Consider the following 57671-nt stretch of genomic DNA (forward strand, 5'->3'; position numbering starts at 1 on the left):
CCGACGTCCCCACCGTGATTGCGACGCTCGAGGATATCTCCGGCAAGGTCGATACCGCTTCCGGAGCACCTGTCGCCGACAGCGCTGCGTCCCGCGCAGCACATGAGCTGGAGAAGGATCCGAGCAAGCAGAAGGAAGCGGCGGATATGCTTTCGATCGGCATATCGGCTGCGGAATGATGAGCGTCATCGCACAGGCCCGCGCGGGGCTTGGCGTGCTGGCATTTCTGGGCGGGATGGTCGGAGCCATTCCCGCCTTTGCCGCATGCGAAGGCGTGGCCCCAGAACAGAAATTGCAGAATACCTCGCCACAGGATATCGGGCGCGATCTCGATAGGATTGCCACGGACGGCTATATCGAATTCGCTGTCTATGACGACTATGCGCCCTGGTCCTTCGAGAACGCCGGAAAAGCCGAAGGGATCGATATCGAGATCGGCAAGATTATCGCGGGAGCTCTGGGCGTCGAGCCGCGCTTCCGGCTCGTCTCCGCAGGTGAAACGCTTGACGCCGATTTGCGCAATTATGTCTACAAGGGCGCCGTCGTAAATGGCCGCGTCTCCGACGTGATGCTGCATGTTCCTTATGATGTGGATTACGCCTGTCGCTTCGATCAGGTCGTTTTCACCGGCATTTACGGCGAGGAACATATCGCCATCGCCTATGACGCCGCGAGCTATCCCGATAAGGGGCCGACCCCGGCGGTCTTCCGTTATGATCCTATCGGTGTCGAGAATGACTCGATTTCCGACTTCTACATGACCGACGTAACCCGTGGACCTTCGGCGGACAAGGTGCATCGCTACCGCAATACCGCGCTCGCGATGAAGGCACTGGCCGATCACGAGGTGATGGCGGTGATGGGCCCGCGTGCCGAGCTGGAAGCCGCGCTTGCGCCCGGCATCGACATCCACGAACCGCCGCTCGGATTGCCGCGCTCGAAATGGGCGATCGGCGTGGCGCTCTCGATGCAGCATCGTCGTCTTGGCTATGCGGTCGATGACGCGATCGCAGCTGCGCTGGAAGACGGGCGGATCGCCAAGGCCTTTGCCGATTACGGCGTGGGATTCACCCCACCGACGCGGTGATCTGCGCGTTCGGGCCGCTTTCGATCTCGCGATCAGAGCGGCCCGTAATTCCCATCGAAATCCACCAGATGGACGGCATCGAGGCCAAGACGGGCCGCGCTACGTGCGATCTCGTCGCGCTCCATGAGCACGAATGCAGTCGAGGCCGCATCTGCGAGCGCCGCGCTCTTTGCCTCGACCGTAACCGTTGACCAGCGCGGGAGCTGCCCTTGGGGCCCCAGGATATGCGAGCCACCCGGCAAAGCGAGCGCTCCCGGCGACGAGGTCGCCATCGCCCGCCCGTCGCGCAGCTGCAGGCGCGCAAGCAATCCAGCGCTTGGATCCAACACCCCAAGATCGAACGGACCGCCGATCGCCGCGAACTCGCCCATGTCGACCAGCACGTCGGAATAGCCCCGCGCAACCAAGAGGTCCCGGACACGGTCAGCCGCATATCCCTGCACGATCCCGTTCAGCGTCAGGGCTTGCCCCGGTCCGAGTCGAATATCAGCCGCAACTCTTACGGTCTCAAAGCCGATTTTCGCACGCAGCGAAGCGCCGCTATTGCCATTTGCCAAGGCATCCCAAAGCGGCTGCACCGTAGGATCGAACGCGCCCAACGTCGCCAGATTCACCCGTCGCGAGAGCGCGAGAACCTCCGACATCGCAGCAGACGGTCGGCAGCGGCCTGTCGCGTTGAGGCGCGTCAATTCGCTTTCGCGATACAAGGAGAACGTGTTCTCGATCTCTTGAATTTCGTCCCGGATCGCGCGCATGTCCTGCCGGTTCCTGACCCCGCCCCTGAGATCGAGCGCGATCTCGGCACCAAATGCCTGTCCAGTCCAGGTCGCTGCCTGCGCGCGGGCTCCGGCACATAGCGCCGCCGCCGAAATTTGCAGGAAACGGCGCCGTTTCATTCTGCTGCCTCCCTCAGGCCGGGGCCGCGTTTTCCCTTTTTCGCGGCTAGCACGAGAGGCACGCAAAGCTTTGGATCGTCATGAATTTTCACGCAATCGAGGCATTGGAAACACTCTGAATACCGTATCTGGCCGGTCTTCGCGATTGCCCCGTAATTGCATCGCACCTTGCACAGCTGACACGGCGAGCCGCAGTCGGCCCGACGCGGGATCCAGCTTCGCAGTCGTAAGAGGCCGCCGAGCCGCATCGCGGCCCCCAAGGGGCAGACGGAGCGGCAAAACCCCTTGAACCAGACCATCGAGACCGCGATCCACCCCGCCGCCCAGAGCACATAGGGCCAGGGTCTGGCGAAATGGGTGGTGATAGCAGTCTTGAAAGGTTCGACCTCGACGGCTTTCTCGATGTGATCGGGCGTGACAAGTGCAATGCCGGTCAGCACAGCCAACGCCACCGGCCCGGTCCAAAGGAGCGCTTGGGCAAGTGACCGTGGCGGCTCCCATTTCGGCAAGTTCAGGAAGCGTCCGATGTGATGCGCGAATTCCTGAATTGCCCCGTAAGGGCAAAGCCAGCCGCAGAAAAATCCGCGCCCCCACAGGAGGAAACCGAGGATCGCCGCCGCCCAGATCAGAAGCGAGAACGGGTCATAGAGGAGCACCTCGAGCGAGCCGTTCCCGGTGAGCGCCCGGATCACCGCGATGGGCGTCACGATAGAGAGTTGCCCCTGCCCCCAATAACCGACGAAGCCGATCGTGATCGCGAGAATCGCAAGCCGCACCGGGGTAAAAAGCCTGAGCGCCGCAAGCCGCGATTGCAGCAGCAGCGCCCCAAACAGCAGCACGAGGAACCCGCTGAGAACCCACAAATCCGTTGCCCGATTGCGAAGCGCCTCACGCCATGGCGGCAAGGCCTCCGGCACTTGCGGGAAAACGAAGAACCGCTCGGGTGTCTTCATCGTGAGACTGAATTTCGCCTCTCCCGCTTCGGGCTGAAACATCCCATGCAGACGAACCGCCTGCGCGGTCAGCTCCCAATCGCGGGAGGGATCGAAACCGAGACGGCGATCCAGCCGGACCACCATCTTCGTCGCGTCCTCAAGCGTCGCCGGGGCATCTTTGGCCAGTTGCGCCAGAATGTCCGCATCGCGCAGCGCCAGCGGCAATCCATCTTGCTGCGCAGAGATCCGATCCGGTGCCGTGTTCCGGACGAAGTCTTCGCTCACCAGCCCCTGTCGGCCGGCCTCGATGAGCAGATAGAGCTCGTCATCCGGCGCACGAGACAGGAAGCGTCGCGTTTCGGCATAGGTCTCGGGAGAAAGCGCAGCTTTTGCAATCGAGTCCGGGCCGAGGTCGATAGCATAGAGATCGAGATAAAGCCCGTTCGGGTCGCTATCGACCGTCGCATCATCGGCGGCCCATTTCGTATTGTCGAACGCCGCGTCTTCCTCTGCGTTCGTGACGCGGAGCCGCCCCACCAGTCCCGCCTCGATAAGGCCTTGCCAGTCAAGCTGCTCGCGATGGTCTGGATCAGGCTTCGGCGGCGGACCGGATTGGATTCCCTTCATCTTCTCACGCGCCACCGCGAGCGTCGCCGCCAAGATTGATTCATGCGCGATCCGCACGCTCGCGGTCGCCTTGGTCACACCATCGAGATAAACGAGATCCGAGCCCGCCCCGGCACCGCCATAAGGCGTGCCGACGACGATCGGCTCGTTGATGGAGTGGCCGCGATACTGTTCGAGAAATTCCCGAAACGGCGCTTCTCCCAGCCCAGACACGAAAACTGGTTCGTGTTGACTGATCAGTTTCACGTCTATGAAGCGCCCTTCCAGATCGAGCATGACCAGCATGTTGATCGGTTTGCCGGAAAAACCCGGCAACGGTGCCAATTCGCCGGTCTCAAAGACATAACCCGCCTCGCCGCCCCCGGAATTGCGGAGCTGCCAGACGCCCTTTTCATTGATTTCATCGCCCACCGCATAAGGTGCAACGACGATATCGGCCACCTGCTCGCGCGAAAGGCTCGCCGCGAAAGCGGGCAATGCCAGAAAGAACCATAGGATGAGCGCGCGCAACATGCGGCGAGTCTAACGATCAGATGGCGCGGCGATATTCGACCTTCGTAGCGAGACGATGAGGTTCCGGTTGCGCTCGGCGCGGCAAGCTTTGCACGCTTGGCATGGAATGCTGTCGCCCGTCGGCTTCGAGCGACAGCGGGAACTGAGACACGAAGGCGTCTAAGAAAGGCGGTGCTATTCACGTTCGAGAGAGTGCAGGTTTGTGGACGGGTCGACGCGGCCCGAGGATTGGATCGGGCGAGATTGGCCGGAGGGTTTGCAAAATCTTTCATGGGACCCAGTGTCCCTCGCCGACCTGAAAATTCCGGTCTGAAAATTTCAGGAAAATTCCATGCTTCGTATCGGAGAGAGTTTGGAGTGGCAGACCTACTAGGGATAACTTTCCCAGAGAGGCGAATTTCGCACTGCTCCCTTTGGGAAACGAACCGCCACGATCAGTCCGAGCGCTGGCCGCTCTCCGGTCTCACGCAATCGTTCTGGATGCGCCTGCGCGCCGAGTGCGCGCAGGGCTTTGGAGGGGGCGGCTTTGATCGGTCAGCCGCCGAAGCGCGGCTCCGGCACGCCTTTCACGCCGAGACCGCGGATCGCGAAAAGGCTGCCGCGTTGAACACCGTCGTCGGGGAAACGCGGCAGCGGCGGTTTTGCCATCGACGTGACGTAGAGCACGTCGAGATCGGGGCCGCCGAACTGGACGCTCGTGACCTTCTTCACTGGCATCGGGATTTCCATGTCGAGTGTGCCGTCCGGCGCGAAGCGACAGATCCGCCCGTCATAGACCAGCGCCATCCAGTAATAGCCCTCCGCATCGACCGTCGCCCCATCCGCGGCGCCCCCGTTCGAGGTATCCGCCTTCGCGAAGGTGCGACGGTTCGAAATGCCGCCCGTCTCGATATCATAGTCGTAAGCCCACATCTCACCGGTCCAGGTATCGGTGAAGTAGAAGGTCTTGTCGTCCGGCGAGAAGCAAGGCCCGTTCGAGCAGATGATCCCCTCCTCGAGCTTGGTAACGCTCAGGTCGGGATCGACGCGGTAGAGTGCGCCCAGCGGCCCCTCCTCCTGCATATCCATCGAACCGGCGAAAAACCGACCGCGCCGGTCGCATTTGCCGTCGTTGATACGGGTCGTTGCGAGGTTGGCTTCCGGGTCGTGCAGCAATTCGCAATCGCCGCTGTCGAAATCCAGCAACCAGAACCCCTTGTCGAGCGAGACGATGGCTCCTTTGCCGTCCTTGCGCACCGCCATCGAACCGATCTTGCCCGGCACATCCCAGGCGCGCAGTTCCGTGCCGTCCGCGGTGCAGCGAAACACCCGTCCATCCATCGAGTCGATGAAATAGAGCCGCTGGCTTTCGACGTCCCAGACCGGGCCCTCACCCAGTGTCGTCTTCACGTCGAGCAGAATATCGATCTGCATGTTGGTCTCCTCCCTTGGTATCCGGTTCAGAAGTTCACGGCGTCGCCGCCCTTGAGCGCGAGCATCTCGCGCGCCTCGTCCGGCGTCGCGAGCTCGAGGCCCAGCCCCTCGACGAGGGCGCGCGCCTTGGCGACCTGTTGGGCGTTGCTCTCTGCAAGCTTGCCGCGCGAGATCCAGATGCTGTCCTCGAGACCGACGCGGATATTGCCCCCCATGCTCAGTGCCTGTGTGGCGATGCGGAACTGGTCCTTGCCGGCCCCCAGAACCGACCAGCGGAAATCCTTTCCGAAGAGACGGTCTGCCGTGCGCTTCATGTGCATGACATCCTCGGGATGGGTGCCGATGCCACCCAGCAAGCCAAAGACGGACTGAACGAAGAACGGCGGCTTCACGAGGCCACGATCTGCGAAATGCGCGAGGTTGTAGAGATGCGAGATATCGTAGCATTCGAACTCGAACCGGGTGCCGTTGTCGTAACAGGTCTCCAGCACGTATTCGATGTCCTTGAACGAATTGCGAAAGACGAGGTCACGCGACCCCTCGAGATGCTCGCGCTCCCATGCGTGCTTGAACTCCTTGTATTTCGCGAGAAGCGGGAAGAAGCCGAAATTCATCGAGCCCATGTTGAGCGAGGCGACCTCGGGCGCCCATTGCGCTGCGGGCTTCGTGCGTTCGTCCACCGTCATGTAGGGCGAACCGCCGGTAGTGATATTCACCACCGCATTCGTCGCCTGCTTGATCCGGCCCAGGAACGGCGCGAAGGCCTCGGCGGACTGGTCTGGCTTGCCGGTTTCCGGGTCGCGGGCATGCAGGTGCAGGATCGCGGCCCCCGCCTCGGCCGCCCCGATCGCGGCTTCGGCGATCTCGTCGGGCGTGATGGGCAGGTAGTCCGACATCGTCGGCGTGTGGATGGCGCCGGTCACGGCGCAGGTGAGGATGACCTTGTCTGGCATTCTATCAATCTCCGATTTCGTCTGTTGCGCGGCGCTTATGCGCGGCGAGCGCCATGAGGCGCCGGTCTCGCCACGCCTGCCGCTGAGCAAGCTCGTCTGCGGGAAGCGCCGCACGGCGCTCCGCCTCGATCCGGTCCAGCACGGGGCCGCGCCAATCCGCTGCGGGTTGCCCCGCCATGCCGTCGTAAATGCCGCCGTAGCGCGTCACATATTGCCGCACGCCCTCGGGCGCGTTGAGGTCGATGGTCTCGAACGGGCCGATGAAGGACCAGCGAAGCGCGAGCCCTTCGCGCAACCCGATATCGACGTCTTCGGTGCTGGCATATCCGTCGGCCACAAGCCGGAACGCTTCATGCAGAAGCGCGCCCTGAAGGCGGTTCATCACGAACCCGTCGATTTCCTTCTGCATGACGATCGGGCGCATGCCGGCATCGCGCAGAAGATCCGCCGTGCGCTCAAGAAGCGCGGGATCGGTCCAGGGCGCGGGCACCAACTCTGCGGCGGGCACGAGATAGGCAGGATTGATCGGATGATTGACCATGACCCTGTGACGCCCCGCGAGCCCCTCGGAAATGGCCGAAGGCAGCAGAGCCGACGACGAGGAGGCGAGCACGGTATCGGGCCCGGCAATCGCGTCGAGACGTGCGAAAATTTCGCGCTTCACTCCGATTTCCTCGAAAGTGCTCTCCTGCACGTGCCGCGCGCCCTCGAGCGCCTCTTCGAGCGTGCCGACCGGCTCGATGCGCGCGAGGGCTTCCTCGGCGGTGCCAGGGATGAGGCCCAGGCGCTCCAGTTCCGGCAGCATCTCGGCAGCGAAGTCGCGCGCGGCTTTTGGCGCCGCGGGCACCTCGTCCCACAACCGCACCGGATGACCGGCACGGGCGAACACGATGGCCCAGGCACGCCCGATAAGCCCCGAACCGACGCAGGCGACAGGCTCTTTCATCACAAGGTCTCCACGTTGCCATCGACGGGGAAGCTCTGCCCCGACAGGTTGCGCCCGGTCTCGGCGATCAGGAAGGCGGCCATGTCCGCCACGTCCTCGGGCGGGGTCATCCGGCGCAGCGAGACGTTCGACAGATACCGCTCGGTCATCTCTTCATGGCTGATCCCGGTCTGCTTCGCGCGAGCTGCGATCACGCCTTCGATCCGCGGCCCTTCGATAATGCCGGGCAGGATCGCATTGGCACGGATATTCTCCGGGCCCAGCTCTTTCGCGAGGCTCTGGGTGAACCCGATCACCCCCCATTTCGCCGAGGCGTAGGGCGTGCGGAACGCATAGCCGAACTTGCCCGCCGAGGAGGAGATATTGACGATCGCTCCGCCCCCTGCCGCGCGCAGCATCGGCACCGCTTTCCGCGTGCAGAGAAACTGACCTGTCAGGCCGATATCGAGGCAGCGCCGCCAATCCTCGGGCGAGATTTCGTCGACCGAGCCGGTGGGCCCCGCAATGCCGGCATTGTTGACCAGCGCATCGAGCCCGCCGAGGGTGTTGCCGATCGCTTCGAAGAAAGATGCCACCGCAGCTTCATCCGAGACATCGGCGCGCAGGGCCACTTCGGCGCCCAGCTCCTGCGCGGCCCGTTCAAGCGCGGCCTCATCGATGTCGCAGATAGCCAGCCGCGCGCCTTGCCGAGCCAGTTCCCGCGCGATGCACAGACCGATGCCGGAAGCGCCCGCCGTGACCGCAACGCGTTTGCCCTCGAGGCCGGGCAATTTCATCCTGGATGTATCACTCATCGAAATCTCCTTGGTTATTTGCGCAATGCGATCACGGCCATCAGGATGACGAGCCCGAAGAACACTGAGCGGAATGCGAAGGGCAGCGCGGTGCCGGCAAGCAGGGTCTGCATCGCGGTCAGCAGCAGTGCGCCGCCCAGCATGCCCGCGTAATGCCCGCGGCCACCGGTGATCAGCGCCCCACCCACGACGACGACCGCGATCGAGGGCAGAAGGTAGTCATCCCCCATCCCGAGGCTCGCCTGTCCGGAAAAGCCCGCCAGCAGAACGCCGACCAGCGCCGCGCAGAGCGCCGAGAGGATGTAGACAGAGATGATGACCCGCCCCGTGCGCACCCCCGAGAGGCGCGCAGCCAGTTCGCTGTTGCCGACCGCGTAGACCCGGCGCCCGAACCCGGTGCGTCCCAAGAGGACGATCGCGAGAGCGACGAAGGCGGCCATGAAGATGATCACCGGGGTCACGCCCATCAGCTTGCCGGTCATCAGCCAACGCAGCGAGGGCGGTGCGAAACCCGCCGGCGTGCCGCCGGACCAGATCAGCGCCGCGCCCTGAAGAATGCCGTTCATCGCGAGCGTCACGACGATCGGCGACAGGCCCAGCGCCACGACGCCCAGCCCGTTCGCGAGCCCGATCAGCGCAGCCACCGCGAAGACGACCGGCAGCGCCGTGAGCAACCCCATGTCTTGGCCGCCAACGAGCCCGGTCAGCATCACGCCCGACAGCGCGATGCTCCAGGGCAACGACAGGTCCAGCCCCCCGGTCAGGATCACCGCGCCCTGCCCCAGAGCGAGGATCGCGAGGAAGCTCGAGAGCACAAGGAGCGAGTCCCAGTAGCGCCAGCCGCTGAAGACATTGCCCAGCACCAGCTGCGTCGCGATCAGGACCACCACGAGGCAGATCCAGGCGGGCAGAACGTGGCGCAGCGTATGACCGTGACGTTGCAGGAAAGTTTGCGCGGGGGCGGTCTCTGCCGGTCGCGTGAAAGCCAACCTGTGATCCTCACCCGAGCGCTGGCCAACAAGCCATCCGCGCCGTCGGGCGCCGATCGCATCGGTGACTTCGCGCAGGCGTTGCGAGAGCGTGCTGTCACGGCGCAGCGAGCCCGCGAGCACCGCGATCAGGAGCACTGCGCTTTCCGCGATGGTCGAATAGTAAGCCGAGACGTTGAGCGACAGCAGAAGGTTCACGACGATCATCAGGATATAGGCCCCGAGGATCGTGCCCAGCACACCGCCTTTGCCACCGCCAAGACGGGTGCCGCCGATCACCACAGCCGCGAAGGTCGGCAGCAGAAGCGAGTTCCCCACCAGCGGGTCGCCGCTGCCGGTCTGGGCGCTCACGAAAACACCGGCGAGCCCGTAAAGCCCACCTGCGAGAACGTAGGTCGCGAAGGTAACGGTGCGCGCGTGAAGTCCCGTCGCGCGAGCAGCCTCGGCATCGCTGCCCACTGCGTAGAGCGTGATCCCGTAGCCCGTGCGCTTGAGCCAGAGCCACAGCGCCACCAGCACGAGCATCAGCGTGATCGGTGCGGGGAGAAGACCAGGGATCGTGTCGCCAAGATAGACAGATGCGAGCGAAGGCGCGACGAATCCGCCCGGCATCGCCATCACAAGGAGCGTCAGCCCTTGGACGATGAACATCACGGCCAATGTGACCACGATGGGCTGCAGGCGCACCACGGCCACGAAAAAGCCGTTCACCGCGCCCACGGCCATGCCGATACCGATCCCGATCGCGGTCCAGAGCGGCACGGAGGCCTGCATGTTCGCCGGGTCCATCGAGGTCGCAAGCACCGCGTTGACCAGCGAGACCACCGCGCCTGCTGACAGGTCGAACCCGCCCGACAGGATAACCAGTGTTTGTCCTGCAGCCGCGATCGCGGAGGTCGCCCCGCCACTCGCGAGGAAAGAAATATCGAAATAGCTCAGCGGATAGGGACTCAGTCCCGCGTTCAACGCCATGAGGCCCGCCAGCACCAGCGCCGCGACGATCACGGCCTGTCCGTGACGCAGGCTGCGTAGCCAGTTGGAGGACTTGCGCCGCGGCGCGGCCCCGGATGATAGGCTTTGGTCACTCATGCCCGGACCTCCTGTTTCGGATGCGTCGTGTCTCCCTTCAGCGGTGCGTCCCCGCCGAGCGTGGCCTGCATGATCGCGTTCTCGCTCAATTCTTCACCCTCGAGCCAACACGACAACCGACCCTCGTAGAGGACGCCGACCCGATCGCACAGATGCACGAGTTCAGGGATTTCGGTGGAATGGAGCAGGACCGATCCGCCTGCATCCGTATAGGCGCGCAGCAGCGCATAGATCTGCTCTTTCGTCCCGACATCGATGCCGCGCGTCGGATCGAAAAGGAGCAGAATCCGGCTCTGCGCCACGAGCCACTTGGCCAGCACGATCTTCTGCTGATTGCCGCCCGAGAACGCGCCCGCGGGCAGGTAATGCGCGCGTTCGTCCACCTCGACGGCGGCGAAAGCCCCCGCAGCGGCACGCGCCTCCGCCCCGTCATCGAGAACCGGCCCCCGGTGAAACCGCGAGAGCACGGGCAGGCTGGCATTCTGCCGCCCGCTAAGTTCCAGGAACAAACCTTGCGTCTTGCGTTCCTCGGGCACGAGCCCGATCGCGACCGACGGATGCAGCGCATCGGCCGGGGCGCGCAGATGGAGGGGCGTCCCGTCCAGCTCGATATGGCCCGCGCGCAACCGCTCCTGTCCGAAAAGGGCGGAGAACAGCGCCTCCTGCCCCATGCCTTGCAGCCCGGCAATCCCGAGGATTTCTCCCTTATGTAACGCGATCTCGGCCTTGCGCAGCTTCGGCCCCGCCGACAGCGCGCAAGTGGCGAGAACCGGGACCCGCCCCGCGACCGCCTTCGGGGCGCGGCGCGGCGGGAAGGCATTCTCGACCGAGCGGCCCACGATCATCTCGACCACTTCGGCATCGCTGACATCCGCGACCTTCGCCGAGGTCACCGACCGTCCGTTGCGCAAGATGGTGAGCGTGTCGCAGAAGGCGCGCACTTCGGGCAAGCGGTGCGAGATGAACAGCACGGTAATCCCCTGCGCGGCCGCGTCCGCGATGATCCGGCCGAGCCAATCGACATCGCTGCCAGAGAGCGCCGATGTCGGCTCGTCGAGCAAAAGGATTTCGGGCTGGCGGTATAGGGCGCGGGCGATCTCGATCTTCTGGCGCACAGCCAGCGTCAGCTCCTCGGCCAACGCATCGAGATCGACGTCGAGGCCCAGCGCTTCGAAATGTGCGGTCACCTCGCGCCGCGCACGGCTGCGGTCCAGCGTGCCGATGATCGTCCGGCGCGACCGGCCCAGCAGCATGTTGTCGAGCACGCTCAGGTCCGGCACCAGCGTCAGCTCCTGAAAGGCGGTCTGGATCCCCGCGGCATGGGCATCGCGCGCATTGCGCAAGCTAACGTCGCGGCCGCCTATTCGGATCGTGCCAGAATCTGGTCGCACGAGCCCCGAGAGCAGTTTCATGGTGGTCGACTTGCCGGCGCCGTTTTCGCCGAGCAGGGCGTGGACGCGACCGCGAGCCACGGAGAAGCTGACCTTGTCATTGGCGACGGTGGGACCGTAGGCCTTTGATAAGTCGTGAACTTCCACCGCAGGCGCTGAATCAGCGATGCGTGACATGCAATTCTCCGGAATGCGTATGTAGGGTGCGGTCTGCGCCCGGCGGCGGAAGTCCCCGCCGCCGGGCGTGTGACCTCAGTTCTCGGGCTGGCCGACGAGCGCGGCGTTCAGACCAAGCTGCGGCAGATCTTCCGAGAAGATCGAGGCGAACCAGCCGGGGTTCGACACCATCGAGGGCTGGAACACGTTGCACCCCGCCTTCTGTTCATCCCAGCTGCCCGTCTCGCAAAGCTGCACGGTTTCGTTGGTGACGAGGGGCAGCGGCAAGGTGGTATGCTTCGGGATGTCCTTCCCTTCGAGCTTGTCGACCGCGAGCTTCAGGGCCAGCGCGCCGGAATAGGGCGGCGAGGCGTAGGAGATCCGGGGTGCGCCCATCGGCGCATAGGGCTTGCTCGCCCCTTCGACCGCTGTATCTGCCGGAAGCATTTGGATGCGCCCGCCATTCGATCCCTCACCTGCACAGGGCAGCAGCTCGGAAGGATCGCGTCCCGCTTCGAGTTGCATGGAATCCGCCGTGTAGCAGCCAACCTGCATCCAGAGCCCGTTGATATCGGACCAGTCGCGGGTGGCCATCAGCTTGTTGAGTTCGGTCCGGGCAACTGCCTGGCTCCACATGCCCACGGCCTCACCGACGATATTGATGCCGTCATGCTGGGCGAAGACTTCTTTGGCCGCCTTGGTCCGGGCGGTATCCACGGACGTGCCGGGCACACCTGTCACCATCACGACATCGCCCTTGCCGCCCATCTTGTCGACCAGCCATTCCGCCGTCTTTCGACCGGCCTCCTCTTGGTCGATCGTCACGTTATAGGCACAGGGCTCCGTGATCTCTGCATCATAGGCGATAACCGTCACACCACGCGAGCAGGCGCTCTTGACGACGCTGTTCAGCGCAGTGGGCGAGATCGGGTAGACGACGATCGCATCCGCACCGGCCTGCACCATCGCGTTGATCTGCTGAATCTGGCGCTGGGCGTTCGGCCCGGCGACCTGGACCTCGAGATCCACCTTGTCGGCATAGTCCTTTGACGCGGCGAGCGCCTTGACCATGTTCGAAGCCTCGGCCTGCCAATCGTTCCCGATATAGCTCATCGAAAGATAGACTTTGTAAGGCCCGTCGCTCTGCGCCTGGGCGGCTCCAGCCACGAGACCAAGGGCGCAGGCGGCGCCCGCGATATAGCGTTTGATCATTTCTTCCTCCCATGTCCGGCGACTCTCCCCGGTCGCCTCACGGGATTCACGATCCGATATCTTTGATCAAAAGTCAAAACGTGTTTTATTCTTTTTCGAGCCGGCGTAGTTTAGGCCGTGAAATGAAAGGTCTGACCATGTTCGAAAGCGTCACGCCGCTGAAGCGCGAAACCCTGCAGACGCTGGTGCATCAGCGGCTTTGTGATCTGATTCTGCAGGGCGAGATCGCACCCGGCGAGTCGATCACTGTTGCCAGCATCGCCAAGGCGCTCGACGTCAGTCCGATGCCGGTGCGCGAAGCAATTTCCCGGCTCATGGCCCTCGGAGCCCTGACCATCGTGTCGGGACGATCCATCGGGGTGCCGCGTCTCGGGGCAGAGGAACTCGCCGACCTGCGCAAAGTCCGCTCAGAGGTCGAGACCACCGCGGTGGCCTGGGCGGTTGAGCGCCGCGATCCCGAGTTCATCGCACGGCTGGAGAAAGTCCTCTACGCGATGGAAGCTGCGGAAGCCGCAGGTCAGGTGCGCGAATTCATCCACGCGAATTACGACTTCCACTTCACCATCTACCGGCAGGCAGGTTCCCCCCTGCTCCTCGAGATCATCGGCAATATCTGGCTGCGGATAAATCCGCAGTTCCACCTGCTGCAACGCCATGGCCACTACCGTGTTTCCAACAAGCAGCACCGCAGGCTGTTCGAAGCGATCCGGGACGGCGACAGTGCGGCGGCAATCGCAGCCCTGCGCGAGGATATCGACAGCGCCTACGAAGTGATCCTCGCCAGCCTCAAGGAGAGCGAAGCCGAGCGCGGGTGAACGGACTGACCGGCGATGCCGGGCAGAGCGGGCAACGCCGGCCCGGAAAAGCTACCTATATGACAGACTATGGGTAGCTTTCTCGAACGACTGGATTGCGAGCTGGTGCTTCAGCGCGCACAAGACCTCCTTGCTCTTAGGTTCGTCCCCATCGGCGATCTCCTGATAGCCCTCTTGGAGCAAACCTGTCCGGCCAATATGCAGCTGCCTCATGTCAACGGGATCATCATCCTGGGCGGCGCCGAAGACGGGGGCGGCACGGCCCGCCACCACCAGGTTCAGCTCAACGCCGCCGCTGAGCGCGTCACCGCTGGCCTCGCCCTGGCCCATCGCTTTCCAGACGCCAGGATCCTTCTCTCTGGCGGCAGCGGCGCCCTGCGCGATCTGGCACGGGAAGGCATGCCCGGCGCCGAAGTGATGGCAGCCGCCTTTCGTGAAACAGGCATCGCGCCAACCCAGACCCTCCGGGTGAGTATCGAACAGCTTGCCTCTCGTGGCGCGGCGCGTGTGTTTTCAGGTATACCCAAGGACCCATGTCGTGATCGAAACGAAGATCCGAAAGGTCGGCAACTCTGCCGTTTGCCGCCGTCTTTGTCATCCATGATCGACAGATTTCCCGCCACGGCGGCGCGTCCGAGCTGCGTGACCAAAAGACCTCGCCACAAGCCCCTTCCAACCGATCGGATTGGTGGGGGACGTTCATCCTTTTGAGGGGTCACCACCCCCCCGGGTCAGGTTCGTCCGTCTCGGCCTCGATCCACCTCAGGGCCTTCGCGGCGTCCGGCGCCTCCCTCAGGGACGCCGAGAGATGTTTTCGCCAAGTCGGGCCCCGGCTGCGGATGTCGCGCAAGGCGTTCATCGTCTCATTTGGCCGGGCCTCCGCCAGGACCCTCAGAAGCCAAGAGGCCTGTCGGAGGTCCTTGGTCCGCTTGCTCTTGAAGCTCCCCGTCCTGAGCTGGGCCACGATCAGCTTGTGCAGGGCGAACCGTTCCGGGGCAGGGACCGTAACCTCCACCCCTTCCCGGTAGAGGGCCACGACCCTCACCGGGTCCCGCAGGGGGAACTCCAGCAATCTCAGCGCTGCGACCGGCTCCTGACTGCCCTCATGGACGTAGCTCGTCTCACCGCCGCGAGCGACCGGCCCGATGATCTCGATCTCGATGTTGTCCTGAACGACGTGCTTTGAGGTGTCGGCCGGGCCCATCGGAAACCGCGTCTCGAACTCGAGTCCGGCGCTCCGAAGGCGGCTCGTAAGCGGCTCTCTCGGACCGGCGAGGCGGATATGCGAGGGCGCGAGCATGTCTATGTCACCGGTGAAGACCATCTCCGACGCGGGGGCGGCGACCCCAAGAAGGGCAGGATAGAGGCGGAACGCGTTCGTCCCTCCGAGGATCCCGCCGATCTCGAAGAAGCCGACCCGAGACAAGGAAGAGAGGACCTTCCCGGTGTTAACGTCGAGCGAGAGGATCCCGGCGGCCTTCAGCATCGACACCAGGGTCGCGTTCTTCTTTCGCCAACCGTCGTAGACCTCCCGCTCGGCGCGCGCGGCCGCGACGGTCGCCAGGACCTCCGACGTCTCAGGGCCGATCGTTTTCTCCACGACTCGGTCCCCGATGCGGCGCCTCGACACCCAATAGCCCCGACCGGACTTCTCGATCCGCATGATGGACCCAGGGACGGAGAGGGGTGGCCGGACCCGGAACCTCTGCATCAACTCATGATAGGCAGTCTGGATCGGGACCGGGAGGTGTTCCATCAGGTATTCCTACACATTATTTTACTTTGTGTAGGAAACTATGGATCCCCTGGCCCCGCGGCAAGCTGTCATCGACTGCAGGCAGCGGCGCCCTGCGCGATCTGGCACGAGAAAGCATGCCCGGCGCCGAAGTCATGGCCGCGGCGTTTCGTGAAACAGGTTTCCCTCAAGCCCGCCTTCTTCTCGAGACCCGATCGCGAAATACCAGTGAGAACGCGCGCCTCAGCCACAATCTCGCGCGGCCCAAGCCGAGCGAGACCTGGGTCCTCGTCACCAGCGCCTTCCAGATGAGACGCGCGATGGCGAGCTTTAAGCGCGCCGGCTGGGAGGAGGTAGTCCCCTACCCTGTCGATTATCGCGCAGAGGGATTTCTCGATGACATCGGCTGGGATCTCGCGAGCCATCTCGACACGCTCGACCTTGCACTCAAGGAATGGGTCGGGATCTGGGCTTATGCGGCGAGCGGGAGATAGATTGTCTGCGAGGCGAAGAAAGCAAGGCTGGTTTCATCTGACCTGCCACGGGTCTTTCATCCAGCAGCGACCGGAGCCCGGTTGGTATTTACGCCGATCGGGACAAGTTGAGCAATCGCACGACGCGCTGAGTTATCATCTCGCGTGAACCGAGGCGGGCGATTGCGGTGCTCAGGGCCCGTGCGTAGTCAGGCGGGGTCTGGTAGTCCAAGGCCGAATGCGGTCGCTCGGTGTTGTAGTCGTCAGCCCAAGCGGCGATCACGACGCGCGCATGAGCCAGATTACGGAACATGGTCTCGTTGAGCAGGTCGTCGCGCATTCCGGCGATGAAACTCTCCACGAAGCCGTGTCTCGAATTGGCTTGCCCGGTGCGATAAAGTGCCAATCGATCTGGTGCTCGGAACACCATCGCAGGATGGCGTTGGAGGTCATTTCGGTGCCGTTGTCGGTGACAATCATTCCGGGTTTGCCGCGGCGTTCGATCAGAGCCGTCAGTTCGCGCACCACCCGGCGCCCCGAAATCGAAGTGTTCGGGATGGCGGCGAGGCACTCCCGGGTAACATCGTCGACTACGTTGAGCACCTGGAAGCGCTGGCCCCTGGCGAATGGGTCGTGGACGAACCGAAGGTCCGCGTAGCGAAATCCAGCGATCTGCGAGCATTGGGACGCGCCGCGACCAAGATCGGGGCCCGTGTTCCGACCGCCTTACGCCGGACCTTCCTTTTGCGCACAGTCATGCCTTCTTCGCGGTAGAGCCGATAGATCCGATTGATCCCGGCCGGCTCGCCCTCCCGGCGCGAGCCGGCACGAAGAGCCGCGGATAGCCGAACCGTCTGCGTTCGTTGGCCGGCTCTCGCAACCGCCCGCGAAGCTCCGTATCCGGAGCTCGCAGCGCCTGAAAGCGGACCATCTTGCGATCCGCCCCGGCAGTCCGGCACGCCCGCCGCTCCGAGAGCCCGAGCTCATCATCACCACTATTTTGAGACCAATTCTTTCATCGCCGCCATGTCCAGCATCTGCTCGGCCAGCAGCTTCTTCAGCTTGGCGTTCTCGTCTTCGAGCGTCTTCAGCCGCTTTGCCTCCGGCACCGTCATGCCGCCGAACTTCGCCTTCCAGTTATAGAAGGTCCTTTCCGACATGCCGTGCTTGCGGCACAGGTCCGCGCACTTCGCGCCTGACTCGCGTTCTACCAGGATGCCGATGATCTGCTCGTCCGTGAACCTCGTTCGCTTCATTGTCCGTCCTCAAGTTGGGTCGGACTCTAATCGATGGTGGCGGAAAATCCCGTAGCAGGTCAAACGCGCTTCAATTCAAAACATCGTTCGAAAGAGATCCCATCAACTTTGGGATGAGCCAGCGAGCTCCAAATGCACTCAAATGGTCATCGTCACGATATAAAGCCTCTCCCCCGACTTGAAGAATGCAATCTTCCTTGCACAGGATTTTTTCTGGCTCAATCAAGCTTGCATCATATTTATTTCTTATCTCTTTAAGAATAGCATCAGCCCGCTTATTGCGAGCCATGTACGCCTTGTAGTCGGGACCAAATCCGTGCAGCGACTTTTTCAGATCGTGAGTTAGCAGCATCTCGGGCACGTTTCGACCGATTTCTGGTATACCTGCAATAATCACAACGGATATTCCATGAGCGCGCAAACGGGACACGAGTTGTTCAAGCCCACTTGATACCAGACGAAAATTGTCAGAAATCCCTCGCGTCGGCTTGCCAGTTTCTGCTAATATTGCTGACTGCCCAACCTCGTGAAGAGCACGCTCACCCTCAACATTGAGCGCCCACCGTGCAGCGAGGATGACTTCGGTAATATTCGGATCCGCCAATATTTTCTTCATTACTGAAGCATTGTGTGAATCGCACGCGTGTTTATTAGGCAAATCAGCGCGACGCACGCCCATCATTGGCGCGCAGGCGGATTTGACAAACGCCAGTGCTGCTTCATCCTTAGATGCGAACCACTGTTGAAAACCCGACAACATTGCTCCGGCGTGGGAGTCGCCCCAGATCGCAACGCGGGCAGGCCCAGTAGAAGCTTCGGGCGCTCCTATATGGCAGGGCAACTCAGCATCTGACAGCCCCATGCAGACTTTGTCTTCCTCACCCCTTTTGATAGCCTGTTCATAGGCAGCGACCTTGTCCGCTGGGAGCCGATCGATCATCCCGTTTTGTTTGATCACGACCCCTGCGTACACTGCAAGGGCGGTCGCGCCAGCCACCGAAAACGTCAGAATGCCTAAACCCGATACGACCCGCTGTGCGCGATTTTTTCGAAAAGGGCGTTCTATTACCCATAGACTGATTATCGAAAGCGCAAGAGCAATCAGTATGCAAGACACTGCGATCGGAAGCTGGAGTATACTCGTCTGCGTGATAACTCGCGCGGCAACAATGATCGGCCAGTGCCAAAGATAGAAGGAATACGAGATGAGCCCGACGCCTACAAAAGGGCGAAGGGAGAGCATCGAAGTGGCGATGGAACCTGAGCCTGTGCCCGCAAAAATAAGGAGGGATGCACCCGCCACAGGCGCAATCGCGGCCAATCCGGGAAAAGGCGTTTGATCATTTATAAAAAAAATTGCGCCAGCAATTAATGTGAGGCCGAGGACACCCGCGAGTTCTCGCGTGCAATTCCGCCTGAAAGTGCGATTTGCTCCGAGCGCAAGAAGCGCACCTGCGCCAAGCTCCCAGATTCGTGTCGGCAGTAGATAAAAGCTGAAGGTCGGATGACTGAGGGTGATAAATGCTGAGAGCGCCAACGAGAGGGCTGAGATACTTGCAACAACGACAATCCAAAGTCGTCGCGAATAGCCAGACAACAACCATAGGAGAAGCGGATAGAAGACGTAGAACTGCTCTTCAACAGCGAGTGACCATGTGTGAAGCAACGGCTCGAGATCGGCAGCTGGACCGAAGTAATCGCCCGCACTGTGCCAGAACCAAAAATTTGAGATGAAAAGCAGTGAAGCAAATACCGATTTTGCCAATTGATCATACAACGTAGGCGAAAACACAAACCAGCCCAAGACAAGGCAACTAATAAGCACAGTAAAAAGCGCGGGCAGTATCCGTCGCGCACGGCGTTCGTAAAATTTAACAATTGAATAGCGCTTCTCGTCTATTTCACGCGCTAGAATTCCGGTAATAAGATACCCGGAGATTACGAAGAAGACATCAACGCCAACAAATCCGCCGGAAAAACCAGGGATTCCAGCGTGATTAAGCACTACAGGAATGATCGCAAGACTGCGCAAGCCATCGATATCTCTACGATACTTAAGAGAGCTCATATCAACCACCTGGCGCCAACACCACTATATTAAGGTTACTCAAGTCTACCTTACACATCTTTCATCATCATACTTGCACGCTTCTTCCTACCTACAATCGCATCCCTTAGAAAATCGCGACGGCAACCCAGCTTCGTTACGAAAGCGACAGTAACTTTCTCAATTAACGGCACACCCGTGTTCAGTTGGATGTTTTGTTAAAATCGAACACGACTAGGTGTCAGCATTAATTGATAGTCCTCACCAAACGGCGCTGGGTGATCTACCCTCGTCGATCTCTCGCATTCGCCGCTCCGTGCCAGGATCAACTCCATCTGGCAACTCATCCAACCCAAAGTAGCGAAGCTCCGCGATCTCGAGACTGCCGGGACGATCAGGCAATTCGCCGACCACATCGCAAATGAACGTGAAAACGTGGTCACGCTTGCTGACAGCCTCATTGAAAAAAACACCATGAAGAAGAGGCTTTCCGACGAGTTCCAGCTGTGTCTCTTGAAGCAGCTCCTTTCTGAGAGCCCCTTCCACCGCCTCTCCCCTCTCAACGCCGCCTCCTGGAAAGTGCCATCCTGACGTATAGGTGTGACGCACCAAAAGGAACTTACCCTCGTTCGACCTCACAACCGCGCGGACTCCGAGGGTCAGCCCCCGCGAGACCCGAAAATAGAGATGAAGCAGCCGACTCCAAAGTAACTGACTTATGCTCCAATTTTCTTTCAGCCGCGATGTCATCCTGAAAGAGCCCTAGCCTTCCCAGCGGTCGGGTTTTCTCTTCGTATCGTCATAGAATTCCAGAGGAGATCAGAGATCTCCTCATTCTGTGGAGCATAGGAAAGGGGTAGTTCGTGAAGTATTCCCAAAATCGTAGGCAGATCGAATTTTTCACACGCCTCCATGAGGCGCTTTAAAATGGGTTCAAGCTCGGGCATCGGTAGCCACGCTTCTGTGGCGGTCATGATCCTCGGATGCAATGTTGGCGCCGGATCATTGCCAATCAACAGCTCTTCATAGAGCTTCTCCCCCTTCCGCAAACCAGTAATACAAATTGGGATGTCGCCTCTTTCAGGTGCTGTGTCATCGGGATCGTCGGCGATATATGGCGTAAGGCCATGAAGCTTTACCATGCTTTCGGCCAAGTCAAGAATTCTAACAGGCTCCCCCATATCGAGCACAAACACGTCACCTCCCTTGGCCATTGCTCCGGCTTGGATCACAAGTTGCGACGCCTCGGGGATGGTCATAAAGAAACGGTTTATATCTTTATGAGTTACAGTAACCGGTCCACCGCTCTCAATCTGTTTTCGAAACTTTGGTATGACGGAGCCAGAGGATCCGAGGACATTTCCAAACCGAACCATCGAAAAAACCGTGCCTGAAGCCTCCTGCGCAAGCGATTGACAAATTAGCTCCGCAATACGTTTGGTTGCTCCCATGACATTGGTCGGGCGCACAGCCTTGTCGGTTGAAATAAGGATAAAATTCTCGACTCCCAGCATTTTAGCGGCACGGGCAATTGTCAAAGTTCCGAACACATTATTTCGGATACCTTCTACGACGTTCTCTTCAACAAGAGGAACGTGTTTATATGCCGCAGCATGATAGATTGTCTCGACGTTGAACACTTCAATTGCAGCTTCAAGGCGACGTTCTTGTTGGACCGAACCGAGCACCGGAAAAATCTTAGTTCTTGCGCCAAGACGCCTCAGCGTCTGAACGAGCTCTGCCTCAATGGAGTATAGAGCAAACTCGGACACCTCATAGAGCACAAGTGCAGAGGGCGCCTGTTTCAAGATTTGCCGACATAGCTCACTTCCGATTGAACCACCAGCACCGGACACCATCACGACACGCCCCTCGATATTCATCTTGAGAAGTTCGTAGTCTGGCGCAACCGGATCGCGGCCAAGGAGGTCTTCTGCTGATACCGTGCGCAGTTCCGAAATTTTGGCCTTACCACTGATTATTTCGGAGATGCCGGGTATCGTCTTGATCTCCACCGAAAGGTCCTCAAGGTCACCAACGATTTCACGCCTGCGCGAGCGGCTTAGGCTCGGTATAGCGAGCAAAACGACCTGTGCCCCTGTTTCCTCCAACAACCGCGGGATGTGCCGCGGAGCATGCACCCGAAATCCTCCGACGGTCAGGCTTTGCAGCTTAGGGTCATCATCGACGAGAGCGACTGGGGCATACTCACGGCCGTGAAATAGAGAGTTGAGCAGTTGCAATCCCGCGTCACCGGCGCCGTATATGATCACCGGGCGCTTGTTTATGTGCGTCGGGCTACGGAACAACGTCCGCGCAAGAAATCGCACCCCTCCAACAGAGAGAAACACAAACATCACGAAAATGACCGGCGCGGCCCGCGGCAGCGCCACGCCGACGAACGCTGCAGTTGCATCAAGGGTCAGACCCGAAGCCACAGCGCCAATTGCGACCGGAAATAGAATTCTTCCAGTAACATAGCGCACGAGAGCCCTATAGAGTCCTTGCAGCCAGAAAATGGCAATCGCGACGATGAGCGCGGCCCCAAGAACGCCCCAAGCGCGCAGGTTCGCGAGGGCGGTAATGCCATGAGGCGACAAGAACAAAGTGGCGGCAAACGCGAGAAAGATAAGAACAGAATCAAGAAAGACTTGCATCCCAACTTTCATATGCCGGCTAAGGCTCGAAAGGAAATCAGTGTGAATTGGCATCAAGCGCCATCCTGAAATTATCTACTGTAACTAGACGGGAATTTAACGGAGTCGCCATAGAACAACAACGAACTTCGGTTTCTCCATGGACCATGTCGGCGGCAAGGAGCTGCCCAAAGCATCGCCGTTGCGACCGAGATGATCAAAAAAACTCTCCCGGACCCCGCTCCGGTCCGAAACTAAATACATGAAGCTGCACCGAGAATTGTGCTACCGCTTCACCTGGAGCAACTTCTTGACATGCTCAATTACCTCGTCTTGCTGGCCCTCGGTCATATCGCTTCCTGAAGGCAGGCATAGCCCATTCGCGAAAAGCCTCTCGTCAACCCCTGCCCCATGATAGGGCATGCCAGCGTAGAGCGGTTGTAAGTGCATCGGCTTCCAAAGAGGCCGGGATTCGATTTGATGTTCAAGGAGTGATAGGCGGATGTCCTCTCGGCTGACACCTGTCTCAACCGGATCAACAGTCAGCGCGGTCAACCAATTCGTCGAGACCTGTCCGTCAGGTTCAGGCATGAAGCTAATCCCGGGCCCGGCCAGCGCCGCTTCATATTTCGCAAAAATTTCACGGCGGCGGGTGACGCGAGCGTCAAGCACCTCCATCTGACCCAAGCCGATTGCCGCACAGATATTCGAGAGACGATAGTTGTAGCCGTATGTAGAATGTTCGTAATGCGGGGCCGGATCACGAGCTTGGGTGGCGAGGAAACGAGCTTGATCCGCCCACTCCTTGTGCCGGGTTACAAGCACGCCGCCTCCGGAGGTCGTAATAATTTTGTTGCCATTGAACGACAAGATAGCGGCGTCGCCACCGGCCCCAGCTTTGCGCCCGTCCTTGTAACGCGCTCCGAGGCTCTCTGCGCTATCGACGATCAAACGCACATCATATCGCTTGGCGAGTGCCTCAAGCGCGTCAAGATCAACCGACTGCCCATAAAGATCAGTCGGCACGATTGCTTTGGGGAGTCGATTTTCCTTATCTGCCTTCGCCAGTTCCTCCGACAACCGTGCGACATCTAACGTCCAACTTTCAGGGTCGAGATCGAAGAAGCGAGGCTTCGCCCCGAGGTATTTGACCGGGAATATGCCGCCGGCAAAAGTCATTGAAGAAATCCAGACCTCGTCGTCGGGCCCGACACCTGCAATGCGCAGGGCGAGATGAAGAGAAGCCGAGCCTGAAGAGAGCGCAACGCAATAAACATCCGCTCCAAGGTAGTCCCGCACAGACGCCTCAAAAGCATCGAGTTGCGGTCCGATTGGCGCCACGAAGTTCGACGCGAATGCCTCAGCCACGCGCGCCTCTTCATGGCCAGACATATGAGGGCGGGATAGGTAGAGGCGCATAGATCAGTCCTTAATTAATGGTTTAGCGGGGTTGCCCACAACGGTAACGCCAGGTGGGACGTCGCGGGTGACCACGGCGCCCATACCGATGATCGCCTTGGAGCCGATAACCAATGGCCTTTCGGGCGCTCCTTGGCGAATGATTGCGCCTGTGCCAATATATACGTGGTCTTCTACGCGCACGTTACCGTTGCACATGACGCCGGGTGCAAAAGTTACAAAATCCCCAATCACACAATCATGAGCGACGTAGGAGTAAATATTGGCATGAAAATGCCTGCCTATAACTACATTCGAAGTAATTGAAGCAAAACCGCATAGCACAAGCCCTTCTCCGATGGACGAACAATCTAGAACTCGGCTATCTGGCGACCGGACATCAAAAATCCTAATACCAGCAACTTCGCATCTTTTCGCGAGCTTCTGCCTGATATTACCATCGGCAATCGCCAAGCTAACTGCACGACTATCGGCTTTCTCACTTACGAACGCAGAGAAGTTCATGCACCTATGACCGTTTATGACGTTACTCGTCTCGCCATCGTCGATAAACACACATTCCACAGAAGGATGACCGGAGAAATGCTGACGCACAATCGGCATCACCTCGCGCCCGAACCCGCTTGCTCCATAAACTCCAATTAGTCGCGTCATAAATCATTCCCAGTAAATTTTGACATCGTCGCTTCTCCGGCAGCAGAGATTCCATCACGCCTCACGACCTTTCGAACCGTCAACCAGATAATCTTCATATCCAACCAGAAGCTACGGTTGTCGACATACCAGACATCGAGCGTGAACTTTTCGTTCCAGGATATCGCGTTGCGCCCGTTAACTTGCGCCCAACCGGTAACACCTGGACGCACCTCGTGGCGACGCGCCTGGAAGGGAGAATAAAGAGACAGGTATTCCATCAGAAGCGGGCGCGGGCCGACTAGGCTCATCTCGCCTTTCAGGACGTTCCAAAGCTCAGGCAGCTCGTCTAGAGAAGTCGAGCGCAGAAACTGCCCCAGCGAGGTGAGGCGCTCCGAATCGGACAAGGGAGCGCCGTCTGGACCGGTCGCGTCGCGCATTGTACGAAACTTGATCATTTCGAAGGGAGCTCCGTGGAGGCCTGGGCGAGTCTGGCGGAATAGAACGGGTGAACCCATTTGACAGCGGATCAAAAAACCAATTATCAGAAAAACTGGAAGAAAAAAAATCAACCCGATCACTGACGCAAGAATATCCAGAAATCTCTTCCAAATTTTCTGCCAAAAAAGTAGGATATTTAATCTCATAGCAAATCCAAATCCGAAAGAAGCTTTGCGTTCACCTTGTGAACGTCAAATTTATTTTTTGCTATTGCATAGCTTGCAGCCCCCATCTCCTGTGTGAGGCTTGGGCTTTCAATCAATTCGCACATTCGCTCAGCAAGTTTATCTGCGTCTCGCACTGGAATGAGATAGCCGTTAACTCCGTTAACAACGGTTTCGCGACACCCCGGTGCGTCCGAAGTTAGAATGGGGCGGCCACTAGCCATTGCTTCAAGCACCGATCTAGGCGTCCCCTCACGATATGAAGGCAGCACATAAACCTGAGTGGCAGCGAGATGCGGCCGGACGTCTTCTGCAGGCCCTACAAACTCGAGGCCTTCAGCGACCCATTGCGCGACCTCATCTTCCGAGATTGCGTCCGGCCCTTTGTCAAAGAAACCGACGAGACGAAATTGCGCCCCAGGATGTATCTTTTTTACCGCTATCGCCGCTCGGGCGTATTCACGCACTCCCTTAGCGCCCAAAATACGAGAAACCATTAGAAAGCTGGGAGTGTCTGGCAATGGAACCTGCGGAAATTGTTCCAAGTCAATGCCAGAGCCGTTCATCATTCGGACTTTTGATGGGTCGGTCAAGCAACCGGCTGCTTCGAAATCCGAAAGGTCATCAGAATTTTGAAAAACGACTCTCCAATTAAATCTGGACGCGTTGCGATAGAGCCAACGCACCATGCCCTTTATTATTTTCACCTTAACACCATCGGCGCTTCCCGTATCGGTGAAGGTGATACCGAGGCCGGTAATAAGAGCGACAGTGCGAGTTGACGTCCGTGCGCCAGCAAAAGCCCCCCAGATATTCGGCTTAATCGTGTAGGTGACAGCCAAATCGGGCTTTAAAAAACTATATAGCGCGGTCAGACGATTTAAATAACCCACATCAGCGAAGAGACCCGTACCTTGTCGATCAAGCGGAGTTTCATGCACTGTTGCTCCCAACGCTTGAAGTCTTTGGCGCAGAACTTCATCAAGCTCTGGAGCAGCCACGTGCACGTCGTGCCCCACTGCGACCAAAGTGGAAATTAGCGCCCCTCTAAAATTGAGGAGCGACGGCCCGTAGGAGCCAACCAGAAGGACGCGCATAGCCTTTACCACCGCTCAGAGACGCAAGTCGCTTGCATTTGGTCCAAAGACAGCTTTCATGTCGTAGAATACGTGGCCATTTTTGCCATAAGACCGCAACACATCCACACCTTTTTCCACCAATTCCTTATGAGGCACCGCGAGAATTATCGCCTCGTAGGCGTTCGTATCAGGCTCAACAAGAGGAATTTTGTATTCCTGTAAAGCCTCCCCCGGGTCGGCTTGGGGATCGACCACGTCGACTTCGAATCCAAACTCACGAAGTTCCCAAACAACATCGATGACGCGGGTGTTACGCAAATCTGGGCAGTTCTCCTTGAACGTCATGCCCAGCACTAACACGCGCCCGCCACGTATAGTCAGCCCGCGCCGCACTATCTCTTTGACCAAAGTGTTGGCTACATGTTTACCCATTCCGTCGTTAATTCGCCGCCCGGCCAATATTAACTGCGGGTGATACCCCACAGCTTCAGCCTTGTGCGTAAGATAGTAAGGATCAACCCCGATGCAGTGCCCCCCGACCAACCCAGGACGAAACGGCAAAAAGTTCCACTTTGTCGAAGCCGCGCGAATAACAGACTCAGTATCAATATTCATTCGATCAAATAGAATCGCAAGTTCATTCATCAACGCAATGTTAAGGTCGCGTTGCGTATTCTCGATCACCTTCGCAGCCTCAGCCACACGGATACTCTCTGCTTTGTAAGTACCCGCCGAAATGATACTCGCATAAAGTGCATCTACGAATTCCGCCGCCTCTGGGGTCGAGCCCGAAGTGACCTTCCGAATATTCGGCAAGCGGTGATGCTTGTCGCCAGGGTTGATGCGTTCGGGGCTGTAGCCCACGTAGAAATCAACGTTCACCTTGAGGCCCGAAACCTGTTCGAGAATGGGCACACAATCTTCCTCGGTGGCGCCAGGGTAAACCGTGCTCTCATAGACGACAACGTCGCCGCGTTTCAGTACTTTCCCGACTGTTTCAGAGGCACGGATTAACGGTCTCAGGTCGGGCCGCTTATGCGCGTCGATTGGCGTGGGGACGGTGATAATAAAGACGGAGCAGTCACGCAATGCCTCCAAATCACAGGTCATTTTCAACCCTTTGGCCTCTTTCAGCTCTTCCGGGCTAACTTCCCTTGTCGCGTCGTGCCCCTTGGAAAGTTCAGCGATACGCTCAGCGTTGACGTCAAAACCGGTGACTTTGTGGGCTTTACCGAATTCCACCGCGAGTGGCAGACCGACATAGCCCAGCCCCAATACAGCGAGGTGCTTCGTACTCATCGAAGGGGAATTGGACATCGGGAAGTCTCCATCAGACAGCTATGAAAATTTAGGAGGATGCACATTCACCTGCGCCCGAGAAATTGCGGAAGTGGTGCGTGGCGAATGTTCGGAAGATAACTGATCATTAGCATCAGTAGCATTGGAGTGAACATGGTCTTCTGCCGGATCGCAATGCCGAGGTTGGCGGTAGTATTGGCCAATGCCAACCAGCTAATCAGCACATAAACAGTAAACAAAATCCGCTGAAAGCGCGTCAAATTTGAGCCGCGCTTCATTATCCCGACCACTCCCCCGATGAATATAACCAGTAGTATTAAGTTTTCTAGGCTCACAACTAGACCGAGGCCGCTTCGAGCTTCGAATAAAAGCGGCCGGAAGACGTACATGAACATTCTCGATGGCACTGACGCGTTGGCTATGTCAACTGAACTCCCACCTTCGTCGTTGTAATTCTGGCGCTGGTCCACGTAAGAAATGACACTTTCGCTCGAAATGTTGTCCTCAAGACCGACGTAGTTTAGCGCGACTACAACTACGCCGGCTGCCATTGGTATAATGATCGAGCTGATCAGCACCTTCATTGTTAAAGAAACTTTGCTAGCCAACGAAAATGCGAGAGCTAAACCGATCATCAGGAAGCCAGCCATGTGTGGGCGTATCGCGAGCATGGCAACAAAGGCGATCAGGAGCGACGGAAAACGCCGATACGGCGCTGAGGACGCCCAACATATCAAACCAACCGCGAAGAAAGCGATGCTATCTTTGCCGATTGCGGTGCTCCAGAAGCTAAACCCGGGCATGAACGGTAGAATATTGACGACTTTGCGTGCTCGACGCGACTTGGTTGCAAACATTTCGCGCATCGCAGCGAAAAAAGCAATCAAACCGATGCTTCCCAAGATGTTAAAGACGAAAAACGAGCCGCCATATGAAAGTTGCAAGCCTTGGGCGAAGATAGAATTAAAGAAAATCACAAAGCGAGTGCCAAGCGCAGGGCCCTGATCCCAAGTTAGCGAACGGAGATAATAAAGCATCGTGTCCGCTGGGTTATTCATCGAATAAAAAATGTACACAACGCAGAATAGAGAGTGCCAAGTGTAGAGCCCTATTCCGTATCGCGTCGGAACTAGAAAAAAACGACACAGCCCGATAATGAGCATCAGCCCGAAGATCCAGATGGCCGAAAGGGAGAACACCTCCCAGCCCGTATCCGCGAAGCCGATCAACGACCGCGAGCCTCTGCTTCGATTATACTGTTACGCCACACATGGGTGTAGCCCTCTACCATATGATCCAGTGTGAAGTTGTTTAGAATACGATTACGGCAGGCAGCCTTCACTGCGGGGTCGGACAGGCCTGGCGCCAAGCTGAGAATTGCTTCCGCCAAACTTTGCGGATCGCGCGGTGGAACAATGCTTCCAGTTTCACCCACAATCGTAGCGCTGTCCCCCACATCGGTGACCACGCAGGGAGTGCCGCAAGACATCGCCTCTGAAATGACATTAGGAAAGGCTTCACCGAAAGCGCTGCTCAACACATGCAGATCGAGGCCATTCATCACAGCTGGGATGTCGGACCGCGGCCCCACGAGCGTAACACGGTCGCCGAGCTGTTTTTCCGCGAGCAGCGCGGTGATCTCATCATTGTCTCTTGTCAAACCAGGACCAATCAGAAGTAGATGTGCGTCTGGCCGCACCTTTGCCACCTCAGCAAAGCCCAATATCAGATTCTTGTGATCTTTCTGCGGATTATAGCGAGCCACGCACCCCAAAAGAAACTGGTCATCATCGATGCCGAATTCGATGCGGATTGCGGTTCGCGCAGCATCATTAGGCTGAAAGGCGTCCGTGTTGTAGCCATTGTGCACGACGATCAATTTGTTTTCCGGGTAGCCTATCTCACGGTGAACGACTTTACCTTTTTTCGAACAGGTAATGATGCGGCTTGGTAACCAAGAACTTACAAGGGAGTTTAACCGCACCAGCTGTCGAGTGGTCCATTTGGTGCCCCGGCCATCCAAAGTGGTGTGGTGCAATCCCCACACAATAGCCCGGCCCCCTGAGCGCCAGGCGGCGTATCCGCCCAAGAGGTCCGCGTGATACATCCAGCATTGCACCACGTCGGGCGCGGCGCGGCGCACCATTCCGGTCAGCTTCATCAGCTTGAGCGGCGAAGGCAGCGAGGGGCGCAGCCCGAGATACGACACGTCAAAGCCCTCGGCCTCCATCTTGGGCCCGTATTTCCCCGGCCCCATGAGCGAGATCACCTTGTGCTCGAAGTCATGTGCCGTGCGGATGAGGTTGTACAGCACCGCCTCGGCGCCGCCGTCGTTCAGGCCGGTGATGATATGCAGCGCGACGGGTTTCTCAGAAGTCATAGGAGAACCTTTCGAGGTCGTCGGCATAGCAGCGGGCCAGCGTGTCGCGCATCCCGGGGGTATAGGCCTCGCGGTAGCGGAAGGGATCGGCGGTGCGGTTGAGATGCCCGATCTCGACTCGGCGGCCAAGGGTTTCCTCGAGGAACGGCAGGTATGTGCCGGTGTCCTCGATGCGCCCCAGATGCGCGACACCCACCTGCCCCGCCCGGGTCAGCAGGAACTGGGTCTGCGGGCGGAACACGTAATCCTCGCGCCCCAGCTCGCGGCCCGGCAGCCACTCCATGACGAACCGTTCGAAACTGGCGAACTCGGCGCCGCGGTAGCGTTCGGCATGGCGGATCTGCGCACCGTCGGTCATTTCGGCCCCCTTGCGGGCGAAATTCCAGGCGGAATAGGCCCGCGCCCAGGGGTTGCGGGTGACCGCCAGCGAGGGCAGCGCGCGCAGCAGGTCGGGGCGGACCCGTTCGATGTCACGCACCCGGAAATGCCCCATGAAGCGGCCGTAGAGCGCATTGTTGATCGAGGTGCCGCCGTTCTTGGGCACGTGGACAAAGATCAGCCCGGTCTGCTGCCAGGCATAGGCACGGCGCAGAACCAACTGGCCCAGCAGCAGGCTGTCGGGCACCAAGCTCTTGATGCGGTTCCTAAGCTCATGTGCCATCTCGGTTCCCCCTTCCCTGCCGCCTCAGCGTCCGCTGGCGTCGGCGCGGCGGGCCATGGCCTGCGCGATGGCGGCCCGGTAGCCCGTCCAGGCGTGGACCGGAAGGAAGGCTTCGGCGATCTCGGATGCATGCGACGGCTTGCCGGTCGCCAGCGTTTCCTCGATCGCATCGGCCATGGCGGTGGCGTCGCCGATCGGGACGCAGCGCACCGCCTGCCCATCCTCGATCCGGTCCGCGATGCCGCCGGTGTTGCGGGTGGCGACCACCGGCGTGCCGCAGGCGAGCGCCTCGATCACCACATTGCCGAAGCCCTCGAACCGCGAGGACAGCACGAAGGCATCGGAGCGCGCGATCTCGGCAAAGGGATTGTCCGAGAACCCGGGCAGGTCGACCCGGTCCGCGACACCCAGCGCGCGCGCCTGCTCCAACAGGGAATCGCGCAACGGCCCTTCGCCGAGGATCACCAGCCGGGTGTCGGGAAAGCGGGTCATGGCCGCCAGCGCCCGGATCAGCGTGCCCAGGTCCTTGTCCGCCACCAGCCGGGCCGCGCAGGCCAGCACGGGCGTGGTCTTGTCGGCCAGCCAGGGATGGGCCGGAGCCTCGGTCATGCGGCGGTGGATCATGGGCGTGTCCACGGGGTTGGGCACAACGGCCACCTGGCCGGCAGGGCGGCCGAAATCCGTCATGAGCACCCGCGCCACCGGATCCGAGACCGCGACGAACGTGTCCGCTAGGGGATAGACCCGATGCATCAGCTTCAGCAGCAGGCGCCCCTTGCGGCTGGTGATGCGACTCGGGGTCTGGATGTTGTGCTCGCTGACCACGCGCGCCGTGGACAGCCCGGCCAGGGCCGCCGCCAGCAGCGCCGCGGCATTGGCTTGGGGCACGGCAGAGACCAGCGCATCGGGGCGCGCGGTCCGCAGGTAGCGCCGGAACCTGCCGATGCTGGTGAGGGCACGGCCCGCGCCCAGCGTCACCACCTGCACGCCGTCGGGGACAAGGGCGGCGTAGCGGCCCTCGCTCTCCAGCAGCACGAGATCCACCCACGCCACCTCGCGGACGGCCTCGCGGGCGACGTCGAGGATCACCCGTTCGGCCCCGCCGCCCCGCAGGGACGGCAGCAGGAAGGTCAGGTGGGACAGCGGCCGAACCGTCATGGGGTTCTCCAGTGCGACAGGTCGCGGTCGAGCAGTTGCTCCAGTTTCCGGACCTCCGGTTCGAACTGGCGGCGCAACTCCGCCACGAAGGCGGGGTCCAGCGGCTGGCGGGGGGCGACCTGCTTGTTGGCATGGCGCAGCTGGGTCAGCAGGCCCAGTCCGCGCTTCAGGCCCAGCCTGTTGCGGACGACACGCCCCAGGGAGATCAGCCGCGTCAGCAGCACCGAGCGGGGCCGGTGGGCCTGGTTCGTCGCCGCGAGGTCCAGCGGCGCATCGGGCTGCGGCAGCCCGAGGAAATCGAGCACCCGTGCCAGCGTTCCCGCGGGATCGCGAGACATGTCCTCGAGGAAGACGAAGCAGACCCTGTCGCGCGGGACCACCTCCAGAAGCCGCGCGACCTGGCTGCCAAGGGCGCAGGCGCGGGCGTATTGCAGGTGGCTTTTCTGGTTGGACAGGCGCGGCAGGTTGCGCCCGTCGGCCCGCGCCGCCTGCAGGCCCCAGGCCTTGCGGAAATCCGGCTCGTCCTCGTCGCCGCTGAAGAAGACCTGCCCGTGCAGCGAAGGCACCATCTCGGCGGGGTTGCGCAGGCAGACGATGTAGCGCGCGGTTGCGTCGGTGAACCGTTCGATTCCCGGCACGGCGGTCTCCGAGAACAGATACCAGGTCGACCCCTCGCCCACGGCCAGGTGTTCGGAGCCTGCGTCGCGGAACAGTTCAAGGTAGCCTGCCTCGTCATGGATGAAACGAAAGCTGTCGTCGGTGTTGAAGTAATGCGGCTCCTTGAAGGTGCTCATGAACACCCCGGGATGCTGACCCAGCCAGTCCGCCAGCGAGGTGGTGCCGCATTTCGGGGCGCCCAAGATGAAGAAATCGGGTCGTTTCATGCGAAAGGCTCCTAGCGGTGCAGGCCGAGCGCGGAGCTGTCGATGCCCAGTCGGCGCAGGGCGGCGATTTCCAGCAGGACGTTCCAGGCCAGCAGCGTGAAGGCGGTGGCCGTGGCGGCTCCGATCATGCCGAAGCGCGGGATCAGCAGCGCGTTCAGCACCAGGTTGCCTGCCGCCGCGAGCAGGACACCGTACATCACCAGACGCTCGTGCCCGGACATGTTGAGCAGCATCACCACCGGCCCGAAGAAGGTATTGGCCATCTGCCCGGCGATGAGCACCATCATGGCCCCGTAGGCCGCGCTGTATTCGCTGCCGAAACCCGTGCCGATCAGCCATTTCCCGAAGACGACGCAGACCAGCGCCACCAGGCAGCCGGCACCGAAGCCGATCCGCGCCACGAAGGTGATCATGCGCCGCAGCCCGTCCATGTCCCCCCTGGCATGCATCTGCGCAATGCGCGGCTGCACGGCGAGGTTGAGCGTGTTCAGGGCCGTGGCGCTGAGTGCGGCCAGGCTGACCGCCACCTTGTAGATGCCAGCCTCGGCAGCGGGGCGCATGCTGCCCAGCATCACCATGTCGAGGTTGCGGTTCACCACCAGGGCGCTGCTGGCCACGCCCAGCACCATGCCGGCGCGGATCCAGTCGCGGTGCAGGGTCCGGGCCTCGGCATCGTTGTCGGGGTCGGGTGCGACGCGGCGCAGCAGTAGCAGCCCCGCAACGAAGGCCAGCCCCGTGGCCACGAGATTCACCAGCAGCGCGCCCTGTGCCTGCATCCCGCCCGCGCCGCTGTCCGCCCCCGTTCCCGGGCTCAGCACCAGCACTGCCGAGACCAGCGCCAGGATCAGGGCGGGGCGGAACAGCATCTCGGGCAGTTGTCCCTGGATGACATGGCCCAGGCCGCGCAGCGCTGCCGCGCGCAGGGCGCCCACGGACATCAGCGGCAGCAGGGCAAGGACCATCAGCAGAAGCGGCAGGGTCAGGGTCTGGCTGAAGACCAGCGGCGCCAGCAACCAGACCGGTATGACCATGGCGGCGGACACCGCCAGCACCGCCAGCGTGGTCCAGGACCACAGGCGGTACATCTGAAGGATCTCGCCGGACTGCTTCAGGCGGGCGGTGTCACGCACCACCAGCGTCGGCAGGCCCAGTTGCACCGGCACCGCCAGCAGCGTGGCGATGGACAGCGCGTAGCTGTAGATCCCGAACTCGGTCGTGCCCATCCCGCGCGCCAGCACCACCGACAGCACAAAGGCCACCACCATGCTGCCCGCTTGCAGAACAAGCATGCTGGCACCGGTGCCAAGTAGCCTGCGGGTCGTGGTGGAGGTCATCGAAATGGGCCTTGTCAAAAAAAGAAGGGGGGCGGGTGAACACCCGTTACTTCCCATAATATTCTCGGAACCACTCAACAAATTGCGCGATCCCATCTTTGAAATCAGTTTCTGGACGGTAGCCCGTCAATTCTTGCAGCAGCGTCGCATCAGCCCAAGTCGCTGGCACATCCCCCATCTGCATTGGCATGTAGTTGCGTTCGGCTTTCTGCCCGAGGCTGTCCTCGATCGCATCGATGAAGTCCAAAAGGCGCACTTTGTCGGAATTGCCGATATTCACCACCCGGTATGGCGCGACCGGAGACAGACTATCCCATTCCGGGATCTCGTCGCGTGACGCTGGACGCACTGGAACCGCATCAATCAGCAAACGGATACCGCGCACAAGATCATCGACATAGGTAAAGTCGCGATACATGTCGCCATGGTTGTAGATATCGATCGGGCGACCATCGAGAATGGCATCAACGAATTTATAGAGTGCTAGATCGGGGCGCCCCCAGGTGCCATAGACCGTGAAGAAGCGGAACATCGTCACCGGCAGGTTCCACAGATGGGCATAAGAATGCCCCATCGACTCGGTCGCCTTCTTCGTCGCCGCGTAGATCGTCAGCTGCGTGTCCGCTTTCTCGGTCTCGGTGAAGGGCATCTCTTCATTCGCGCCGTAGACCGACGAGGTAGAGGCCATCAGCAGGTGCTGCACTTCCAACCGGCGCGCCACCTCCATCACATTGAACGTGCCAATCACATTCGCATCGATATAGGCCCGCGGGTTCTCCAAGCTGTAACGCACGCCCGCTTGGGCCGCGAGGTGGACGATCACATCGGGTTTGAACTCATCCGCGACTTGATCAAGCAGGACCTGATCTTCGAGCATCCCTTCTGTCGCCGAGAAGCTCTGGCTCTGCAGCAGCATTGCGTGGCGACGTTGCTTGAGACTGACATCGTAGTAATCCGTCATTCCGTCATAGCCGTGAACGCGGAAACCTTCTGCAAGGAGTAACTTCGCGAGATGGAAGCCGATAAATCCAGCTGTCCCGGTGATCAGAACGCGCCTTTGGCCCTGTGCCTCAGTCATTTTTTGAATTTCCGTCCGTATCTTTATTTGCGCCGTAACTAACTTCGGCCTCGAGCGCTTCGATCTCGGCCTTCAGCGCCTCATATTCCGCGACCTTTCGTTCAAGAAACCGGCGCGTCAGAGAGCTTTTTTCGGCAACCCCTTTCGGCGTCAAAATATATGCGTAACGATGCTTATGTTTTGACGCCGAGAAATTGCCGAGCTTAACCAACCCCTTGTCGACAAAGGCCTTCAGAACGTAGTTGATTGCCCCGACACTGATGCCGACGTGTTGAGAAAGCTCGCGCTGACTTATTGAAGGCTTCTCTTCGATAAGACGTAGGATGCGATATCGAGCATCCTCGCGAGCTCGATCCTGAACCTCACTCACCGCGCTGCACCCCCATCAATTGCTACCGCACGAGAGCTGACCGCGGTCCGCCTCGTGACAATGGCTTGATTTGATGAATACATGGCGAGCATGGCGTTCAATTTTGAACGTAGCTCATCGCCCGAGGATGCACAACCGAGGAGAAGGAAGCAGCGTGGACCTTTTGTCCATGTCAGCAGAGGACCGCCCAGCGCTGTCCACCTGATGGCGCGCCACGTCCCGATAGGCAAGCGAAATACATATCTCTAGCAGCTAAGTGCGAAGTTCCGCCCATCGGCGACTAGCCTTGCGCGTTAAGCCCCTGAGACCTTCATTGACGAAGAACGGGCGCAACGGGCAAGAGGCGACCCACCCGGAAGACCGCGTGGCGACTGAGGTAGCTCTGCAAACGTTGAATGAAACCCTCTAGGGTCATGATGATCATTACCGAAGCATGGCTCTGAGTTGAGAGAGGCGCTCTATGTCAGCTTTTCTTTTCATAAATTTGAAAGGCGTTGGAAGAAAATTTGACAGCCAATTTGACAGCCCGAGACAAACCATCTCAGCCATGCATTGGCGCCGCCAGGATTACTACTCAAAACGCGATCGGCTCGAGGAGCCCTGAGATCACCGCAAGTCGCCCCCCTTCCCCGTAGCGCTCACGCCCCAGCGCATGCCCCATCACATCACGCCGGATCCGCTCATCGATCCCAGCGGCAAGCATCCGATCCTCAAACGCATGTCGCAGGCTGTAGAGAGAATGCCTATCGCTCTCGAGGAGACCAGCATCCCGCAGATAGGTGTTCACCGTGGCGCTAAGCGTGGCAGAGCTCTCGCGATAACGCGAAAACCCATTCGGGAACGCTCGCATCGCCTCGAGCGACACCCCGTGAAGCGGCATCACCCGCTCTGCATTCTGCGTCTTCAGGACACGCCCGATCGGCTGCAGCAGCAAATGCGGGATCGGATCGTCGAGCCGAATCTCCTCGGGCCGCAGCGCTGCGATCTCGCTCGGTCGGAGCCCAGTATTCACCATCACCAGCAGGATTGCCCGCGCCTGCGGCTCCAGCCCATCGAGCGCACCGGGGGCCAGCAAGCGGTCCCGGGTCCAGTCGTCCGAGAAGGACGGTCGCCGCGCCGCTTTCCCCTGCCGGAAGCCGAGATCCTCAAGCGGCAGTTCGAGCCCGAGCCGCTTGTCGCGGTTCACGCGCCTCAAGACCGCGCTGAGATGCGTCAGATCCTTGTTCGCGGAATTCGCGGTGAGCCCCTCGCACGCCATCCGCTCTGCCCACCAGTCGCGAAAATCGAGGAAATCATCGCGCGTCAGATCATCGAGCGGCTTGTCCCCGACAACCGCGATGAAATTCTGCACCGCCTTGATATGCGGATAGCGCCAGCGCCGGACCTGATCCGCGCTCTTGCCCAAGGTCTTGTCACGTGCGAGCCCCCAGAATAGCTCGAGCCCCCGCGATACGGTGATCAACGGCAGCTCCGCCCCACCCAAAAGGGAGTCCGCTCCGAGCGGGTCGCGCATCTCGTCGCTGGCTACCAGATCGATACGCGCGAGTAGCTCTTGCACAGGCAGACGCGCCACCTTGCGCGCATCGAGAAACCGGTAGCCTCGCGCCTTCGCAAACCGCTTGGCCGCAGCAAACCGCGCCTCCGCGTCTTCCGTGTCGCCATCGAGCATCGCCTCCCAGACCTCGACCTGCTCGGCCCAGAGCACCGGGGCCTTCTCTCGCGCCACCCGCTCTGACCCCGTCCGGAGACTGATCACCACTTCGCGGCGCGGATCGACAGAGGCATACCCCTTGGGAACCCGCCGACGCAGATGCCAGACCTCGCCACGCTTGGTGATATTCATCGCACCCCTCCAGGAAAGAGCTTTGTGTATCACCATGTGTAGCACGAAAGCCTTCCCTAGGGAATCAAATTCAACGTAAATAACTGATTTATTTGTATTTTTTGCGATCCTTACTTGAAAATCGAGATGTATATGTCGGAGAGGAATTCCGCCAAAAAGCCCCGAGAAGGGAACATGAGATCACGCCGCGCCTACGTCAGACGCGCCGGGCGTGATCGATCACCTGAGCAAGCACACCAGCGGCCATTTCCCTCGCGGACCGGGCATGTGCGACATATCCGAAGGGTTCGACAAGCCGCGCAATTCCCGCGTCCTCCACCCCGGCGGCACTCAAGGCCGCTTCGCGCAATTGACGCGCCCGAAGGCTTCCCTGCGCCCCGATATAGAAAGCGCGAGTCTCCAAGGCATGCGTCAAAAGTGCGGTTTCGCGCTCATGGTCGTGGAAGAAAAGCGTGACGGCCGTGCGATAATCGACATGGGCCGTATCGGGCCAGGTCTTGCCGGAAAACGCGCATGCGCCTGCAATGCCATCGCGCGTCTCCTCGGCTCCGGCATATAGCGTGACCGGCAATCCCGCAGCCTGCGCAAGCGCGGAAAAGCCCCGAGGCTCGGGACCGTCGCCAAAGACCAGAACCCGCACTTTGGGGCGCAAGGTCATCGTCAGACCGCCGCGCGTCGCGCCGTTTTCGATCTGGCCATCCGGCAGCACCGTCAGCGTCGCATTTTCACGCGCGACCAGACGGCGATGCACCACGTCCAGAACCTCACGATCCGGGGCTGGCAGCAAGGTTACTTCCAGCCCTCCCCCACAAGGCAGTTGAATATCCATGAAAGGCGACCCGCGCCCGTAACGCAGCACCGTCGGAGCGCCGGTTTTCAACGCCTCCACCGCGTGAAGCGCGACATCCTCGTCGATACATCCCGACGACAAATTGCCGAACCGCCGCCCGGCACCATCGACTGCCATGCCAGAGCCGAGCGGGCGATATGACGGCCCCTCGACATGGCTGATGAAACACAGACACATTGGCCCCGGCCCCAAGAACCGAGCCAAGGGCCATTCGGTCTCGCATAGAACTGTCGTTGACTGATCCATGCCATTTACCCTCTTAGAAAGGTGTCCGTTTCTCTGCATATCTCGAACTCGGATCGGCGTCCCAAAGTCGCCCCGCCTCCTTGCGACGAAGCTCATCCAATCCCGTTGCGTGCGGCCAACGCGACTCGCCGCGACGTCTTCGGACGGTTTCGCTTCGCAGGTTCAAATCTCGCGCTCTCTCCCGGACCTACGCGCCGCGCTTTGACCCGAGAGAGAGGAGTAGATCGATCACAGCGCCTGGGATCTCTTAACCGATAATCAGCACTGGAAAGGAGGCCACGAGGATCAGCACACCCAGCATCACGCCGACATAGGGCAGCGCACCGGCAAAGATGGATTCCAGGGAGACGCTCCGGTCTCCAAGCGTCGAATGCACCGTGAAGATCGAAATCCCGAAGGGCGGTGTGAGCAACCCGACCTCGACCGCAATCACCGTGATGATGCCGAACTGGATCAAGTCGTAACCAAGGTGCTGCGCGATCGGAGCTGCGATAGGAACCACGATCAGCAGGATCGAACTGCTATCCAGGATCATACCGAGAAGCAGCACCAGCAGCACATAGACGATCAGGAACCCGACCGGGCCAAAGCCGCTGCCGCTCACAAAGGCGCCGATAGCGGCCGGGATACCTGCGACGGCAAGCATCTGGCTGTAGAAGCCAGCGGCCACCAGCAGCGCGAGGATGCCGACCGAGATGGTGCCGGTCTGGCTCAGCACCGCCCAGCAACCGCGCAGGTTCAGGCTACGCCGGAAGATCGCAATGATCAGCGCCGCGAAGGCTCCGACGCCCCCGGCTTCCGTCGGGGTGAAGAACCCGGAATAGAGCCCGCCAAGAACGAAGGTCACCAGCACGATGATCGGGACGATCTTGCGCAGGAGCTCGCCCGTCGACAGGTCATCATAGGCCTGCGCCTCGGGGTCGGTCTCTTGGGCCTTGGGAGAGGCAAAGACGATGCCGGGCGCGAATTTCGCGGCCAACAGGATCCACAGCACGAAGCCCGTCGCCAGCAGCGCGCCAGGCACCAGCCCTGCAATGAACATCCGGCCGATGGATTGCTCGGCCAACACACCGTAGATGATCAGAAGCAGGCTCGGTGGGATGAGCATGCCGAGAACCGAACTGCCCGCGACGGTGCCCGCGGAAAACGAGGGCGAATAGCCGTGGCGCGTCATCTCAGGCACGGCGACCTTGGTGAAAACCGCTGCCGAGGCGATGGAAACGCCGGTCACGGCGGCAAAGACAGTGTTGGCGGCCACGGTGGCGATGCCGAGGCCGCCAAGCAGGCGGCGCAGCAGCGCCTCGGCGACGTCGAACGTATCCTTGCCCACATTCGAGATGCTGACGAGGTGCCCCATCAGAACAAAGAGCGGGATCGTCGCGAAGAGATAGTTGGCAACCCCATTGTAGGCGGCGATGGACATGAGCCGCATGGAAAGGTCGAAATTGCCGCGAATGATCCAGACCCCGGCAAAGGCCACGACCAGAAGCGCCACGGCGATGCGCATCCCCAAGAGCACGAGCGCGAAGAGCACGCCAATGAGGATCAGTCCTATGGTGATGCTGCTCATGTCAGAAGTGCTCCTCAGTCGGGCGGTTCAGCAGGGTCTCGACGGCCGAAAAGATGCAGGCGAGACTGGTGACAGAGGCCCCCAGCACCACCAACAGGTGGAAAGGGAAGGTCGGCAGCGTCCAGACGCCGCGCACCCCGAAAAACTCCGAGCTGACCCAGGCGTCATGCGTATCGGGCCAGGCGGCCAGCGCCACCAGTCCGAAGATGCCCCCCCCGGCAAGCGCAAACAGGCTGTCCAGTAGCCGCACCGACCGGGGCGAAAAACGCTGGAGCCCACGCATCAGGAAATCCGACCGGATCAGGGTGCCGTTCAGCGCGGCAGCCGGCAGCAGCAGGAAGACGATGGCCACGACCGAGCGGGCCGCGATCTCGGCGACGCCGATGATCGGCGCGGCCAGAAAATTGCGACCGACCACGTCGGCGACGATCAGCAACATGATGGCAAAAATCCACAGCACGCCCACCGCCGCCATCGCGTTCAGGGCAAGCTGTAGCCCGCGCCGAAGCGCGGGCAGGCTTGTAGCCAGGAGACTGGCGCGTTGCATAGAGGCTCCCTCAGTTGCGCGCGGGATCGAAGCCATGGCTTCAGATCCCGGCGGTCCAGTCACGGGCAGGTTTGATGCCACGAGCTTCCAGTTCGCCAAAATACGCTTTGGCCACCGTTGCCGCCGCCGCGCCATTGGCCTCAAGCCAAGGCTTCGCGACGTCGGGGAGCGTCTCGGCCCAGCGTTCGCGCTCTGCAGGGGCCATTTCGGTGATCTGCAGCCCGGCGCCCTTCATCTCGGTGATCGCCTCGGTCGTGCGTTTCGTGATGTAGTCGCCATGCGCGCGCGAGGTGATACGTCCCGCTTCTTTCAGCGCGGCCTGCACGGGCTCGGGCAGCCGGTCGTAGAAGCCCTTGTTCACCGCGATCCCGCCGAAATACATCGAGCCGAAGCCGACCCGCGTCAGATGCGGCGCAACCTCGTAGACTCGAGTGGGCTGGATGCCGCTGGCGAAGGAGAGCGTGCCCTCGGAAACGCCGGTCTGGATGTCGGTGTAATAGGTGGTCAGCGCGCCATCCACCGGCGTGCAGCCGGTCTCCGCCAGCCAGTTGGCCGAGGTGCCCGGCGCGTTGAGGCGGCGGTTCCGGATGTCATCGACCGAGGTGATGGGGAATTTGGCGTAGACGTCGTAGCTGTCGGTCACCAGCGAGGACAGATGCACCATGTTCTGGTCGGTCCACCCTGCGCGCAGCTCCGGCAGTTCGTCGGTCAGCTTGTCGAAGATGTCGATGGTGACGTTATGATCGACATTCGCGAAGGGGGTGAAATAGGTCACGTTCTGCAGCGGCATCGCCGAGCCTTCCCAGACCGTCCCCACCATGCCGACATCGACGATGCCGTCGCGCACCGCCGTGCGGGTGTCCTTGAACTTGTAGAGCGTGCCGCCGTAGTTCTCGTTCCAGCTCACGGAATACTCGCCGCCCGCATCCGCCAGCAGCTTTTCGAGCGCCGGTTGCAGTGCGTTCTGCATGGCGTAGACCCAGATATTGTTGGTCGGGTGGCTCGACCCGATCTGAATCGAGATGTTCTGAGCCGCGATGCTGCGGGTGTTCAGAAAGGGCAGCGCCAAGGCTGCCGAGGACATGGCCACAAAGGCCCTGCGTGTGGTTGTCATTAGTATCCTCCTCCCAAGGATGGTTCTTGTTGTACGCGCTTTTTTTCGTGTCTGGCCTGACCTCGCTGCGCGCCAGCGGATCAGGTCGGCCCAGCCTCCTCCGGTTGGGCCAACGCATCGGAAAAATTGGTGAAAAAGGCGTCGGTCAGCTTCTGCGCCGTGGCGCCGATCAGCCGGTTGCCGAGAGAGGCGAGCTTCCCGCCCACCGCGATATCGGCGTCATAGCAAAGCCGCGTGCCGTCCGCCTCGGGCGCCAGCGTCACCTGCGCCGCCCCCTTGGCGAACCCCGCGACCCCACCCGAGCCTTTGCCGGACAACGTGCAGGATTGGCCGGGCACGATATCGCTCAGCGTGACCGCGCCCTTGAAGCGGGCCGAAACCGGGCCGATCTTGAGCTTCACCACAGCAGTGAATTCGGTTTCGCTTAGCTGTTCGAGGCTTTCGCAGCCGGGAATGGCTTCGGCCAGCACGTCACGGTCGAAGAGTGCCGCCCAGACGGTCTGGGGGTCGGCGCTCAGGAGCTGCTCTCCTTCAAGCTTCATGGATCGGTCCTTTGCTTTCGGGCCGCGTCGAGCGCATCAAGGATGCGCAGCGGCGTCATGGGTGTCTGGGTGAGCCGTGCGCCAAAGGGGCGCAGCGCGTCATTCACCGCGTTCATCGCGGCGGCGCCGGCAGCGGCGGTTCCCGCTTCGCCCACGCCCTTGGCGCCAAGGATCGTGTCCTCGGTGGGCGTCTCGATATGGGCGATTTCGATATCGGGCATCTCGCAGGCCATGGGCACGAGATAATCGGCGAGCGACCCGTTGGTGAGCTGGCCGTCGGCGTCGTACTGGCATTCCTCGAAGAAGGCGGGGCCAAGCCCCTGCACGACGCCGCCGCGGATCTGTTCGTCGACCAGAAGCGGGTTGATGATGCGACCGCAATCCTCGACGACCCAATGTTTCAGGATCCGCACGATGCCGGTCTCCACATCGACCTCGACCAGACTGCCCTGAATGCCGTTGGTGAAATCGAACGGGTAGCCGGAGGGCGCGAAATGATGCGCGACGGTCAGCGAATGATCGACCCCGTCGGGCAGCGTGTCGGGCCGGTAGGTGGCGACGCGGCCAATCTCTTCGAGCGTGATGCGCGCCTCGCCCGTGGCGACATCGACAACCGCGCCATCTTCGAGCCGCAGTGTCGCCGGATCGGCCTGCAGTAGCGCGCCCGCCAAAGTCAAAATCCGCTCGCGCAACTTGCGTCCGGCGCGCAGCGCCGTCTCGCCGCCGATGCCGGCGCCCCGGCAAGCCCAGGTGGCGCCGCCGCTTGGCGTGGTCGCGGTGTCGCCCGTGGTGACGCTCACCCGTTCGGGTGAAACACCCAGCTGATCGGCGACCACCTGCGCGATGATCGTCTCGGTGCCCTGCCCTTGCTCGGTGACCGAGATGGCACAATGGATGTCGCCAGAGGGCGTCATCCGCACCACTGCACCGTCCTGCGCGGAGATCCGCGCCCCGCCGACGCCGTAGAAGGCCGCGCCGGGATTGGTGATCTCGACAAAGGAGGCGATGCCGAACCCGCGATAGATGCCCTGTTCGCGCAGCCGAGCCTGATCGGCACGTAGCGCGTCGGGGTCCATCATCTCGCGCAGCTTGGCCAGACTGGCCTGATGCGAGAGCTTCTCGAACTGATAGCCGGTGGCCGACACATGCGGATAGGCATCGTCGGCAATCAGGTTGCGGGCACGGATCTCGAACGGATCGAGGCCCGTGACCTCCGCCGCCCGTTCAACCAGCGCCTCGGTCACCGCACAGGCGATGGGATGCCCCACCGCGCGATACTGGCTTGTCTGCACCTTGTTCTGAAAGGCGACCTGCAGCCGGCCGCGATAATCAGGCATGTTGTAGGGAGCGCCCATGAGGCGGATCACCTGATTGCCCTCGGCAGCGCTGGTGCGCGGATAGGCCGAAACCGCGCCGACCGGCGCCAGATCATCGACGTCCATCGCGAGGATCTTGCCCTCCGCGTCCAGCGCCATGCGGCCTTTCACGATATGATCGCGAGCGTGGATGTCGGAAAGAAAGCTCTCCAGCCGGTCGGCCACGTAGCGCACCGGGCGCTCGAGGATCATGCTCGCCGCGACGGCGCCCATCTCTTCGTTATAGACATGCAGCTTCATGCCGAACGAGCCGCCCACATCAGGCGCGATGACGCGGACCTTGCCCTCGGGCAGACCGAAGTGGCGCGCATAGACGTCCTGGAACTGATAGGGTGTCTGCGTCCCGTGATGCACGGTGAGCGCGCCACTCGACGGGTCGAAATCGGCGATCACCGCGCGCGGCTCGAGCGTGACGGCGGTGTGGCGGCCGAAGGTGAAACTGGCCTCGACCACGTGCGCGGCATCGGCAAAGGCCTCGTTCACCGCTGGCGTCTCCAACAGCGCCTCGTAACAAAGATTGTCCCGCGCGCCACTGTTCGCCAAGGGCGCGCCGTCCTGCAGAGCCGCAGCGCCATCGGTCACCGGCTCGGAATCCTCGATATCCACCATCACCAAGTCGGCGGCATCCTCGGCCTCGGACCGGCTCTTGGCGATGATCATCGCCACCGGCTGGCCGGTCCACAGCACTTCCTCCTCGGCGAGGATGTTCATTGGCGGGCTCTGCATGCCTGCGAAATGATCGAGCGTGCCGACCCACGGCTTGCAACGCGCGTTCAGCTCGGCGGCTGTCAGGATCCGCACAACGCCGGGGGATTGTTCGGCTTCGCTCGTGTCGATCTCGACCAGCCGACCCTTTGCCATCGGGCTACGGACGAAGACCGCGTGCAGCATGCGCGGCAGAGCGAGATCGCTGACAAAGCGACCCCGACCTGCGAGGTGGCGACGCGCATTCTCGCGGCGCTGCGACTGGCCGATATGCAGGGTCATTTCGCCGCCTCCGTCCGGGCTGCGCGGTCGCGGGCTGTGGTGTCGATAGCGTCCACGATGGCCTCGTAGCCTGTGCAGCGGCAGTAATTACCCGACAGCGCGTCGCGAATTTCGTATCGCGTCGGCACCGGGTTCGCCTCCAGCAACGCCTGCGCGCTCATCAGCATTCCATTCGTGCAGAAACCGCATTGCAGCGCGTTGCGGTCGTGGAAATGCGCCTGAAGATCGGCCGCAGCACCGGTCTCATTCAGCCCCTCGATCGTCTCGACCGTGCTACCTTCCGCCTGCACCGCCAGCACGAGGCAGGCATGCACCGGAACGCCGTCCATAAGCACGAGACAGGCCCCGCAGGCGCCCATTTCGCAGCCCAGATGCGTGCCCGTCAGGCCCAGATCCTCGCGCAAGAAATCAGCGAGACTGGTGCGGGGGAGAACGGCTTCCTGAACCTGTTCGCCATTCACGGTCGTGCTCAACAAAACCTTCATTGAACAGCCTCCATCCGGGTCAACACCCGCCCGAGAAGGACGCGCGCGAGTTGCAGGCGACGCTCTGCCGGAAAACCGGGATCGTCGGGTGGGTCGAGATCGGTGGCCAAGGCGGCCTGAGCGCGGGCAATGGAGTCCGAAGAAAGCGGGGCGCCTTCCAGCGCGTCTTGCGCCGCGGTGGCGCGCGTCGGGGCGACACCCACTGAAAACAGCGTCACCGACGCATCGGAAACCACGCCATCGGACATATCGGCCTGTGCGGCAACGCCCACCATGGCGTAATCGCCCCGGCGACGCGCGATCTCGTCGAAGCCGAACAGCCGTCCTTCGGGAGGGAGCGGCACGTGAATGGCGGTCAGCACTTCGCCGGGGATGAGGGCTGTTTCGTAAAGGTCGAGAAAGAAATCGTCGGCGGCGATCATGCGCTGACCTTCGGGCCCCATGACCTCAAGCTCCGCCCGCATGGCCAGCACAGCAGCCGGGAATTCAGATGCCGGATCGGCAAGCGCCAGATTGCCGCCTATCGTGCCACGATTGCGAATTGCAGGGTGCGCGACATGGGGGGCAGCGCGGGAAAGCAGCGGCGCATGGCGCGCGATCAACGGATTGGCCAGCACCTCCGCATGACGGGTCATCGCACCAATGCGCAGCGTTTGGTCCTGCAGCTCGACACCATGCAGTTCGGCAATTTGCGAGATGTCGATCAGCCGCGACGGCGCCTGCAGACGCAGCGCCATCGAGGGCACGACACTGTGCCCGCCCGACAGGTAGACGGCGTCGCCTCCCGCGTCGGAATGCAGCGCCCATGCCTCAGCAAGACTGCGCGCACGCAGGTATTCGAACGATGGTAATTTCACTTATCCTCCTCCGGCCCGCAGCTCTCCCCAGCTACAAAGTGACCATTTGGTAACTTCTATAATGCAGGACAATTGGGACCGGTCAAGAAAAAATGACCAGTTGGTTACAACAATGGTTTGCATTAGGCTCGGGATAAGAGAAGAGAGACAGGCATGACCTCGGAGAAAAAGACCGAAAATCAACGGCCGCGCCGCAAGAACATGCGCGGGGAAGAACGCGAAAAACTGATCGTCAGCGAGGCGGTCCGGTTCTTCGCCGAATCGGGATTTGAGGGCCAGACACGCGAATTGGCCAAGCGTATGGGCGTGTCCCACGCGGTCATCTACCGGCACTTCGAAAGCAAAGACGCACTGATCGAACGCGTCTACGAGCATGTTTTTCTAGAGCGCTGGAACCCGGACTGGGACACGCTCGTGCTCGAAGGCGACCGTTCTCTTCAAGATCGCCTTACGCAGTTCTACATCGAATACTCTGAACGGGTGTTTGACTATGACTGGGTTCGAATCTTCGTGTCATCCGGTCTGAAGTCCTACGGCCTGACCGAACGCTACCTCGATATCATTCGAACGAAGATCATCGAGCCGGCTGCGATAGAATTGCGTGCTTCCCGGCACAACCCGCAAGACCGCGACGCGCCAGACACTGATGAGGTCGAGCTCCTCTGGGGGTTACACGGGGCGGTGTTCTATATCGCTATTCGGAAATACGTCTACAACATGCCCGTGGAAATCGATGTCGAGGCAACTGTGCGCGCTACTGTAAAAAACTTCTTCGAGGGCGCTCTTAACGACGGCTCATCGCACTGAAACGCCCCGGCGCTGCGCCTCACTAATTTGAGGCCTAACACTCCTACGAATTTCGTAGTTCATGCATGGCTATCACTACATCGTATCAGACCCCGCAATGCCGGCGGCATTCCTTGTCGTATAGCCCCTGCGAATTGCGAGCGCGGAGTAAACACGCCAATGCACCAACAATCCGCCCGCTACTACACTATCAATCAAGTCACCGAAATCTGCCGCGTTATCCACGCCACAATCGATCGCAGACACCGAGATCGAGCCGACTTTCCGCGAAGACTTCTACTGGGCAACAATTGCGCGCCGTTCAGCGTGACAGACATCGCGGCTTGGCTCGAACGCTTCGAGGCTCAGGCCTGAGTGGGGTGACAAGTCGAAGGCCATACGAGCCTCAGGCGTTGGAACAAAAACCAGATAGGAAAGCAGCCAGTGCGTCGACCGCCGCCTCCATATCCCCGGCACTCGCATATTCGGCCGGGTTGTGGCTGATCCCGCCTTTGCAGCGCACAAACAGCATTGCGATCGGGCAGAGATCGGCCATCGCGGAGGCGTCATGAGTCGCCCCCGACGGCAGCTCGGGCGCGGGCGCTCCGGTCGCGGTGCGAACGGCTGCGGCGAGCCCCTCTCGCAGCCCTGCATCGCAGGCTTGGGCGGGTTGGGCATAGGTCTTCTCAATCTCGATCTGCGTCGCGGTGGCCTCGGCGATCTGCGCACAAAGCGGGCTAAGCGCCGCGCCCATCGCAGCGCGCGCGGGATCTTCGGCGGCGCGGATCTCGATGGTCAGATCGACCCGCGCGGGGATCGCGTTAACCACGTTAGGCGAAACATCGAGCTGCCCGACCGTCGCCCGGATACCGTGATCGCGCGCCATGTCATGCACCCCGCGCACAAGGTCCGAGGCTGCCAGCAGCGCGTCATGGCGCATCTCCATCGGCACGGTGCCTGCATGCCCCGCCTCGCCGGTGATCGTGACACGGTGCCGCTCGATCCCGGAAATCGCGGTGACGACGCCGAGCGGCTTTTCCGCGGCCTCAAGCACCGGGCCTTGCTCGATATGCAGCTCCAGATAGCCTGCGATCGTGGCCGGCTCGCGCGCCAACGCCGCCGTGCCCTCCGGGTCGCCACCAAAGGCCTTGAGCGCCGCGCCGAGCGTTTCGCCCACCTTGTCCACCATCGCGAAAACGGCCGGATCGAGCGTGCCCGCCAGCGCCCGCGGCCCGATCAGCGCGGTCGGGAAACGCACGCCCTCCTCATCGGCGAAGGCCAGCACCTCCACGGCAAACGGCAGCGCGCGATCGCCAAGCGCTTCGAGCGCAAGGCATCCCAGCGCCACCCCCATGATTCCGTCGAACGCACCTCCGTGACGCACGCTGTCCTGATGCGAGCCGATCAGCAGCGTGGGCGCGCCCGCAGGCCCCGCGCGCCGCCCGATCAGCGTGCCCGCCGCATCGCGCGTGACCGTGCAGCCCGCCTGATCCATCCAACCCGTGATGATCTCCAGCGCCGCCTCGTGCTCGGGACCGAAAGGCAGCCGGGTCACGCCGGGACCGGGCTCGGAGGCTTTCGCGATCGTCTCCAGCCGCACTTGCGCAACTGCACCCCAGTCCTGCATGGCATCACCTCTATTTATCATGATAAATAGTTGTCTACTCTTTTGATGCGAATTGGTCTAGGAGAAACGCCAGTGAGTTTCCCCTCAAGAGATCCGATGCCCCGCAAACCCGCCACCGAACCCAAGCGCTCTCGCCCCGCCCGCGTGGCCGATCAGATCAAGGACTGGGTGGTCGCGCAGCGCTTGAAGAAGGGCGACCGCCTGCCCGGCGAGACCGAGATGATCGAACGGTTCGGTATGGCGAAAGGCACGATCCGCGAGGCGATGCGGCTGCTGGAGGCGCAGGGGCTGGTGACCACGCGCACCGGGCCGGGCGGCGGCTCCTTCGTGGGCGAGGTCAGCGAGGAGCGCGCCCGGGCGCTGTTGGGCAATTACTTCTATTTCAAGGACCTGACGGTCGCCGACATCTACCAGATCCGCCGCGCGCTGGAGCCCGAAGTGGCGGCGAGCCTTGCCGGAAAGCTGTCGGAGGCGGATCTGGCCGAGCTGGAGGCGCTGGTCTCGCAATATGCCGCCCCCGCCGCCACGCCCGAGGAAGAGCGCGAGCAGCATGTGGATTCCCTGAAATTCCACGCGGTGCTGGCACGGCATTCCGACAATGCGCTGCTCGCCTTCCTGATCCGCTTCATGGCGCAGATCCTGTCGGACCTGACGGTCTACCGCAAACTCTACGCGCCCCATAACCACGAGCTTTGGGAAAGCGGACGTAACCACCAGATCGCCCTGATCGCCGCGCTGCGTGAGGGCCGTGCCGAGGATGCCCGCACAATCATGGCCGACCACATGGCCACGGCCCAGCGCTTCATGGAAGCGCAGGAGGCCGAGGTGATGAAACGCTTCATCGCCGAGTGACGCGGGCTTTCGCGCCGAGGGCCGCGCCCGAGCCTCGGGCGGGCGCTTCGCAACGCGTGTGGCTTAGCGATTCATCTCGCAATCCTGAAAATCGGTAATGCATGCGCCGACGCCGCCAATGCGCCCTCCCGTGGGGAGGGTCGGGCGCGGCCCGGGGCTGGTCGCCCCGCGCCAAGTTCCGAGCTACTCGGTCCCGGTCTCGGGCAACGGGAGCGCTTCCGGCTCCACCAGATCAGGCGCGCGATAGGGATCGTCGAGTGTCGGCACGACGCGGGTCCAGCCATAATAGGGCTCGGCCCGGGCGGCGGCGAGCAAGTCGGCCAGATCTTCGAGCGGCTTGGCCGAGCGGTCGATGCGCAACGTGAGCGGCGGCGTCGCGCGCGAAGCTACCAGAAGCGCGGCCGAGAGGAGCCCACGGCTGTCGCCCCCCGCCTGCGCGCCTGCCATCAGTGCAGCCATCAAACGGTCGGGCATCGGGCCCTGTGTGGAGAGGTAAGTATCGCGCACCGCGCCGATCACTTCCCAATCGGCAAGCATATTGCCCGACACCACAACGCCCGGACCTTCGAGCGCGCCGCAGACGGGGACCGACATCTCGCCGGTGAAATGGCCCGTGCGCCCGCGCAGATCGATAGCGGCGAGTTGGCGGTGGGCGCGTCCGGTATCCGGGGCGGTCACTTCGGCCACGGCATCGGGCGCGGACATGCCCGCATTCATCTTCGCTAGCACATCCTCGCCCCAAAGCGTCGAAGGCGCGGTGCCCTGACTGGCCGAGAGGCCCGAATCTGCTCCTCCGCGCAGCACCCAGCCGCCGACGCAGAGGCTGCCGGTCATGGCCGCCCCGCCAAAGACGCCTGTTTTTTCGTCATATGCCAGAATTGATACCGTCACGGCGGAACTCCGTTAATCTGCGCCCTTGCATTTATCATGATAATTTGCCCTCATGCAATCATCACCAATAAAAATCAGCCATGCTGAACAGGAGAGGTACTATGGCAAAACTCACCCTTACGCGGCGCGGTCTTCTGATCTCGGGCGTGGCGACGGGCGTCCTGATGGGAACCGGTCTGCCTTCGATGGCGGCGACCCCGCCCGGCGTTCTGGTCGTCGGTCAGATCGCGGAGCCCAAGGCGCTCGATCCGGCGGCGGTCACCGCCGTGAACGACTTCCGCATTCTGATGAATCTCTATGACGGGCTGGTGCGCTACAAATCCGGCACGCTCGAAGTCGAACCGGCCCTCGCCGAGAGCTGGGACATCTCGGATGACGGCAAGACCTACACGTTCCACCTGCGTCAGGGCGTGAAGTTCCATGATGGCAGCGATTTCGACGCCGAGGCGGTGAAGTTCAACTTCGAGCGGATGCTCGACGAGAACCACCCCTATTACCACACCGGCCCCTTCCCGCTCGCCTTCTTCTTCTCGAGCGTGAACACGATCGACGCGAAAGACCCGCAAACCGTGGTCTTCACGCTGAAGGAACCCTATGCGCCCTTCCTGTCGAACCTCGCCTACCCGACGGGGCTGATCGTCTCGCCGACCGCGGTGAAGAAATTCGACAAGGATTTCGGCCGCAACCCGGTCGGCACCGGTCCCTTCACCTTCAAGGAATGGCGCCCGAACGAGGCCGTCGTGGTCGAGGGCAACCCGGATTACTGGGACACGCCCACCTCGCTCAAGGCGGTGATCTTCCGCCCGATCACCGATGCCAATACTCGCGTGGCCGAGATGCTGGCGGGCGGGATCGACCTGATGGTCGAGGTGCCGCCCGTGGCGCTCAAGGAGTTCCAGAACGACAGCTACAACCTCGTCGAGCAGGCGGGCCCGCATCTGTGGTTCCTGATCCTCGATTGCGCCAAGGGGCCGTTCAAGGACAAGAAGGCCCGTCAGGCCGCGAATTACGCGATCAACAAGGAAGCGATCGTCAACGATGTGCTCGAAGGGACGGCGACCGTGGCCAACGGCCCGACGCCTGCCGCCTTCGCCTGGGCGCATGACGACAGCCTCGATCCCTACCCCTACGACCCAGAAAAGGCCAAGGCACTCCTGAAAGAGGCCGGCGTGGCCGAGGGCACGGAAGTGACCTTCTACGTCACCGATGGCGGCTCGGGGATGCTCGACCCGGTGGCGATGGGCACGGCCATTCAGGCCGACCTGAAAGCGGTGGGACTGAACGCCAAGATCGAGACCTTCGAGTGGAACACCTTCCTCGGCAAGGTGAACCCGGGGCTCGACTCGAACGGACAACATGTCGACATGGCCGAGATGGCCTGGATGACGAACGACCCCGACACCCTGCCCTATCTCGCGCTGCGCACCGATGCCTGGCCCGACAAGGGCGGGTTCAACTCGGGCTATTACTCGAACCCCGAGGTCGACAAGCTGCTGGAGGAGGCGCGCACCGCGACCGATCAGTCCAAGCGCGCCGAGCTCTACAAGAAGATGCAGCAGATCGTGCATGACGACGCGCCCTGGGTCTTCGTGGCGAACTGGAAGCAGAACGCGGTGACGAACGACAAAGTGTCGGACTTCACGCTGCAGCCCTCGTTCTTCCTGCTCCTCAAGGACGTGACGAAGGCTTGATCCTTCCGGGGTGCGCGGGCCGCGACAGGTCCGCGCACTCTTTTTTCATCATTTGCGCGTCACCCAAAGGGAGACCAATGGGCAGCTATATCCTCAAACGGCTCTTGCTGGCGGTGCCGGTGATTCTCGGGATCACGGTGATCGTCTTTCTGATCATGGCGATGATCCCGGGCGACCCGGCGACCGCGATCCTTGGAAGCTATGCCACGCCCGAGAACGTGGCGCGCCTGAACCGCGATCTCGGCCTCGATCAGCCGCTTGTGGCGCGCTATTTCATCTGGCTGGGGAACATGCTCCACGGCGATTTCGGCCAGAGCTTCTCGCTCAACCGCCCCGTGATCGACGAGGTGCTGGAGCGGTTCAACAACACGCTGATCCTTGCGGGCACCTCCTTCGTTCTCTGCACGGTGCTCGGCATTCTCGCAGGCGTGGTGTCGGCCGCGCGCCAATATGGCTTCGCCGACAAGGCGATCACCTTCGTGGTGCTGCTGGGCATCTCGATCCCGTCCTTCTTCCTCGGGATGATGATGATCCTGATCTTCGCGGTGGACCTGCAATGGCTTCCGGTCTCGGGGATGTATGCGATCTATGGCGGCGGCGATCTGCCCGACCTGATCCACCACCTCACGATGCCCGCGCTGGCGCTGGCGGTGGTGGCGACCGGCGTGGTGGCGCGGCTGTCGCGCTCGGCCATGCTCGAGGTGCTGCGGCAGGATTTCATCCGCACCGCGCGGGCCAAGGGTGTGAAAGAGGGCCGCGTGATCTGGGGCCATGCGCTGCGCGCGGCGATGGTCTCGATCATCCCGGTGCTCGGCATTCAGGCGGGCTTCGTGCTCTCGGGCGCGGTCTATATCGAGATCGTGTTCCAGTGGCCCGGCATCGGGCGGATGCTGGTCGATGCGATCTTGCAGCGTGACATCCTGCTCGTCCAAGGCGGCGTCGTCTTTGTCGCGGCCTGCTACGTCATTTTCAACATCATCGTCGATGTCGCCCAGAGCCTTCTCGACCCGAGGATCAAGACATGAGCGCGTTTTTCAAACTTCTCGCGCGCAACCGGCTGGCGCTGGGTGGGCTGATCGTGATGGGGCTGGTGGTGGCTCTGGCGCTGATCACGCCGCTGCTGCCGCTCGTCGATCCGGACGCAACGAACACCGCGAACCGCTTCCTGCCGCCGTTCTCCGATGGCGCGCTGCTGGGCACCGATGCGCTGGGGCGCGATCTGCTGTCGCGGCTCTTGTGGGGCACCCGGCTGTCGCTCGCCGTAGGCTTTGCCGCCGCGCTTTTCGCGGCCGTCGCAGGCGCTGCGGTCGGCATCATCGCGGGCTTCTATGGCGGGCGCACCGACAACATCATCATGCGCGCCGTCGATATGCTGATGGCCTTTCCCTATATCCTGCTGGCGCTGGCGATCGTCGCGGCTCTCGGTCCCGGTCTCGTGAATGCGCTGATCGCGGTTTCGGTCGTGAACATCCCCTTTTTCGCACGCAACATTCGCGGCATCACGGTGGGGCTTGCCAATAAGGAATTCGTGGATGCGGCGAAGCTGGCGGGCATGTCCAATACGCGCATCATCACCTCGGAAATCCTGCCCAATGTGGTGCCCGTCATCGTGATCGCGATGTCCACCACGATCGGCTGGATGATCCTAGAGACGGCGGGCCTCAGCTTCCTCGGCCTCGGCTCGCAGCCCCCGCAGGCCGATCTCGGGAGCATGCTGGGCGAAGCGCGCTCGGCGCTGATCACCAACCCGCATACCTCGGTCATCCCCGGCATAATGATCCTGATCATCGTGATGAGCATCAACCTGCTGGGCGACGGCGTGCGCGATGCGCTGGATCCGCGGCTGAAATCGGGCGCGCTGAGCCGTCCGATGGCCGCGACCCGCGTGGATCGCAAGCACACCCCCGCGCCGGAAGTCGCGACTGACGGCATTCTCAGCCTTGAGAACCTGCGCACCGAATTCCACGTCAAGGACCGCATCTATAAGGCGGTGTCCGGCGTCTCGCTTTCGGTCAAACCCGGCGAATGTCTCGGCGTGATCGGCGAGTCCGGCTCGGGGAAATCGGTCACGGCGCTGTCGGTCATGGGGCTCGTCGCCTCGCCGCCCGGCGTCATCACCGGCGGGGCCGCGCGGCTTGAGGGGCGCGACATGATCGGCGCGCGCTATGGCGATCTGAGAACCCTGCGCGGTCGCCGCGTCGCCTATATCTTCCAGGACCCGCTGGCGACGCTACACCCGCTCTACAAGGTCGGCGATCAACTGGTGGAGGCAATCTCCAGCCATCGCGCGATCTCGAAATCCGAAGGTCGCGCAAAGGCCATCGAGCTGCTGAAATCCGTGCGCATCCCCAATGCCGAGGAGCGCGTGGACAGCTACCCGCACGAGATGTCGGGGGGCATGCGTCAGCGCGTCGGCATCGCGATGGCGCTGGCCAACGATCCCGACGTGATCATCGCGGATGAGCCCACCACTGCGCTCGACGTGACGGTGCAGGCGCAGATTCTCTCGCTGCTCGACGACCTGCGGCGCGAGCGCGGCCTCGCCATCATCTTCATCACGCATGATTTCGGCGTGGTGGCGCAGCTGTGCGACCGCGTCGCGGTGATGTATGCGGGCCGGATCGTCGAGGAAGGCCCGACGATGGAGATCCTGCGCGCCCCCGCCCATCCCTACACGGCGCGGCTGATCGCCTGCGTGCCCGAACTGGGCGCGGGCAAGCGCAAGCTCGAGGCGATCCCGGGCCTGCCGCCTTCGGTCGATGCGCTGCCCGCAGGCTGCGCCTTCGCCGATCGCTGCCTGAAGGCGCAACCGTCCTGCAAAGAAGGCGAGATACTGCTCGAAGGGACCGGATCGCGCGCCGTGCGCTGCCTCTATCCCGAAACCACTCTCGCGGAGGAAACCGCATGAGCATCGCCCTGCAAATCACCGACCTGTCGAAAACCTTCCCCGTCGGCAAGAAGCTGTTCGGCGGCGCGACGGGCGGGGTAAAAGCCGTGCATCCGATGACGCTCTCGGTCCAGACGGGCGAAACGCTGGGGATCGTGGGCGAATCCGGCTGCGGCAAGTCCACGCTGGCGCGGATGCTGGTGGGCCTCCTGCCCGCGACGACCGGCACGATCGAAATCGAGGGTTCGGCGCTTGATAACGCCGACCCAGCCGAGTTCGGCAAGCGCATCCAATATGTGTTTCAGGACCCGATCTCGAGCCTCAACCCGCGCAAGACCATCCGGCAGATCATGGATGCGCCTTTGAAGCTGCTGCACGGGATGGACCGCAAGGCGCGCGAGAAGCGCATCCTCGAGATCTTTGCCAGCGTGAACCTACGCGCCGATTTCCTCGACCGCTATCCGCATGAATTCTCCGGCGGTCAGGCGCAGCGTATCGGCATCGCGCGGGCGCTGGCGGCGCAAGCACGCATCCTGATCCTCGACGAACCAGTCTCGGCGCTCGATGTGTCGGTGCAGGCGCAGGTGCTGAACCTGCTGGCCGATCTGAAACGCGAATTCGGCCTGACTTACCTCTTCATCAGCCACGATCTTGCGGTGGTCGAGGCGGTCTCTGACCGGATCGCGGTTCTCTATTTCGGCTCGGTGGTCGAGGAAGGCCGGGCCGAGGAAATCTTCGCCCATCCGCGCCACCCCTACACGAAGCTGCTGGCGGAAAGCGCGCCGGTCGTGGGGCGTGCGCTGTCCGACCCCGAAGACGGGCACGCGGAACTGCCGAACCCGCTCGACCCGCCGAAGGGCTGCGCCTTTGCGATGCGGTGCCCCTACGCGACCGACAAATGCCGGGACGCGGCTCCAGCGCTCGAACAGATCGGAGACGATCAACGGGCCGCCTGCTACCACCCCTTGCCTGCCGGGCCCCTCTGACAATAGCCCGGAGCTTGGCGCGGCTACGGCGAAAGCCCGCCTCTCCGGGCGCGAAGCCTCAAGAGTATCGAACGGCTCCGGAGGGCGGACGCCGGAGCAATCCGCCTATCCGCGGCCATGCCCCTTTCCCCCGCTCGAGCAGGCGGCTATTGCTGGCAACCCGACCGCATCAGGAGACAGCCTTGGCCCAAACCGATTCCGCCCCCGTCCAAGCCCGCATCGCGCAGACCATCGCCATGGATATCGCGGCGAAGCCCGCACAGGTGACCGCAGCGATCGGACTTCTCGATGGCGGGGCGACCGTGCCCTTCGTGGCGCGCTATCGCAAAGAGGCCACCGGCGGGCTCGACGATACGCAGCTGCGACAGCTTTCGGATCGGCTGGGCTACCTGCGCGAGATGGAGGCCCGGCGCGAGACGATCCTCAATTCGATCCGCGAGCAGGGCAAACTGACCGACGATCTGGCACGGTCCATCGCTCGGGCCGAAAGCAAGGCGACGCTCGAAGACATCTACCTCCCCTTCAAACCCAAGCGCCGCACCAAGGCGATGATCGCGCGCGAGAACGGGCTGGAGCCGCTCTTGCGCGCCATTCAGGAGGACCGGAACGCCACGCCCGAGGCGCTGGCCGAAGGCTACATTTCCGAGGCAGTGCCAACGGCGAAGGACGCCCTGAACGGCGCACGCGACATCCTGACAGAGGAATTGTCGGAAAACGCCGAACTGCTTGGCACCCTGCGCGACTTCATGCGCGCCGAGGCCTTCATCGCCGCGCGTGTCGTGCCGGGCAAGGAAGAGGCGGGCGCGAAGTTCTCCGACTATTTCGACCACCGCGAGAAATGGGCCGACATTCCCGGCCACCGGGCGCTCGCCATTCTGCGCGCCGCGAAGGAAGAGGTCGTGACGATGGAAATCGCGCCCGATCCCGAGACCGGTGAAGACCGCGCGATCGGCCAGATCGCAGCGACCCTCGACACGAAGGCCAGGCGTCCCGGCGACCTGTGGCTGCGCGACGTGGCGCGATGGGCCTGGCGGGTGAAATTCTCGGTCTCGCTCTATGTCGATCTTCTGGGCGAGCTGCGCCAGCGCGCCCATGACGAGGCGATCAAGGTCTTCGCGCGCAACCTGCATGACCTGCTGCTTGCAGCCCCCGCCGGTCCGCGTGCGACGCTGGGCCTCGATCCGGGCATCCGCACCGGGGTGAAGGCCGCAGTGGTCGATGCGACCGGCAAAGTTCTGGAGACTGCGACGCTTTACCCGTTCCAGCCGAAGATTGACCTGCGCGGCGCGGAGGCGAAGATCATCGACATGGTCAAGCGCCACGAGGTCGAGCTGATCGCCATCGGCAACGGCACCGCCAGCCGCGAGACCGAACGGATGGTCGCCGACACGCTGAAGCTGCTGCCGCCGGGGGTGCGCGCGCCGACGAAAGTGGTCGTCTCGGAAGCGGGTGCCTCGGTCTATTCGGCCTCGGAACTGGCAGCGCGCGAATTCCCAGATCTGGATGTGAGCTTGCGCGGGGCGGTCTCGATCGCGCGGCGCCTGCAGGATCCGCTGGCGGAGCTGGTGAAGATCGAACCGCAGAGCATCGGCGTCGGGCAATATCAACACGACGTGGATCAGCGGCGCCTGTCGCAGGCGCTGGAGGCGGTCGTCGAAGATGCCGTGAACGCGGTGGGCGTCGATCTGAACATGGCCTCCGCGCCGCTTCTGGCGCAGGTGGCGGGTCTTGGCCCCGCGCTCGCGCAGGCCATCGTCGTGCATCGTGACGCGCATGGCGCCTTCCCTTCGCGGCGGGCGCTGATGAAGGTGGCGGGGCTCGGCCCCAAGGCCTTCGAACAATGCGCGGGCTTCCTGCGCATTCGTGATGGAGAGGAGCCGCTCGACGCGTCTTCGGTTCACCCCGAAGCCTACGCGGTCGCGCGCAAGATCGTGCAAAGCTGCGGCCGCGACATCCGCGAGATCATGGGCCAGCCGACGGCGCTGAAAGACCTGCGCGCGGAGCAGTTCGTGACCGGCGATTTCGGTCTGCCCACCATTCGCGACATCTTCGCGGAACTGGAAAAACCCGGCCGCGACCCGCGTCCCACCTTCAAGACCGCGCAGTTCACCGACGGCGTGGAGGACATCAAGGACCTCAAGCCGGGGATGAGCCTGGAGGGCACCGTGACCAACGTCGCGGCCTTCGGCGCTTTCGTGGATATCGGCGTGCATCAGGACGGTCTGGTGCATGTCAGCCAGCTCGCCGATCGCTTCGTGAAGGACCCGCATGAGGTGGTGAAGGCGGGCGATGTGGTGCGCGTGCGCGTGACCGAGGTCGACATCCCGCGCAAACGGATCGGCCTGTCGATGCGCAAGCAATCCGAGGGCGGCGCGCCTGCAAGGCAGGATAAAGGCAAACCCGGCCCGCAAGGCCCCCGTGGCAAAGGGCCCGGCAAAGGCCAAGGCAAAGCGCCGGCGAAGGACAGCGGCAATGGCGCGTTCGGCGCCGCACTGCGCGATGCGATGAACCGGCGCTGACGCCGGCCAAGCGGGTTGAACGATCGGGGATTTACCAGAGGTGAGCTGCGACACAGGAACAGCGCCACAACTTGCCTTCCCCGGCCCCCGCC

At 61.7% G+C, this 57671-nt stretch carries 49 protein-coding genes and 1 pseudogene (1 of these 50 running past the window's edge); 12 read left to right on the plus strand and 38 right to left on the minus strand.

The window, feature by feature from the left end; translation table 11 throughout:
• Positions 1-179, plus strand: partial view of a cytochrome c-550 PedF gene (gene pedF / locus ACZ7GB_RS05160; RefSeq protein WP_078545479.1) — the 3' portion only. The gene continues 505 nt to the left of window position 1, outside the view; 179 of the gene's 684 nt are visible here — the last part of the coding sequence; its start codon lies beyond the left edge, outside the window; the stop codon is at positions 177-179.
• A complete protein-coding gene (locus tag ACZ7GB_RS05165; RefSeq protein ID WP_093476946.1) occupies positions 179-1087 on the plus strand; it encodes a substrate-binding periplasmic protein in 909 nt (302 codons plus the stop codon). The genes pedF and ACZ7GB_RS05165 overlap by 1 nt, the downstream gene beginning before the upstream one ends.
• A 32-nt stretch (positions 1088-1119) precedes the next feature.
• Here ACZ7GB_RS05165 and ACZ7GB_RS05170 read toward each other — a convergent pair whose 3' ends face one another.
• From ACZ7GB_RS05170 to ACZ7GB_RS05210, 9 genes are all read right to left on the minus strand, one after another.
• A complete protein-coding gene (locus tag ACZ7GB_RS05170; protein WP_472157858.1) occupies positions 1120-1983 on the minus strand; it encodes an FAD:protein FMN transferase in 864 nt (287 codons plus the stop codon).
• Complete coding sequence (locus tag ACZ7GB_RS05175) at positions 1980-4058, minus strand: 4Fe-4S binding protein (protein WP_472157859.1); 2079 nt, start codon at positions 4056-4058, stop codon at positions 1980-1982. Before ACZ7GB_RS05175 ends, ACZ7GB_RS05170 begins: the two co-directional genes overlap by 4 nt.
• 534 nt (positions 4059-4592) lie before the next feature.
• Complete coding sequence (locus tag ACZ7GB_RS05180; protein WP_078540081.1) at positions 4593-5471, minus strand: SMP-30/gluconolactonase/LRE family protein; 879 nt, start codon at positions 5469-5471, stop codon at positions 4593-4595.
• 26 nt (positions 5472-5497) lie between these two features.
• A complete protein-coding gene (kce, locus tag ACZ7GB_RS05185; RefSeq protein WP_472157860.1) occupies positions 5498-6424 on the minus strand; it encodes a 3,5-dioxohexanoate:acetyl-CoA acetone transferase in 927 nt (308 codons plus the stop codon).
• 4 nt (positions 6425-6428) lie between these two features.
• On the minus strand, positions 6429-7370 hold the full coding sequence (locus tag ACZ7GB_RS05190) for a 3-hydroxyacyl-CoA dehydrogenase (RefSeq protein WP_472157861.1): 942 nt from the start codon (positions 7368-7370) through the stop codon (positions 6429-6431).
• A complete protein-coding gene (locus ACZ7GB_RS05195) occupies positions 7370-8164 on the minus strand; it encodes an SDR family oxidoreductase (RefSeq protein WP_078604222.1) in 795 nt (264 codons plus the stop codon). The genes ACZ7GB_RS05190 and ACZ7GB_RS05195 overlap by 1 nt, the downstream gene beginning before the upstream one ends.
• Before the next feature lie 14 nt (positions 8165-8178).
• On the minus strand, positions 8179-10242 hold the full coding sequence (locus ACZ7GB_RS05200) for an ABC transporter permease (protein WP_078540085.1): 2064 nt from the start codon (positions 10240-10242) through the stop codon (positions 8179-8181).
• Positions 10239-11810, minus strand: coding sequence for a sugar ABC transporter ATP-binding protein (locus ACZ7GB_RS05205; protein ID WP_472157862.1), 1572 nt, complete (start codon positions 11808-11810; stop codon positions 10239-10241). Before ACZ7GB_RS05205 ends, ACZ7GB_RS05200 begins: the two co-directional genes overlap by 4 nt.
• A 75-nt stretch (positions 11811-11885) precedes the next feature.
• The gene (locus ACZ7GB_RS05210) at positions 11886-13001 is read right to left on the minus strand and encodes a sugar ABC transporter substrate-binding protein (RefSeq protein ID WP_083079798.1); all 1116 of its coding nucleotides are present in this window, start codon (positions 12999-13001) and stop codon (positions 11886-11888) included.
• Between the two features lie 122 nt (positions 13002-13123).
• On the opposite strand from ACZ7GB_RS05210, the gene ACZ7GB_RS05215 reads away from it, so the two are divergent.
• Positions 13124-13816, plus strand: coding sequence for a GntR family transcriptional regulator (locus tag ACZ7GB_RS05215; protein ID WP_472157863.1), 693 nt, complete (start codon positions 13124-13126; stop codon positions 13814-13816).
• A 69-nt stretch (positions 13817-13885) separates the two neighbouring features.
• Positions 13886-14527 (plus strand): YdcF family protein, encoded by a 642-nt coding sequence (locus tag ACZ7GB_RS05220; protein WP_472157864.1) that lies wholly within the window; start codon positions 13886-13888, stop codon positions 14525-14527.
• Positions 14528-14531: 4 nt separating this feature from the next.
• On the opposite strand, the gene ACZ7GB_RS05225 is transcribed toward ACZ7GB_RS05220, so the two are convergent.
• A complete protein-coding gene (locus tag ACZ7GB_RS05225) occupies positions 14532-15572 on the minus strand; it encodes a GSU2403 family nucleotidyltransferase fold protein (RefSeq protein ID WP_472157865.1) in 1041 nt (346 codons plus the stop codon).
• On the opposite strand from ACZ7GB_RS05225, the gene ACZ7GB_RS05230 reads away from it, so the two are divergent.
• Complete coding sequence (locus ACZ7GB_RS05230; RefSeq protein ID WP_472157866.1) at positions 15503-16045, plus strand: YdcF family protein; 543 nt, start codon at positions 15503-15505, stop codon at positions 16043-16045. The two genes, ACZ7GB_RS05225 and ACZ7GB_RS05230, sit on opposite strands and share 70 nt — an antisense overlap.
• Before the next feature lie 56 nt (positions 16046-16101).
• Here the strand turns inward: ACZ7GB_RS05230 and ACZ7GB_RS05235 are convergent.
• The 26 genes and pseudogenes from ACZ7GB_RS05235 to ACZ7GB_RS05360 all read right to left on the minus strand — a co-directional run bounded on the left by ACZ7GB_RS05235 (position 16102) and on the right by ACZ7GB_RS05360 (position 45340).
• Positions 16102-17280: pseudogene (locus ACZ7GB_RS05235) on the minus strand (IS3 family transposase).
• Positions 17281-17350: 70 nt separating this feature from the next.
• Positions 17351-19348 (minus strand): acyltransferase family protein, encoded by a 1998-nt coding sequence (locus tag ACZ7GB_RS05240; RefSeq protein WP_472157867.1) that lies wholly within the window; start codon positions 19346-19348, stop codon positions 17351-17353.
• Between the two features lie 240 nt (positions 19349-19588).
• Positions 19589-20077, minus strand: a complete 489-nt coding sequence (locus ACZ7GB_RS05245) for an NUDIX domain-containing protein (protein WP_472157868.1) — start codon at positions 20075-20077, stop codon at positions 19589-19591.
• Positions 20074-22038: a polysaccharide biosynthesis protein gene (locus ACZ7GB_RS05250; RefSeq protein WP_472157869.1), complete on the minus strand. Its 1965-nt coding sequence runs from the start codon at positions 22036-22038 to the stop codon at positions 20074-20076. The genes ACZ7GB_RS05245 and ACZ7GB_RS05250 overlap by 4 nt, the downstream gene beginning before the upstream one ends.
• 210 nt (positions 22039-22248) lie before the next feature.
• Complete coding sequence (locus ACZ7GB_RS05255; protein WP_472157870.1) at positions 22249-23382, minus strand: DegT/DnrJ/EryC1/StrS family aminotransferase; 1134 nt, start codon at positions 23380-23382, stop codon at positions 22249-22251.
• A gap of 3 nt (positions 23383-23385) precedes the next feature.
• Positions 23386-24036, minus strand: a complete 651-nt coding sequence (locus ACZ7GB_RS05260) for an acetyltransferase (RefSeq protein WP_472157871.1) — start codon at positions 24034-24036, stop codon at positions 23386-23388.
• Positions 24033-24662: a sugar transferase gene (locus tag ACZ7GB_RS05265; RefSeq protein WP_472157872.1), complete on the minus strand. Its 630-nt coding sequence runs from the start codon at positions 24660-24662 to the stop codon at positions 24033-24035. The genes ACZ7GB_RS05260 and ACZ7GB_RS05265 overlap by 4 nt, the downstream gene beginning before the upstream one ends.
• Entirely contained in the window at positions 24659-25777 is a 1119-nt protein-coding gene (locus ACZ7GB_RS05270; RefSeq protein WP_472157873.1) for a glycosyltransferase family 4 protein, read from the minus strand. The genes ACZ7GB_RS05265 and ACZ7GB_RS05270 overlap by 4 nt, the downstream gene beginning before the upstream one ends.
• Before the next feature lie 15 nt (positions 25778-25792).
• The gene (tviB, locus tag ACZ7GB_RS05275) at positions 25793-27076 is read right to left on the minus strand and encodes a Vi polysaccharide biosynthesis UDP-N-acetylglucosamine C-6 dehydrogenase TviB (RefSeq protein WP_472157874.1); all 1284 of its coding nucleotides are present in this window, start codon (positions 27074-27076) and stop codon (positions 25793-25795) included.
• Between the two features lie 47 nt (positions 27077-27123).
• The gene (locus ACZ7GB_RS05280; protein WP_472157875.1) at positions 27124-28095 is read right to left on the minus strand and encodes a hypothetical protein; all 972 of its coding nucleotides are present in this window, start codon (positions 28093-28095) and stop codon (positions 27124-27126) included.
• Between the two features lie 188 nt (positions 28096-28283).
• A complete protein-coding gene (locus tag ACZ7GB_RS05285) occupies positions 28284-29438 on the minus strand; it encodes a glycosyltransferase family 4 protein (protein ID WP_472157876.1) in 1155 nt (384 codons plus the stop codon).
• Positions 29428-30099 (minus strand): sulfotransferase family protein, encoded by a 672-nt coding sequence (locus tag ACZ7GB_RS05290; protein ID WP_472157877.1) that lies wholly within the window; start codon positions 30097-30099, stop codon positions 29428-29430. Before ACZ7GB_RS05290 ends, ACZ7GB_RS05285 begins: the two co-directional genes overlap by 11 nt.
• A 24-nt stretch (positions 30100-30123) precedes the next feature.
• On the minus strand, positions 30124-31257 hold the full coding sequence (locus tag ACZ7GB_RS05295; protein ID WP_472157878.1) for a glycosyltransferase: 1134 nt from the start codon (positions 31255-31257) through the stop codon (positions 30124-30126).
• A complete protein-coding gene (locus ACZ7GB_RS05300; protein ID WP_472157879.1) occupies positions 31254-32141 on the minus strand; it encodes a sulfotransferase domain-containing protein in 888 nt (295 codons plus the stop codon). Before ACZ7GB_RS05300 ends, ACZ7GB_RS05295 begins: the two co-directional genes overlap by 4 nt.
• A gap of 11 nt (positions 32142-32152) precedes the next feature.
• Positions 32153-33475, minus strand: coding sequence for a flippase (locus ACZ7GB_RS05305; RefSeq protein ID WP_472157880.1), 1323 nt, complete (start codon positions 33473-33475; stop codon positions 32153-32155).
• Positions 33476-33521: 46 nt separating this feature from the next.
• Positions 33522-34553, minus strand: a complete 1032-nt coding sequence (locus tag ACZ7GB_RS05310; RefSeq protein ID WP_472157881.1) for a GDP-mannose 4,6-dehydratase — start codon at positions 34551-34553, stop codon at positions 33522-33524.
• Positions 34546-34923, minus strand: a complete 378-nt coding sequence (locus tag ACZ7GB_RS05315; RefSeq protein WP_472157882.1) for a MarR family EPS-associated transcriptional regulator — start codon at positions 34921-34923, stop codon at positions 34546-34548. Before ACZ7GB_RS05315 ends, ACZ7GB_RS05310 begins: the two co-directional genes overlap by 8 nt.
• A gap of 574 nt (positions 34924-35497) precedes the next feature.
• Positions 35498-36766: a DUF6538 domain-containing protein gene (locus ACZ7GB_RS05320; protein ID WP_472157883.1), complete on the minus strand. Its 1269-nt coding sequence runs from the start codon at positions 36764-36766 to the stop codon at positions 35498-35500.
• 196 nt (positions 36767-36962) lie between these two features.
• Positions 36963-37862: an XdhC family protein gene (locus ACZ7GB_RS05325; protein ID WP_472157884.1), complete on the minus strand. Its 900-nt coding sequence runs from the start codon at positions 37860-37862 to the stop codon at positions 36963-36965.
• A 247-nt stretch (positions 37863-38109) separates the two neighbouring features.
• Entirely contained in the window at positions 38110-39432 is a 1323-nt protein-coding gene (locus ACZ7GB_RS05330) for a TRAP transporter large permease (RefSeq protein ID WP_078572507.1), read from the minus strand.
• A 1-nt stretch (position 39433) separates the two neighbouring features.
• Positions 39434-39979 (minus strand): TRAP transporter small permease subunit, encoded by a 546-nt coding sequence (locus ACZ7GB_RS05335; protein WP_168174801.1) that lies wholly within the window; start codon positions 39977-39979, stop codon positions 39434-39436.
• A gap of 40 nt (positions 39980-40019) precedes the next feature.
• Positions 40020-41093, minus strand: coding sequence for a C4-dicarboxylate TRAP transporter substrate-binding protein (locus tag ACZ7GB_RS05340; protein WP_078601945.1), 1074 nt, complete (start codon positions 41091-41093; stop codon positions 40020-40022).
• Between the two features lie 80 nt (positions 41094-41173).
• Positions 41174-41635: a CoxG family protein gene (locus ACZ7GB_RS05345; RefSeq protein WP_078572504.1), complete on the minus strand. Its 462-nt coding sequence runs from the start codon at positions 41633-41635 to the stop codon at positions 41174-41176.
• Positions 41632-43998: a xanthine dehydrogenase family protein molybdopterin-binding subunit gene (locus ACZ7GB_RS05350; RefSeq protein WP_472157885.1), complete on the minus strand. Its 2367-nt coding sequence runs from the start codon at positions 43996-43998 to the stop codon at positions 41632-41634. Before ACZ7GB_RS05350 ends, ACZ7GB_RS05345 begins: the two co-directional genes overlap by 4 nt.
• Positions 43995-44483, minus strand: a complete 489-nt coding sequence (locus ACZ7GB_RS05355) for a (2Fe-2S)-binding protein (RefSeq protein WP_472157886.1) — start codon at positions 44481-44483, stop codon at positions 43995-43997. The genes ACZ7GB_RS05350 and ACZ7GB_RS05355 overlap by 4 nt, the downstream gene beginning before the upstream one ends.
• Complete coding sequence (locus ACZ7GB_RS05360; protein WP_078572501.1) at positions 44480-45340, minus strand: FAD binding domain-containing protein; 861 nt, start codon at positions 45338-45340, stop codon at positions 44480-44482. The genes ACZ7GB_RS05355 and ACZ7GB_RS05360 overlap by 4 nt, the downstream gene beginning before the upstream one ends.
• Positions 45341-45493: 153 nt before the next feature.
• Between ACZ7GB_RS05360 and ACZ7GB_RS05365 the strand changes: the two genes are divergently transcribed.
• Entirely contained in the window at positions 45494-46147 is a 654-nt protein-coding gene (locus ACZ7GB_RS05365; protein WP_210402184.1) for a TetR/AcrR family transcriptional regulator, read from the plus strand.
• A 385-nt stretch (positions 46148-46532) separates the two neighbouring features.
• Here ACZ7GB_RS05365 and ACZ7GB_RS05370 read toward each other — a convergent pair whose 3' ends face one another.
• A complete protein-coding gene (locus ACZ7GB_RS05370) occupies positions 46533-47753 on the minus strand; it encodes a M20 family metallo-hydrolase (protein ID WP_472157887.1) in 1221 nt (406 codons plus the stop codon).
• Between the two features lie 96 nt (positions 47754-47849).
• Here ACZ7GB_RS05370 and ACZ7GB_RS05375 point away from each other — a divergent pair, with 96 nt between their 5' ends.
• Positions 47850-48605 carry a FadR/GntR family transcriptional regulator gene (locus tag ACZ7GB_RS05375; protein WP_472157888.1) on the plus strand — a complete coding sequence of 252 codons (756 nt, stop codon included), beginning with the start codon at positions 47850-47852 and terminating at the stop codon, positions 48603-48605.
• A 183-nt stretch (positions 48606-48788) separates the two neighbouring features.
• Here ACZ7GB_RS05375 and ACZ7GB_RS05380 read toward each other — a convergent pair whose 3' ends face one another.
• Positions 48789-49496, minus strand: coding sequence for a DUF1028 domain-containing protein (locus ACZ7GB_RS05380; RefSeq protein ID WP_472157889.1), 708 nt, complete (start codon positions 49494-49496; stop codon positions 48789-48791).
• 101 nt (positions 49497-49597) lie between these two features.
• Between ACZ7GB_RS05380 and ACZ7GB_RS05385 the strand changes: the two genes are divergently transcribed.
• The 5 genes from ACZ7GB_RS05385 to ACZ7GB_RS05405 all read left to right on the plus strand — a co-directional run bounded on the left by ACZ7GB_RS05385 (position 49598) and on the right by ACZ7GB_RS05405 (position 57579).
• Positions 49598-51187 carry an ABC transporter substrate-binding protein gene (locus ACZ7GB_RS05385; protein WP_472157890.1) on the plus strand — a complete coding sequence of 530 codons (1590 nt, stop codon included), beginning with the start codon at positions 49598-49600 and terminating at the stop codon, positions 51185-51187.
• A gap of 77 nt (positions 51188-51264) precedes the next feature.
• Positions 51265-52212, plus strand: coding sequence for an ABC transporter permease (locus tag ACZ7GB_RS05390; protein ID WP_472157891.1), 948 nt, complete (start codon positions 51265-51267; stop codon positions 52210-52212).
• On the plus strand, positions 52209-54095 hold the full coding sequence (locus ACZ7GB_RS05395; protein ID WP_472157892.1) for a dipeptide/oligopeptide/nickel ABC transporter permease/ATP-binding protein: 1887 nt from the start codon (positions 52209-52211) through the stop codon (positions 54093-54095). Before ACZ7GB_RS05390 ends, ACZ7GB_RS05395 begins: the two co-directional genes overlap by 4 nt.
• Positions 54092-55060 carry an ABC transporter ATP-binding protein gene (locus ACZ7GB_RS05400; protein WP_472157893.1) on the plus strand — a complete coding sequence of 323 codons (969 nt, stop codon included), beginning with the start codon at positions 54092-54094 and terminating at the stop codon, positions 55058-55060. The genes ACZ7GB_RS05395 and ACZ7GB_RS05400 overlap by 4 nt, the downstream gene beginning before the upstream one ends.
• Positions 55061-55296: 236 nt before the next feature.
• Complete coding sequence (locus ACZ7GB_RS05405; RefSeq protein ID WP_472157910.1) at positions 55297-57579, plus strand: Tex family protein; 2283 nt, start codon at positions 55297-55299, stop codon at positions 57577-57579.
• Positions 57580-57671 lie beyond the last annotated feature (92 nt).

It is taken from the genome of Thioclava sp. PTB-PU3-1, assembly GCF_055666785.1.

What these genes read in the sequence shown, in the direction of transcription:
- ACZ7GB_RS05240 (WP_472157867.1), bottom strand. Translation starts at nt 19,348, where the DNA reads ATGAGCTCTCTTAAGTATCGTAGAGATATCGATGGCTTGCGCAGTCTT.
- ACZ7GB_RS05180 (WP_078540081.1), bottom strand. Translation starts at nt 5,471, where the DNA reads ATGCAGATCGATATTCTGCTCGACGTGAAGACGACACTGGGTGAGGGC.
- ACZ7GB_RS05330 (WP_078572507.1), bottom strand. Translation starts at nt 39,432, where the DNA reads ATGAGCAGCATCACCATAGGACTGATCCTCATTGGCGTGCTCTTCGCG.
- ACZ7GB_RS05205 (WP_472157862.1), bottom strand. Translation starts at nt 11,810, where the DNA reads ATGTCACGCATCGCTGATTCAGCGCCTGCGGTGGAAGTTCACGACTTA.
- ACZ7GB_RS05285 (WP_472157876.1), bottom strand. Translation starts at nt 29,438, where the DNA reads ATGACTTCTGAGAAACCCGTCGCGCTGCATATCATCACCGGCCTGAAC.
- ACZ7GB_RS05370 (WP_472157887.1), bottom strand. Translation starts at nt 47,753, where the DNA reads ATGCAGGACTGGGGTGCAGTTGCGCAAGTGCGGCTGGAGACGATCGCG.
- ACZ7GB_RS05295 (WP_472157878.1), bottom strand. Translation starts at nt 31,257, where the DNA reads ATGACGGTTCGGCCGCTGTCCCACCTGACCTTCCTGCTGCCGTCCCTG.
- ACZ7GB_RS05290 (WP_472157877.1), bottom strand. Translation starts at nt 30,099, where the DNA reads ATGGCACATGAGCTTAGGAACCGCATCAAGAGCTTGGTGCCCGACAGC.
- ACZ7GB_RS05215 (WP_472157863.1), top strand. Translation starts at nt 13,124, where the DNA reads ATGAAAGGTCTGACCATGTTCGAAAGCGTCACGCCGCTGAAGCGCGAA.
- ACZ7GB_RS05320 (WP_472157883.1), bottom strand. Translation starts at nt 36,766, where the DNA reads ATGAATATCACCAAGCGTGGCGAGGTCTGGCATCTGCGTCGGCGGGTT.
- ACZ7GB_RS05270 (WP_472157873.1), bottom strand. Translation starts at nt 25,777, where the DNA reads ATGCGCGTCCTTCTGGTTGGCTCCTACGGGCCGTCGCTCCTCAATTTT.
- ACZ7GB_RS05190 (WP_472157861.1), bottom strand. Translation starts at nt 7,370, where the DNA reads ATGAAAGAGCCTGTCGCCTGCGTCGGTTCGGGGCTTATCGGGCGTGCC.
- ACZ7GB_RS05210 (WP_083079798.1), bottom strand. Translation starts at nt 13,001, where the DNA reads ATGATCAAACGCTATATCGCGGGCGCCGCCTGCGCCCTTGGTCTCGTG.
- tviB (WP_472157874.1), bottom strand. Translation starts at nt 27,076, where the DNA reads ATGTCCAATTCCCCTTCGATGAGTACGAAGCACCTCGCTGTATTGGGG.
- ACZ7GB_RS05245 (WP_472157868.1), bottom strand. Translation starts at nt 20,077, where the DNA reads ATGACATCGCGGCTGAAAGAAAATTGGAGCATAAGTCAGTTACTTTGG.
- ACZ7GB_RS05300 (WP_472157879.1), bottom strand. Translation starts at nt 32,141, where the DNA reads ATGAAACGACCCGATTTCTTCATCTTGGGCGCCCCGAAATGCGGCACC.
- ACZ7GB_RS05340 (WP_078601945.1), bottom strand. Translation starts at nt 41,093, where the DNA reads ATGACAACCACACGCAGGGCCTTTGTGGCCATGTCCTCGGCAGCCTTG.
- ACZ7GB_RS05345 (WP_078572504.1), bottom strand. Translation starts at nt 41,635, where the DNA reads ATGAAGCTTGAAGGAGAGCAGCTCCTGAGCGCCGACCCCCAGACCGTC.
- ACZ7GB_RS05280 (WP_472157875.1), bottom strand. Translation starts at nt 28,095, where the DNA reads ATGCTTTATTATCTCCGTTCGCTAACTTGGGATCAGGGCCCTGCGCTT.
- ACZ7GB_RS05195 (WP_078604222.1), bottom strand. Translation starts at nt 8,164, where the DNA reads ATGAGTGATACATCCAGGATGAAATTGCCCGGCCTCGAGGGCAAACGC.
- ACZ7GB_RS05375 (WP_472157888.1), top strand. Translation starts at nt 47,850, where the DNA reads ATGCCCCGCAAACCCGCCACCGAACCCAAGCGCTCTCGCCCCGCCCGC.
- ACZ7GB_RS05225 (WP_472157865.1), bottom strand. Translation starts at nt 15,572, where the DNA reads ATGGAACACCTCCCGGTCCCGATCCAGACTGCCTATCATGAGTTGATG.
- ACZ7GB_RS05265 (WP_472157872.1), bottom strand. Translation starts at nt 24,662, where the DNA reads ATGAGATTAAATATCCTACTTTTTTGGCAGAAAATTTGGAAGAGATTT.
- ACZ7GB_RS05395 (WP_472157892.1), top strand. Translation starts at nt 52,209, where the DNA reads ATGAGCGCGTTTTTCAAACTTCTCGCGCGCAACCGGCTGGCGCTGGGT.
- ACZ7GB_RS05385 (WP_472157890.1), top strand. Translation starts at nt 49,598, where the DNA reads ATGGCAAAACTCACCCTTACGCGGCGCGGTCTTCTGATCTCGGGCGTG.
- ACZ7GB_RS05305 (WP_472157880.1), bottom strand. Translation starts at nt 33,475, where the DNA reads ATGACCTCCACCACGACCCGCAGGCTACTTGGCACCGGTGCCAGCATG.
- ACZ7GB_RS05390 (WP_472157891.1), top strand. Translation starts at nt 51,265, where the DNA reads ATGGGCAGCTATATCCTCAAACGGCTCTTGCTGGCGGTGCCGGTGATT.
- ACZ7GB_RS05400 (WP_472157893.1), top strand. Translation starts at nt 54,092, where the DNA reads ATGAGCATCGCCCTGCAAATCACCGACCTGTCGAAAACCTTCCCCGTC.
- ACZ7GB_RS05200 (WP_078540085.1), bottom strand. Translation starts at nt 10,242, where the DNA reads ATGAGTGACCAAAGCCTATCATCCGGGGCCGCGCCGCGGCGCAAGTCC.
- ACZ7GB_RS05325 (WP_472157884.1), bottom strand. Translation starts at nt 37,862, where the DNA reads ATGGATCAGTCAACGACAGTTCTATGCGAGACCGAATGGCCCTTGGCT.
- ACZ7GB_RS05335 (WP_168174801.1), bottom strand. Translation starts at nt 39,979, where the DNA reads ATGCAACGCGCCAGTCTCCTGGCTACAAGCCTGCCCGCGCTTCGGCGC.
- ACZ7GB_RS05165 (WP_093476946.1), top strand. Translation starts at nt 179, where the DNA reads ATGAGCGTCATCGCACAGGCCCGCGCGGGGCTTGGCGTGCTGGCATTT.
- ACZ7GB_RS05355 (WP_472157886.1), bottom strand. Translation starts at nt 44,483, where the DNA reads ATGAAGGTTTTGTTGAGCACGACCGTGAATGGCGAACAGGTTCAGGAA.
- ACZ7GB_RS05170 (WP_472157858.1), bottom strand. Translation starts at nt 1,983, where the DNA reads ATGAAACGGCGCCGTTTCCTGCAAATTTCGGCGGCGGCGCTATGTGCC.
- ACZ7GB_RS05350 (WP_472157885.1), bottom strand. Translation starts at nt 43,998, where the DNA reads ATGACCCTGCATATCGGCCAGTCGCAGCGCCGCGAGAATGCGCGTCGC.
- ACZ7GB_RS05220 (WP_472157864.1), top strand. Translation starts at nt 13,886, where the DNA reads ATGGGTAGCTTTCTCGAACGACTGGATTGCGAGCTGGTGCTTCAGCGC.
- ACZ7GB_RS05310 (WP_472157881.1), bottom strand. Translation starts at nt 34,553, where the DNA reads ATGACTGAGGCACAGGGCCAAAGGCGCGTTCTGATCACCGGGACAGCT.
- ACZ7GB_RS05260 (WP_472157871.1), bottom strand. Translation starts at nt 24,036, where the DNA reads ATGACGCGACTAATTGGAGTTTATGGAGCAAGCGGGTTCGGGCGCGAG.
- ACZ7GB_RS05250 (WP_472157869.1), bottom strand. Translation starts at nt 22,038, where the DNA reads ATGCCAATTCACACTGATTTCCTTTCGAGCCTTAGCCGGCATATGAAA.
- kce (WP_472157860.1), bottom strand. Translation starts at nt 6,424, where the DNA reads ATGCCAGACAAGGTCATCCTCACCTGCGCCGTGACCGGCGCCATCCAC.
- ACZ7GB_RS05255 (WP_472157870.1), bottom strand. Translation starts at nt 23,382, where the DNA reads ATGCGCCTCTACCTATCCCGCCCTCATATGTCTGGCCATGAAGAGGCG.
- ACZ7GB_RS05175 (WP_472157859.1), bottom strand. Translation starts at nt 4,058, where the DNA reads ATGTTGCGCGCGCTCATCCTATGGTTCTTTCTGGCATTGCCCGCTTTC.
- ACZ7GB_RS05405 (WP_472157910.1), top strand. Translation starts at nt 55,297, where the DNA reads ATGGATATCGCGGCGAAGCCCGCACAGGTGACCGCAGCGATCGGACTT.
- ACZ7GB_RS05365 (WP_210402184.1), top strand. Translation starts at nt 45,494, where the DNA reads ATGACCTCGGAGAAAAAGACCGAAAATCAACGGCCGCGCCGCAAGAAC.